This is a genomic window from Coleofasciculus sp. E1-EBD-02 (assembly GCF_040218245.1).
Taxonomy (GTDB): Bacteria; Cyanobacteriota; Cyanobacteriia; order Cyanobacteriales; family Coleofasciculaceae; genus Coleofasciculus.
This window is the reverse complement of the sequence record NZ_JAVJQN010000103.1, coordinates 1-55982: the sequence shown is the minus strand read 5'-3', so window position 1 is coordinate 55982 and position 55982 is coordinate 1. Positions and strand designations below refer to the sequence as shown.

Here is a 55982-nt window from a genome sequence, read left to right as displayed (position 1 = left end):
CATGAAGTATAGTGAGAGATTGCCGCGCTCTGTGTCCGCCTATCTCGGAGTGAATCCGAGAAAGCACGTATGGAGTGCTCTATATCAATTTAATAATTTTATGGGTCGATGCCCTGTAGTCAATCGTAGACACGATTACTACAATGTCTCTAACTGGGAGCCGTTGGTTAAGGCTGATATCGAGCAACAATGCCGGGTATCAGCCAAGTGTAAGCGTTAACGGTTATCGATCAAAAGTTACACCGTGGACTTATACCAAGACAGAATTACTTATGGGTAGGTTTGTCTAGGTTTTTAGAAGCGGTGGTGTAGAGTTTTGAGATAAACGTTACTGATTACTTTGCCAACCTTCTTGACTCATTTCTTGCCAAACATCATCGAGAAGGGAGTCTGTCTCATTATTCTCCTCTTCCTCTTCCTCTAAGGAGGAAAAATCACCTAAATCAAACTCATCTTCATCACTAGCAGAGGTTTCATCAAAATCGAGTTCCTTATCACTTTCTGTGGAAATCGATCCCAAATCTAGCAACTCCTCGTCGTTGCTGGTGCTTTCCTCTTCCATCTCCAACTCTTCTTCGATGCTGCTGGAGAGTTCATCAAATTCATCATCAAAGCTAGCTGATGTATCTTCCTCCTCAGCAGAGAGTTCCTCTAAATCACTCTCAAAGCTGACAGGTGACTCTTCCTCCTCCTCGACAGAGAGTTCATCGAAGTCATCACCAAAGCTGACAGGTGACTCTTCTTTCTCACCGGGAGACATTTCATCGAAATCACTCTCAAAGCTGACAAGTGGCTCTTCCTCCTCACCGGGAGACATTTCCTCAAAGTCGCTCTCAAAGCTGACAAGTGGCTCTTCCTCCTCACCGGGAGACATTTCCTCAAAGTCGCTCTCAAAGCTGACAGATGGCTCTTCCTCGTCCTCGACAGAGAGTTCATCGAAGTCGCTTTCAAAGCTAACAGGTGGCTCCTCTTCTTCTAGCCCCTCCATGGAAAAGCTTGTCCCCTCATCCATGAAGTCACCGAGGCTGTCTTGCTGTTGATCCTCAGCCGATAATTCATACTCATGATCCGCCTCATCCAGACTCATCGACGGCTGTTCTACATCAAAGTCCTCATCCATGCTGATTGAGGACTCTTCCTCAGCCAACTCATCCTCAGTCTCAGTGTCTCCACTGACGGGTGCTACTGGTGTTTCATCCCCAGCCACCTGAGGACAAAATTCCAGATTGATTCTCACCTTGCCTTTTTGCCAGCCACCAGAACTAAATCGCAAGACTTCACAGGAGATACCCTCCTCACTAAACCAGGCATTTTTGTCTTGAGTCCATTCGCTCAACCCATGCTCAAGCTGCGTTTTGATCGCGTCCGCCAATTCGCTTACTCGAAAGGTACGATGCCCAATTAAGATTTGCGCTGATTCGTCAACGGATAAGACTTCACCACTAGCGAGTGGCTCAAACTGATTATCTACGCCCATTTTCCCCGATTAACGTTCTACTTGTGTGCTTAATGATTTACAAATTGGGTCATGCGCTGGATCATCCAGGAGTAAGCGATTTGGTCGTCGCGTTGATTAGTCCTGGAATACCTAGAAGAACCAGCCGTAGGAATGTAATCCTTTACCCAATAGATTCACCCCAAGATAACAAATCCAGACTACAACAAATCCTGTTGCCGCTAAAATTGCTGGTCGGCGTCCTTGCCACCCTCGGGTAATGCGAGCATGAAGGTAAGCGGCAAAGACTAGCCAGGTAATTAATGCCCAGGTTTCTTTTGGGTCCCAACTCCAATAGGAACCCCATGCCTCATTTGCCCAAACTGCACCAGCAATAATGCCAATCGTCAGCAACGGAAATCCTAGCCCGATAATCCGATAGCTAATATTATCTAACGTATCCGCTAAGTTGAGGCGTTGGGGAGAAAGGGTGGGGGTGCTAGCCAACTCGGATGCGGAGGATGGCGTAGAGGTGACAGCCTCCAGAACGGCTGTACTTGTCGAACCTGACGTGTCTTGCCAACTCATCGCCATTGTTCCATTATCGCCACTACCCTGGGGCTGGAGGTTATCCTGACTCCGTTTAAGCTGATAGGAAGCCGTCCCCGTTGATTCCGGTTTACGGCGGAAGCCACCTGTACCCACGGAACTCCCGCGCAGTTCAACATTTTGACCCCGAGTCACGACTAAAAAGGCGATCGCTAATAGTGATCCCACCATTAATGTGGCGTAACTGAGCATCATCACGCTGACGTGCATCATTAGCCAGTTGGATTTCAGCGCTGGAACTAACGGTTCCGCCTGTTGCATATCAGATGGTAATGACAGGGCGGCAAAGGCGGTAATTCCCATGGCGACAGGAGACGTAACCACGCCCACCCAACGACTCGCGCTCATTTTCTCCGCCACCAGGTGCATCGCGGTGATGCCCCAGGCTAAGAAAAATAAGGATTCATAGAGATTGCTTAAGGGAAAATACCCCGCACTCAGCCAACGGGCACCAAGTAAGGCGGCGATACAGAGGTTGGCGATAATCATACCCGTTCCGCCCAAGGTGGGCAGATAGGGGATGTTCTTGAAGGCTGCACCAACCCAATATAGGAGCATGGTGACTAGGAGAACTGCAAATGAAATATTATCTAAGCTGTTTTGGAGTGAAACTAGATCCATAAATACGCTTCTCGACTTAATCGTTTAGAAATGAATTGCCGCGTTTCTATTATCCTATCGGGATTGTTGCCCTTGACGAGAGGCGAAAAACATTATCATAACGATTTTCTGGTTTGTTGGGGATGGGAACAGGGGGAGCAGGGGAAGCTGGGGAAGCAGAGGGAGCAGGGGAAGCAGAGGGAGCAGGGGTTTGTAGAGAAGTGCCGTGGCACGTCTGGGAGATGGGAAAGATTGGAGATCTGCCCTGATTTAGGACAAGTCAAGGGGATGGTATCGGAGAAGAAGGAACCGGAACTGGATTGGACGGTAGTATCGTTTTTAGCTTGACAAATAAGTCAAAACGTGTATTTTGCTGATCTTCTACGGCTGTCGTCAAACCGATCGCGCGGATTGCTTGCATCATCTGATCAAGTTGAGAGGGAAGTTGAGGCAAATTTAAATTATCTCGATTTAAGAGGCGCTCAACCTCAATGAAAACTTGACCATTGTGGGGACTGGGTTTGGCGGGTACGATTTGCTGAAACAGTGGCGTTTGAGTCAAGGGGGCTTGGGGTTGAGGAACAATGGCATCAGCAATGGGTGCGCCGAAGGTGAGAAATGCGATATTTCCTTCTAACCAGCCGTGGGTAGCGGTAATGCCCCCTAGGGGAGATGTCCACCGCACCACTGGTTGATTATTAAGTTGGGTGTTTTCCACCGTCAACTGATAGCGAGTTTCCATCACTTGATCAAGCTGCTGGAATGCTTTTTCTGTAGCCGCGCGATCGCTCGATAGAATCATTACGGTTATACCTGCGCCTAGCATGGGTGGCGGCTGGTTTTCTGGGGGTGTGAGCAAATCCTCAGTCGCGGGGATGAGGGCGATTACCCATTCACCTGCCATCCAGGGTAATAAATCCTCTTGTACATCTACGCCCAGAGTTGTCTGTATCCCGGCACTCAGATTCGCTGGGGGAATGGGGATCAGGGGATTAGCGGAGGCGTTTTGGGCGTAACTCTGCCACAATTGGGCGAAATTACTACCACTCAGCATTAATCGGGTATTGGCAGGGAGGCGTCTAGGTAAACGACTACTGGTATTTTCTATGGGATAGGCGTTTTGGCTATTCGGTTTCAGCCAAGACATGCCGCGAAAACGTATCCCATCCGATTCCAAGGAAATACTCGTCACCAGCCCTTGCTGGGGTTGCCTTTGAGCCAACTGTTCCGGCGGGAGCGATCGCGTGGAGTTGGCAGCAGCGGTGGCGGTGAACGCGGGTAGGTTTAAGTACACTTGAGCAAATGCCTGGGTGGTGTCAATTGTGGCTAAAGCCTCAATATATCCCGGCGTAGATGCCACAGATTTCACCCCTTTATAGGTGTCAATCACCTGTTCCATGGTTTGGGAATTTGACGTAACCACGACAAACCGTTCCAAAACAGTAACCGAATAGTTTTGGCTATTGGGCTTTTGGGTTTCGCGAATTTGAACCCCGCGATAGGTTCTTTCGCCAAACTGAGTCACTTTCTGATACGTGGTTTTAGCCAAAATTTCTTTAGCTTGGGCGGGGTTATTAATGGGTAAGATAATTAAGTCGGGGAGTTTGATAAACGGTAGCGTGAAAGGGGACGTTTGCTCCGGTTCCGTTTCGGGTGCAGATGTACTATCCCCCCGATAGGCAATCATCACCGTTTCACCTAACCACGGCTGGATATCTTCCTCGTAGTCGTAGCCGTTGTCTGTTAGCAGGTTTTTCTCAAGCTGGGCGAGTTGTCTGACTAACGCCGCTAGAGTGTTGGGTGTGCCATATCGCTGCAATTGTCGCCATTTACCGCTGTCTGTAGACACTAAGGCTGTGATCAGGGTATCTTGAGGAACGAGTTTTGCCCCCACTGGTGCTTTTGCTAGCCAGAGATTGTGTTGTACGAACAGAGAATAAGCGATGACACTCCCGCTCATTAGAACAACAATTAGGGCTAATGTTACCCGTAGAAAGAGTTTATTTTTTTTCAGCATGAATATTGGTTATTTGTCATTTGTCATTTGTCATTGGTAAAGAGATAAATATAAAGGCTTGGATTTTATGCAGCAAGCCCTAAATAAATTAATCCTATTAGTAGCGAGCAAGATGCTTGCATTATAATAATTTCGCTGGGATTGACAATAACCTTTAAATTACGAACAAGTTAACATGGGAAAAATACCGATAATTTGACTAAACTCATCCTGTCCTAGGAAATTCAGGCTTTTCTGACTATTTCACCCAATCCTCTGTCCTCCATGTTTCGCCAGTTTATCGGGTTCAACTGTTCCCTACAGCCCATGGGTGTCAACTTAAGTCGAATGCCACTGACTGGTATGCTGATGATGGCGGCGTGGCACAGCTAAAATTGTGGATTAGATTTGACCATTGAATCGGGCGCAAGTCTTTGCGCCCCTACGGTTTCTGGTCTCCCATTCTAATTCATCAAATAAGGTGTGCCACGCCACTACGATCTATCAAAGGTTTCGGCGATTCCCTAATGCTTCTAAGGCTTAATACTCGGGTACGGACGGATCAATTTCCCGACTCCAAGCGGTAATGCCTCCTTTGACATTGATCCCTTCAATTCCGGATTCTTTGAGAATACCCAAGGCTTTAGCCGAACGTCCTCCCATTTTACAATGAGCAATTAAGCGGTGACCATTCAGGAGTTGCTTAACTTTTTCGACACCTGAACCCTGTTCAATATCCGGTAATGGGACTAAAACAGCACCGGGAATTTTAGCAATCTCGTATTCATTGGGATTGCGGACATCAAGGAGGACAAAATCCTTGGTGTCACTATCCAACAATTGCTTGAGTTCTTGAACAGTCATCTCTTGAATTGCCATTAACCGTTGCGCCTCCTGTTCTTTGGCTTGGGTAATACCACAGAATTGTTCGTAGTCTACTAATTTTTCGATAACGGGGCGTACTGGATTCGGTCGCAGTTTCAGTTCCCGGAATTTCATATCCAGGGCGTTGTACAGTAACAACCGTCCGCTGAGGGTTGTCCCCTTACCCAGGATAATTTTAACGGCTTCCGTGGCTTGGATGAGTCCAATAATTCCGGGCAAAATACCCAAAACGCCACCTTCTGCACAGGAAGGAACCATTCCGGGTGGTGGGGGTTCGGGGAACAAGTCGCGGTAATTGGGTCCATCTTCGTAGTTAAAGACGCTGGCTTGTCCTTCAAACCGCAAGATGGAACCGTAGACATTAGGTTTACCCAGGATTACACAGGCGTCATTGACGAGGTAACGGGTGGGAAAGTTATCGGTTCCATCGACAACAACATCGTAGGGTTTCACGATATCCAGCGCATTCTCGGATGTCAGGCGGGTTTCATAGAGATCAACTTGACAATAGGGGTTAATTTCTAGAATCCGGGTTTTTGCCGATTGAATTTTCGGTTTCCCTACCCAGGATGTCCCGTGAATTACCTGACGTTGCAGGTTGGAACTATCGACGATATCAAAATCTACGATTCCGATACGTCCGATTCCGGCGGCGGCTAAGTACAGTAAGAGGGGTGAACCGAGTCCGCCGGTACCGATACAGAGAACACTCGCCGCTTTGAGGCGTTTTTGTCCCTCTAGTCCAACTTCCGGCAAGATTAGGTGTCGAGAATATCGTTCGTATTCTTCTTTGGTTAGTTGGATTTCTTCCAGATTGGGATTTAACATGGCAATTTGGTAAGATTAGCGATCAGTGATTGGGGAAGTTTTGACCCTGCACTTGGTTCGAGGGCATGGCGCGTGACCCTTAGCTTCGTTCAAGGGCATGGTGCGTGAGTTAACCTCCCCAGCTTACTCAGCTTCCCCAGTTCCCAGACGTGCCATGGCACGTCTCTACATTGCTCCCCCGTTCCCCGGTTCTTCTACCGTGATCATATCTTCAGGCTGAAACTGGTGGTGGGGATCGAGAGTCCAGCTTCTCAGGTCAGAAGCTATACCCTGTTGAACGGAAATTATAATATACGAATAACGATGCCATGCGATCGCCCGATCAAATTCTGAGGGAATGGCTGGATGGTCAGGATGAGAGTGATAGATCCCAATGATATCTAATTCGCGATCGCGTGCCTGCTTCTGAACCTTCAACATCACCTCTGGGGCAATGCTAAACTGATTCCGTTTCGTCCCTGACTGACGGGGTGAACCATTTACCCCTTGAAAGGCTTCCGCCGCCTGAGTATCCCAAGCGTTTTCTGTGGGTGAGACTTCAACCAGCGTTTTTACCTCACCCTTAATTTGACCTAATAACAAACCACAGCATTCTTCTGGGTATGTGCTTTCGGCGTGAGTTTTCATCCTCTGAACCTGGTCAGCGCTAATTTTAAGTAAATAGTGCGGGAAATGCTCTGGGTTTTCCATAGATTTCCAAGTAAATACGGCTTAATTTAATTTGAACAGGACAACAAAAGCCTCGCTCTTAAGGGATGCAATAGGGATAGAGATTAATAAGAATTGTGTATACTTTGCAGTTCGACTTACCTCGAATAAGCATAATTTACGCTAAACTAAAATTAGGCAATACTAATTTATAATACTTTTTAATTTATTTGAAATTATGGCAAAAACACTCCCACCAAACAATCCTGCTTATACGGCTTTCCTTGAAGAGTTTACCAGCTATACGACCGAGGCTTTACGGCATCAAAATCCGGCAGTGAGTGATTCATTGAACCGGAGGCAGATTCCTCCTAGCCAGGTACGCCCTCTTGAGAGATCTTACCAAATTTCCTTGAAACTCGGTGATGATTTGCCGCTCAACCCCATCAAAAAACAAATCTTACAACAGATCGATGCCGTTGTCTATTTTCTCCGAGATTTTCATATTGGGGTACTGGGTCAACGCACCAGTCTATTTCATCTTTATGAGGTTGAGATTCAAGTCGAATCCCATCTGCGCTATCAATTAACCTTTGAATCGGGCAAACTGTTGATTCAAATCCCCTACTGGCAGATGGCAGTTTTGGATCGCTACCTGCCTTATCAGAAATTAAAATATCGCTGGCATCGCGGCAACCATTTACCCAGGTTTTCGCACATTCGCAAAATTTGGTGGTTAGTTGATCCGATTGGAGAATTACGGTATAACCTCCGCTCCATGCTGGTGTTGGCGATTCAAAAGCAAATTTTGGGAATTGACAAGCTTTTTGTAAAATTTAATTTACTGGATAACGGGAACCAAAAACATCAAGCGGTTCAAGGTGATAATCAAAACCAAACAGAACTTAAGAATCACGCGATCGCGTTCCTTAAGGCAACAGTTAAGGAAGAAAAGTTAGGTGTGAATCTCGATCTCGTACTTGAGAATCAGGATGACGCTACAATCGCGCAGTTATTGGCAGTCTACAAGAAAAATTTGGCAGACATAGACCAGATGGAGGAATTAATTGAAACCGGGGCATTTACCTTACAAGAGAAGCTAAATGAAGAACAATCTCAAGTTGATATCAAGATGTTTGGCTTTGTCAATGTGGGGAACTATCATCGGATTGATGTGGCAGTCAATCTGAGTAAAGATTATCTTAAAAAATATGTAGATGTCATTCCTCGCAAAACTGATATTAAAGCCGTACAGTTTGGCTTTGTCAATGTTTACACTGTAGATGATATTACCGTAAAACCAAATTTTCACGGGGCGCTGACACTCAATTTTGAAACAGCGGCATTGGAGAGGGCTTTAAAGGAATTAGAATTAGTGCAGTAAGTGTTGGTCATTCGTCCTTTGTCATTTGTCCTTGGTCTTTTGTAAGAGGTTGAGGCTGGTTGACAAAACTAGCGTGGACGTGCTGTTTTGTTGTGTCCAACTACTTAGAGTATTTTGGTTTATTTATAGATTAACAAGAACATGGAACGTGGTTTACTTTGGTTACCCTTACTCGCTGTATTTATTTGGCTAGCTTGGTCAGGTTGGAATGAATATCAAAAAGTTGAGGCATATCGTGTATGGGCAGAACAATTTGAACGGGCAAAATATGATATTTATGCGGTACTGGGACAAAAGGGAAAGAATCTGACCTGGGGAAAACCGACTCGTTCGGGTCCGGTGGATATAGAAACCTTTTCTCTGAATGATGTCCAAAGTATTAAGCTGGTAGTTGATGGGCAAATTGTTACCTTAGAGAATCCGCCCAAAAAAGGTCGCGCGATCGCACTAGAGTTTCTCCTCCCAGAATCCACAGTTCAGGTTCCGTTTACCGAAGTTCCTCTGGCGGTGGAGTGGGGAAAATTTCTCCAGAATTATAAATAACCTTTGTCGGAGCAAATTTCACCAAGTAGCGACGAAGAGAGTCACCCTACAATGATGTCTGATACCATGTGTAACCTCACCTAATGGACTAACACAGCTAAAATGGTGGCATAGATTTGACGGTGAAATTGGGCGCACGTCGGTGCGCCCCTACAATTCTAATTCACCAAATTAGGTGTGCCACGCCACTAGAGAAAACCAAACCCGCCCTGACTATTACACAATGGCTGTATTAAGCTGTATTAATCTTTGTTACTTTTTCCGGTTCCCGGTTCTTCCTTCCCTGTCTAGTAACAAATGACCAATGACCAATGACGAATGACAAATTGGAACGCTAAGTCCTGAAATTCGTCTTTAAGAATAATAGTTCTGGTGCTTTTTTTATGAAACCTATCTTACCTATTTTTGCGATTATCGGATTACTCCAGAGTTGTACCACCCCGGTGAACATTTCCTCTCAAGCCATCAGGAATCCCGCTAATTGCCCTAGCCAAACTGAACCCCTACCGATCGCGTCTGCTAATGATGAGGGACTGTATCAGCAATTTGATTATCACATTCGCGATATTATTACAGATGCTGATACGATTACCTTCCAGACGCAGCAGTATGATCTGGTATTTTGCCGATTTGATCGCACTTGGACAGTAGAACCGGGAACATTAGCCCCTGAATTCCAGACAGCGAATAATCCTGAACAATTCTCAGAAAATATCCAGAACCCTCCCTATCAAACTATTGAACTGAACGGAAAATCTTATCAATATCGCGTCATTCTCGAACCGAATCCCTTTGGCAATGAAGCGCAAGGAATTGAACCCGAAACGGTTGTCTTTGAACTGATTACTCCCAATAGCGAACAACCCCAACGTCACCCCCTCTATACCTTAGACCAGGTAAGGCAGGCTGAAGTCGGATTTTCCTTGGGAGTTCCTCGAATTACCTCCGCCCTCAGTTATGCGGATCGCCTATTTTGGTCCGTCGCATCGGAACAAGGGGAAGGATTTAGTGGTATCGCCACGATGGTTGGTTACAATCCCGATATGAATGAGTTGGTGGTGATTCAACCTGAAGAAATCCAAGGGCAACAAATTACTGATTTTGTCATCGCCGGAGATCCTAGCAATCCAGTCTTTTGGCTGGGAACTCAAATCAGTGGCGAAGGGAATCCCTATCTATCCGGAATGGGATTAGTCGCCTATCGTCCTTCTCCCCCTAGTCTCAAATCCGGAACAATTACTTCCTACACCGTCCGCAATAGTCCGATTATTGGGGCAATTCCTGATCAACTGCACTTAGAAGGCGATCGCCTCTGGGTGGGAACCGGAAACGGGGTTTGCCAGGTTCGTTGGCAAGGGGCAGATAATCCTGGAAATTGGTCGTGTTGGCGATTTGCAGCAAAGGCGAAACTACCGAGTCAGGGATTACCGATTTACCGCCGTTTATTAGCGGAAACTCCAGCCGTTACCCTTGACCCAGATCAGGTGGGAGACACGGTAGAGGTGTTATGGTGGTCTCCGTTGGACTACCAAACCCAAAAAGGGCGGTATGAAGTTCGGTATGAGAATGGCTTTACCGTCACCTTAGACGAGGGGACGAGTTCTTGGTCTGAGAAATATGGGTCATCATGGCAACCTCGTCCCTGGCAACCACCTTTATACTGGGCGGGACACGAATGGCATTGGCAAGGCGATCGCTTTGTGCGCGGTTTTGATCAAGTCGCCCTAAATTTCTTTGGTGGTGGACCTCTGGGAATTGTATCCGATCAGGATCAATGGACAGGGGAAAAGCCTGCCAATATGAACGTCTTGCGGGGTGATCTAGACGTAGTGGAATTAACAGAAACGACCACTAAGCTGAATTACCATTCAGGTTGGGTGGAGGAAGAGTTACTGAATCCTTATTTCACGGTAGTACCCCAAAATCGTCCCTTCAATCCTCGTCCCAATCCTTTGGATGATCTTTAATCATGAACTAAATAGAAGTATAAGTAGGTCAGTGGAAATAAACTATTGCCAACGAACGACTGTTTTCCCTATTCATCTTTTACTCTACAATTTTGATTAACCAAGCCGTATTGGGTTAACCACAGGATTTGATGTATGAGCCAAGCCTTACAAGAGATGCAGTGTAGTGCAGGAGCAACCTTTGATCCAGCCCAGGTGCAAGTACCAGCCAGTTTCGGCAATGATGCAGCCGCCCTACAAGCAGCGCGTCAAGGGGTGGCTTTAGTTGACTTATCCCATTGGGGACTGCTGAAAATCTTCGATGAGGATAGACTGCGCTTTTTGCATAATCAAAGTACCAATGATTTCCAAAACCTGAAACCAGGACAGGGTTGTGATACCGTTTTTGTGACCTCAACTGCCCGTACTATTGATCTGGTAACCGCTTACGTTACTGAAGATGCGGTATTACTATTGGTATCCCCTAATCGGCGTCAACAGTTACTCGAATGGCTTGATCGCTATATCTTTCCCATGGATCGGGTGGAATTGGGAGATATCTCGAATGAGACTGCTATTTTTAGCCTAGTTGGACCCGAAAGTGATACCCTTTTGACCAAGCTAGGTGTCCAGTTGCCAATTGGTGATGTCTATGCCAGTCATCAACACCTCACGCTAAATGATATTGAAGTGCGAATTGCTAGAGGAAGTGGTTTGGCACTCCCTGGATATACCCTAATTGTCCCCGCCAGCGATGCGGCACAGCTTTGGCAAACCTTAACTACCACCGATGCTACACCAATGGGCGATCGCGTATGGCAGCAGTTGCGAATTGAACAAGGGCGTCCGCTTCCTGATTATGAACTGACAGAAGATTATAATCCCCTAGAAGCGGGCTTGTGGACTACGATTTCCTTTGATAAAGGATGTTATATCGGTCAGGAAACGATCGCGCGATTAAATACTTACAAAGGCGTCAAGCAGCAGTTGTGGGGAGTGCGTTTACCAGCACCTGTGGAACCGGGAACCGTAATCACCATGGATGGGGAAAAAGTCGGCAAGTTAACCAGTTGTACGCCAACGGAACACGGTTGCATCGGTTTAGCCTATATCCGCACTAAAGCTGGGGGTGTTGGGCTTAAGGTTAAGGTGGGAGAGATTGAGGGTGAAGTTGTGGATGTTCCCTTTTTAACCCACGAGTACCAGGGGAGTCAGTAGGGGCGGGTTTAGCCTTTAATTGTTGTATCTACCGATAACCTTTCAACAAAACCCGCCCTTGTTTTCTTATATAGCAGTAGACACATCGATTAGGACAAACCAAAAGGCTAACCTGCACCTGTTGGGTTTCTTTCCTCAATGTTGGGTTTCGTTCCTCAACCCAACCTACAAAGGTGAATTGGTCTCCTGTCTTTCTGGAGTTAATGATATTTCTGATAAAGCATTGCCTTCACAGGTTGCCCGTCTTTGATATGCCGTTGCACCACTGTCGGAACTTCATCGGGGTGAACCCGACAATACCAGGTTTCTTCGGGTAAAACCACGACCATCGGACCATTGCCACATTCTCCCAGACAACGGCTACCGCTAACTATCACCCCATTAACAGGTAAAGCCTGAAACGCTGCCAAGACTTTGGCTGCACCTTGTTTGCGGCAAGTACGGTGCTGACATACCAGTATTTGTCTTGTCGGTTGTTGTGACAAGGGTGGTGCTGACATATCAGTATGGGATGGGACTCAACAGTTTGTCTTAATTGTAACGATGCAGATACCTTTCCTGGGACATAAAACCAAGAACAACGGACAAAACATTAAGCTTTGTTAAGACAATTGTTAAGCTGTATTTCAAAATGAGCCGCGATCGCACATTGCGGATGAAATCGCCAAAAGTCCGTGATACCATGCAATCCGTACCTCGAAAACGATTGGGAGAAAACATGCCTGCACTAAGGGTTGCGGTTGTTGGTTCAGGACCTGCTGGCTCGTCTGCCGCAGAGACTCTAGCAAAAGCTGGAATCGAAACCTACTTGTTTGAGCGAAAGCTAGACAATGCTAAACCCTGTGGCGGAGCCATTCCGCTCTGTATGGTTAGTGAATTTGACCTGCCACCTGAAATTATTGATCGGCGAGTCAGAAAGATGAAGATGATCTCGCCATCGAATATAGAGGTGGACATTAACCTGGACAATGAAGACGAATATATTGGTATGTGCCGCCGGGAAATCCTGGATGGCTTCATGCGGAACCGCGCTGCTAAGCTGGGCGCAACTTTAATTAATGGCACTGTTCATAAACTCGATATTCCCACAAGTAATACACAACCCTATACCCTTCACTACGCTGACCATTCCGATGGGAGTCTCAGTGGCGTACAAAAAACCCTGAAAGTAGACCTAGTGATTGGGGCTGATGGCGCGAATTCCCGCGTGGCTAAAGCAATTGACGCCGGGGACTACAATTATGCGATCGCGTTCCAAGAGCGGATTCGCCTGCCAGGGGACATGATGAACTACTACGAAGACCTGGCAGAAATGTATGTGGGCAACGACGTTTCTCCTGACTTCTACGCTTGGGTCTTCCCCAAATACGACCACGTTGCCGTTGGCACCGGTACGATGAAGGTGAACCAAGCCAAAATTAAAAAGCTACAGGCAGGGATTCGCGCTCGTGCAGCGAAGAAACTCGTCGGTGGTGAAATCATCAAAGTTGAGGCACACCCCATTCCAGAGCATCCCAGACCTCGCCGAGTTGTTGGTCGGGTGGCTTTAGTTGGAGACGCGGCGGGAACGGTGACCAAATCATCGGGTGAAGGGATTTACTTTGCCGCCAAATCCGCGCGGATGTGCGCCGAAACCATTGTCGAAACCTCCAATGGCGGAACTCGCATTCCCACGGAAGATGACCTCAAGCTTTATCTCAAGCGTTGGGATAAGAAGTATGGCATCACCTATAAGGTGCTGGATATTCTGCAAACCGTCTTCTATCGCTCCGATGCGACTCGTGAAGCGTTTGTGGAAATGTGTTCAGATCTGGATGTGCAGCGACTCACGTTTGACAGTTACTTGTACAAAACGGTTGTGCCTGCTAATCCTTTAGTGCAGCTTAAAATTACTGCCAAGACGATTGGTAGTCTGTTGCGCGGAAACGCTTTAGCACCGTAATCCTTTCTCTGGTCATCATCACAAGGGCGGCGGGGATGTGCATTCGCGTTGAGAATGTTCACCTAGCCGCCCTCATTGTCTATTAGGACTTCCGCAAAGCCTCTATGTGTAGTGTCGTGGCACACCTAAAATGGTAGATTCGAATTGTAGGGGCGCAAGGCTTGCGCCCAGTTTAAACGTCAAATCTATTCCACAATTTTAGCTGTGTCAGTCCGCCATCGTGTGAAAGCGCTTGCGTAACGCACCTTGGCTACGATATGTGGTGTAGCTCCGTAAGTCCTGTCTATATCAGATGAGCTTAAATATTAAGTTCTGATAAAGCAAATCGTGATATCTATAAAGTTTTTATAAAGATGACCATTTTTTATTGGCAATCAGCTAATTAGGGGCTTACTATAAAAGTGCTGGTAAATTCAACTCACTTATTCAACCAGCGAATCCTATACAGAAGCTCTAACTGAACTATCTATCTAATCCTAAATCTATTCCTTGGGAGTCCCCTCTTTTCTAGTAAAAGGGGGGATTCTTAGTAGAGACGTTGCATGCAACGTCTCTACAGGGTTTTGGCGATTGACTAACGGTGTTTCTTGATAACCTCTTGCTATTTCACGCTCATCATAGTACATTTGTACCAAATTACAGCGTGATCCTCATGAAAACACTGCAAGCCGGACTTCAATTCCTGCGTTCCCAGTTCATGCAGCGTCAACCACCTCGCGTCTTAAAAAAGCCACCTCGCAGGCGTTACCGTTCCCCTTACCCAGTTCCCCGAAAGGCAATCAAGGCATCCCCTCAACCCGTGAAGTCTCAACCGCCTTTATCCTTTGAGCTTCAATCGTCTGTGCGGATGCTACAGCAACGAACTAGAGACGGATGGAAACAGTTAGAGTATCAAGCATCCCATATTAATCAGCTATCAACAGAGTTAGAAGCCGCCTTGTTAGAACTCAAAGCGATCGCCACGCAAGTGAATGCGGATTTGACAACACTCCAGCAGGTGCAGCACTCGTCAACACAGGCGATTATCCCTAATGTTTGTGAATATCAGATCACGAAGTTACCTTTGGTGGAGTACAAACCATCGGGTGCATTTCTACTGACGTCGCGATCGCTAGATTTATTCAAAGCCGAACGGGAAGCCACTGTGTTAGCACAAGTCTTGCGGCGTCGTACTCGACGTAAACGATTGAAACGTTAAGCTATTCAGCATTTAAACCTTAATGTCAATAATGACGAAATCCTTGGTGTGCGTTAAGCGAAGCCATGCCGCAGGCTTTGCATCTGGCTCGCTACTAATACCCCATTAAAATGCATGACAGCTTATCCCAGTTATCAAGGAGGTTAACTAAGGGGATTTGGTATAACTTATTAAGACGGCGAATGTTCGTCTAACCAACGTTCCAAATCCTCCAAATGATTTAAATCTAAAATCTCCTCAGTTAAATTTTCTAACTCTTGTAAAGGCAAGCTTTCAATTTTGGTACTTATCGCCTCTGGCAGTTCTCCAAAACGCTTTTTAAGTAGACGCATAACTAGAGCGATCGCTTCTTGCAAACGTCCTTTCTCTCTTCCTTTTGCTTCCCCTTGTTCTGCTGCATACGTTATCCGCCCTTTCTCATCCTGCAACATGATCCCTCGCCGTTCCACGATGTCTAACTCTTCTGAGGTCATTTTGGCTTGGTTGGCAATGTTTAAAGCCACTTCTATCTCAGCTACTTCCCCTAAACTATCAGGGATGTTATCTAGATGAGCTGCTTCTTTAAGGAAGTAAATCCATTTATCGCTCAAACTTGTTAATTCTGATAGGCTTTTGTGGAATTTCGGGAGTTCTACGAAAATTAACTGTAATTCTAGATCAGGATATTCAAACTTATGATTTTTTTCCTGAAAAACAAACTGATTGATCACATCTTGGCTAGCATTGAACAAAACAAAATCGGTTATCGTTACAGCGATAACTGGGTTTAGAGTTAAATAATTTTCTCCGATTCCTAATTGATTACTATACGCTTTAGCCAGATTGTAGACGACCCGTTTGCTAAAAGCTGTTACCCGCGCTATTTGCATTTCAATAATAACGACTGAACCATTAGCTAGAACAGCTTTTATGTCTAAATAAGTATCTTTTATGCTCATTGCCTGACCCGGATTATAGGGATTGACAATGGTTAACGATTGAATAGTTTTATTCCCTCCATAAATAATCGCGTTGAGAAAGCTAATTAAAATATCTTTGCTCTGTTCAGAACCAAATATTTTTTTAAAGGCATAATCGACTTTAGGGCTGATAAATTTCATAGGTTTATCCCGGTTAAGCCTGAAGTTAAAGGATCGCTAGTAATCTTATTTTAGTAGTAAACCAGCGTCGCGGCTTTTCTGTTGATTTGTGGTTATCCTGATGCTATCAAAAAAACAATAGGGAACCTGGCGCGTGCGTAGGGGCGGGTTTCACTATTTATCTTTTTAGTTGCACCAAAATGTGACTAAACCCGCCCCGCCTTTCTCCGGTGAACGATCTCAACACCATTAGTTTTTCGAGCATAGGTATATTTATATCGCAACCATAGGCTTTAACCTATGCAAGTGGTGGGCGATCGCGGTGAGTGTAATCACTGCCACAAAAATTAATCTTTATTTACAACAATCTTGCCGGAGTTCACCAAACCTGCGATCGCACGTTCTCTAACTGACGTAAATCCAGGGTTTTTGGGGATCAGGGCGTCTCAGGCTTAGGGGATGCGATCGCGTCAAACCCCACCTATATCCCCGATTTCCCGTCAGCGTTGAGCTGGAGTCAGGTTGCTAGCGTGAGCCAGCTTAGTCAGGCTTGAAGTCTATTCCTGTATTTTTGCTTTTGTTCATATTTATATAAAATAAATACACAAAAGTGGAATAATTTGATTAAATTGGCTTCATAGGCAATCTGAAGCTATAAAAGCCTTTAAGCATTGATAGGCGTTATCGGATTCAGATTTAAAGCCCCTCCCATTCCCACACCCCCTTTCATTTCTCAGGGAGTTATGTCAATAATGCGATTAGCAGGCAGCAAGCAACGGCTGACGACTCAGCCCAAGCCTAGATGCCAGCTCATTTAATAGCTACGACAACATTCCAGTTTTGATCCAAACGATAGGAGACAACGAAGCGTGAAACTCTCAGTTTATGGAAAAGGCGGTATTGGTAAGTCCACAACAAGCTGTAATATCTCCGTAGCTTTAGCCAGACGCGGCAAAAAGGTGTTGCAAATTGGCTGCGATCCGAAACATGACAGCACCTTTACCCTGACAGGCTTCCTCATTCCTACGATTATCGATACGCTTCAGGAAAAGGATTATCACTACGAAGACGTTTGGCCCGAAGACGTTATCTATAAAGGTTATGGCGGCGTTGATTGCGTCGAAGCAGGTGGACCCCCTGCTGGTGCAGGTTGCGGTGGCTACGTTGTCGGTGAGACAGTGAAGCTACTCAAGGAACTTAATGCGTTTGACGAGTACGATGTAATTCTATTTGATGTTCTCGGTGACGTCGTTTGTGGTGGATTCGCTGCGCCTCTGAACTATTCCGACTACTGCATGATCGTTACCGATAACGGCTTTGATGCGTTATTCGCAGCGAACCGAATTGCGGCGTCTGTACGTGAAAAAGCCCGTACCCACCCCTTACGCCTAGCTGGGCTGATCGGAAATCGTACCTCGAAGCGGGATCTGATCGACAAGTATATTGAAGCTGTACCCATTCCCGTGTTGGAGATTCTGCCCTTAATTGAAGATATTCGCATTTCGCGGGTTAAGGGAAAAACCATTTTTGAAATGGCAGAAACTGATCCATCTCTAACTCCTGTATGTGATTACTATCTGAATATTGCCGATCAAGTATTGGCACGTCCCGAAGGTGTGGTTCCCAACGACGCCCCCGATCGCGAGTTGTTCTCTTTACTGTCTGACTTCTACCTGAATCCCCAACAACCCAAGGTAACGTCAGAGGAAGAAGAACTTGACCTGATGATGGTTTAGTCATTGGTCATTGGTCATTGGTCATTGGTTATTGTCATACCCATTGGGTTTCAACAACGACACAGAAAACAGAAAAAATACATGGATTTGTAGGGGCGGGTTTTACCCTTATCGGATGCAACAAACCTTCCCAGTCAGTAAACCCGCCCGAATCCTATGTGTGATTAAGAAAACCAACGGGTATGAGTCCATTAACCCTCAGTGACTGTTGACGTCTTATATCAATACTTGTAGAGACTTCCGCAAAAAACGAGGAGAGGAGAATTAATTATGACTGCGCTTCAAAACCCCCAATCGCTAGAGTTTGAATGCGAGACTGGAAATTACCATACATTTTGCCCGATTAGCTGTGTAGCTTGGCTTTATCAGAAGATTGAAGATAGCTTTTTCTTAGTCATTGGCACGAAAACCTGTGGTTATTTCCTGCAAAATGCCATGGGGGTGATGATTTTTGCTGAACCCCGTTATGCGATGGCGGAATTGGAAGAAGGAGATATTTCCGCCCAATTAAATGACTACGAAGAATTGAAGCGGTTATGTTTACAGATTAAGCGCGATCGCAACCCCAGTGTAATTGTCTGGATTGGCACCTGCACCACGGAAATCATCAAGATGGATTTGGAAGGGTTAGCGCCGAAGTTGGAAAGCGAGATTGGGATTCCCATTGTGACAGCGCGGGCGAATGGGTTGGACTATGCGTTCACTCAAGGAGAAGATACCGTTCTGGCAGCGATGGCGCACAAATGTCCGAAAGAAGCACCCAAAGTAGAAGCGGAAAAAGAAGAACGGAATGCAATTTCCAAACTCCTCAACTTCGGACGCCAGAAAGAAGACGTTGCGGCGGAAGAATCGGAGTATGTGGATCATCCTCCCCTAGTATTATTTGGATCGTTACCTGACCCCGTGGTGACGAACCTTACTCTGGAACTGAAGAAGCAAGGAATTAAAGTTTCCGGTTGGTTACCCGCGAAGCGCTACACCGAACTCCCCGTAATTGAAGAAGGGTATTATGTCTCTGGTGTCAACCCCTTCTTAAGCCGCACCGCCACAACATTAATGCGTCGCCGCAAGTGTAAATTAATTGGCGCACCGTTCCCCATTGGTCCTGATGGAACTCGCGCCTGGATTGAGAAGATTTGTTCCGTGTTTGGAATTGAACCGAAAGGGTTAGATGAACGGGAAGCGCATATTTGGGAAAACCTGGAAGAATATGTCAAGTTAGTACGCGGTAAGTCGGTTTTCTTCATGGGGGATAACTTACTGGAAATATCCCTGGCTCGTTTCCTGATTCGCTGTGGGATGACTTGTCCAGAAATTGGCATTCCCTACATGGATAAGCGGTATCAGAAAGCGGAATTGGATCTGCTGGAGAAAACCTGCCATGAGATGGGAGTACCGACGCCAAAGATTATTGAGAAACCAGATAACTACAATCAAATTCAGCGGATTTATGAGTTGAATCCGGACTTGGTAATTACCGGAATGGCACATGCGAATCCCTTAGAAGCGCGAGGAATTAATACCAAGTGGTCTGTTGAGTTTACATTTGCTCAGATCCACGGCTTTACCAATGCGCGGGACATTCTGGAGTTAGCCACTCGTCCCCTGCGCCGCAATAACAGCCTCAAGGATTTGGGTTGGGATAAGTTGGTAAAAGAAGAAGCGAAGGTTTGATCTCTCCTCCTTTGAGATCTCTCCAACCCTCCGGATTCCGGGGGGTTTATTTGTTAGTTTTGTTTGTAGTAGCCACTTTAGTGGCTAAAAAAGGTTTATCCGCTCCTAAATCTGCTGTAATTGTAGAGGACAGGTTTTACTCTTGCCTAAAAATACCCGACTGCTCTAAAGTGGAACACTAACCATTATTGAGCTGGTAAAATTAGTGATTAATAGCGGGGCAGATCACCAACCCCAAGAGACTACAACAACCGCTAATGCAGTTAAGCGAGTTGCCCTACCTATAACACTATACGCCTTTGGTAACAGGCAACGTCCTCGTCCACCGCGTCAAAATAAAGATATTGCTGTTGAAAATGATTGTGTAAAACCAACAAACCCACTGACAGGAGCATCTACCTTTGGCGATGTTCAATACGCACCACTCACAGGACACTACCACAAGCTTAATCAGGATACACAATTACCTGAAGGTCTTAATGTAATCGCTGATGGTAGAGAGGTGGGCGGTACTCACTCACCAACCCATCACACAATCTACCCTAGTCGAGAAATGCCATTTACAGAATTTGTGGAAAAATTTCTCAGTAGTGGATGGGTTTACGCTGGTAAGAAGGAAATAAGATAGGGATAAAAGTTAAAAGCCATGTTTCAAGAGCAACCCACAAACAACGATATCGAACTTTGGCAGAAAGTGTTTAACCAAGAAACTGCCTATATTCAAGCTCGCCAAGACTTCCTCAATAATTCTCCTGACCGAATCGGATTCATCAAGAAAGCTTTACACAATCCCACTGAAAGAGGTACAGCACTGAGACTCATAGAGTATCTAGAACTCGAAGAGCGTCAAAGCTTATTTGATGATTTGCTTGATTTAGCGAGTGTCTCTCAGTCAGATATTGAACTTTGCCGGAAAGTTATTCTTTCGCTCCCTAAAAATTGGCTTTTAGCCAATATCGAAAAGAGCGCTGAACCCTTGATCCAAGATGGAACAGACGAGGAGTATAGGCGATTACTAGAATTATATCTCGATATTGATAGAGAACTGGCTAAAAGGCTTGCTCAGAGAGCAGTGGAACATGATGATCTAGATATTCGTGAAGTCGGTGAAGATTTCCAGAACTACCTGAAAAATCGGCATACTACTCTATCAGCAATTTAATGCTGTTAAAAACTGTATACTCAGATTTTATATATAGCTGATGAAAGTACAAGGCATTGAATAGATTAAATGAGATTAGATTAGGAGTAACCATTGTGACAGAGCCAAATAACCTGAACTTAGAATTCACTAACGAAGACAGTAATAGTGATGAAGCTACATGGATTGACTTAGAGGAAGATGATATTGAGCCAGAAGACGAGGTAATTACAACTCCATTTGACCCCAGTCAAATCAGGGTGGATACGCGACCCATGACTATTGATTTAGTGCTTAAGAGAATTAAATTTGATGAGATTAATTTAGCTCCTGATTTTCAGCGTAACGCTAACATTTGGAATGATAAGGCAAAAAGTAGACTCATTGAGTCTATTCTTATTCGTATACCCTTACCAGCCTTCTACATGGATGCTACTAATGAAGACAAATGGTTAGTTATCGATGGTTTGCAGCGGTTAAGTACTCTAAAACAATTTGTTATTGATAAAACTCTTAGATTAAATAATTTAGAATTTCTCACGAATTTGAACAGTAAAAATTATGATGATTTGCCGCGCAATTATCAGCGAAGAATCGATGAAACAGTTCTAACTGTATATTTAATTGAAAAAGGAACTCCATCTAAAGTAAAGTACAATATTTTTCGACGAATTAACACAGGAGGTTTGCCTCTATCTCCCCAAGAATTACGTCATGCAATAAATCCAGGATCTGCAACAAAGTTTTTAGATAAGCTAGCAAAATCTAAAGAGTTTAAACAGGCTACTAGAATTAGTAAAATAAGGCAAGAACGTATGGATGATCATGAATTTGTTTTGGGATTTGTTGCTTTCTTGCTGACCCCATATAAAGATTATAATGTTAAAGAGGGTAGAGATTATTTTTTAAATGAAGCCATGGCAAAAACAAATAAAATGAAAACGGAAGAGCTTAAGGATATTGAATATAAATTCCTTCGTTCTCTAAAAGCAGCTTATTCTATATTTGAAGAAAATGCTTTTCGCAAAATTATCAAAAATCAAGAAAAAAAACAACCTCTTAATAAAGCCTTGTTTGAGGTTTGGTCAGTCACATTAAGTAAACTAAACGATCAAGAACTTGAAATCCTAAAACAGCGCAAGCATAAGTTAATTAAAAAATTTGTGAGTTATAGTGAAAATGATACTAATTTTTTCCATTCCATATCTCAGGCTTCTGAAAAAGTTAGCTATAGATTTGAGGTAGTAGAAAAAATTGTTCAAACTGTTCTATCATGATTAGTTCACTACAGTTAAAAAACTTTAAGGCTTTTGAAGACCAGATGCTTAAATTTAAAACTTTAACATTACTTTCTGGTCTTAACAGCACAGGTAAGTCTTCAGTTATACAAGCACTTCTTTTATTGCGTCAATCTTATCAGCAAGATTTATTGCCAGAAGAGGGTTTGGCTCTCAACGGGGATTTGGTTTGTATTGGTACAGCTCAAGATGCACTTTTTGAGGCAGCAAAAGATGATGTAATCGGTTTTGATCTGATATTGGAAGATGACACGCAGGAAAGATGGCGTTTCGACTACAACCGCGAGGCAGATGTAATAGCTCTCTCCTCACCCAAAACTGCTTCTGATGTCTATAAATCAAGTCTTTTCAGCGATAAGTTCCACTATCTTCAAGCAGAACGTATAGGTCCCCGGACATACTTCGAGATATCGGATTTTCAAGTACGACAACATGAGCAAATTGGCACCAGGGGGGAATACACAGCACATTTTCTCTCAACTTATAGAGATAAAGATATTCCTAACAGTAAATTGAGCCATCCAGAGGCAAAGTCACTTGATCTGAAAGATCAGGTTGAGGCATGGATGGGAGAAGTTAGCCCAGGTACACGAATTGAAATCAAGTCAAACCAAGATATGGATTTGGTGAATTTTCAATATTCTTACGGACTCAGTAACCCTTACCGTGCTACTAATGTTGGTTTTGGCATTACTTATACTTTACCCATTATTGTCGCCGTACTTTCATCTCCTCCAGGTACACTAATTTTACTAGAAAATCCAGAAGCGCATCTTCATCCTAAAGGGCAATCAAAAATGGGTGAATTATTGGCACTTGCTGCTAGTTCTGGTGTTCAAGTTGTCATAGAAACTCATAGTGACCATGTTTTAAATGGGATTCGTCTAGCTGTTCATAGTGGAAAAATTGAACCCAATGATGTTCAGTTGCACTATTTTGATCGCCAAGTGAAAGACGGACAAGCTGTAATTGAAGTCATATCGCCACGGATTGATCGAAATGGACGAATTGATTACTGGCCCGATGGCTTCTTTGATGAATGGGATAAAAGTTTGGAAGCTTTGTTAGAACCAGCAGGAGAGTAACACATGGATTTAGAAATGGTACTCAATGAACTCTCCTTGCAAACTCCCGTTTCTGATCAGCAAACAGCACGCCAATTAATGTCAAATCTGATTGGTACTATCCGTAAAGCCACTGCAAGTGGCGTGAAGCGAGTACTTCGTACTTCAGAAGATATTAATACTATCGAACTTGCACCGGGCTATCCTGTAGCTCGTTGGCGTAACGATAAAGAAGTTAATCGAGAAGAGCGTAGTTTTTTCAGAACTCTTACATCAAAAGCACCCTTCTGGACTGATGTTGCTGAAGAAATTAAAAATGACTTTGATTTATCTCAGGTTTGGCATCAAGGAAAGGAAGCAAGAGGACTGGGCTTTGCTGTCATCATTGATGCACTTGTAGTGAGCTTGATTTCGGAAACCTGCTGGGATTGCAGCCGCTTAGACTTGGAAATGAGACGGCTTGATGAAAATGAAGATTTAATTGATGAACGACTAGAAATTGTCCACGCCAGTCGTAGTAATCACGTTCAGGAACACGCTGAGTGGATTAAGAACCGTATTCGTACAGCAGTGCTTGATGGTTCCGAGTTGTGGAATCGGCGGAAAGAGTTATTCCCCAACTTGGAATTCTGTGAAAATGTGGGTAAGCAAATACAAAGTCTCAGTATTGGTAATCCAATGCTAAGACAGGTTGTGAAACGGTTATTTGAGCTTGAGGACTACTCTAAGAGTTGGACATCTGGTTCGTTTAATCCAAACAATCTTAAGAGCAAGGCTACTCCAGAAAGTGAATCAAGGCTCCAGAAGTTGAGAAATAAGTTCACCTTTGTCTGTCCTGATGGTAATGAGCGTATCTTCAGTTTACATGTTCGCATGACGCCAGGAGCTTGGCGACTTCATTTTTCGGTGGATTTAGGTCCAGGTAAGATAATTATTGGATACATTGGTTCCAAAATACTATAAGTAGTCGGACATTGATTGGCTCCCGTGATCGCATTCCCTAATTCAGACCAGTAAAACTCTCTACCTGACAGCTTTTCAGGTTTTAATTCAAAAAGAGTAAGGGATTTTTATTAACTTGCCTCAGAAGCGAGAACGAACGGTAATAATTTCATTATTTTTCAAGGGTTGAACGGCGGACATCGGCACAGCAATTACATTAATGGATTCACCTACAGCATTAAAAACTTCCAAAATATAGCCATCTTCGCCACTGCTAGAGTGAGGCACATAATCAATTAGGGTGAGAACGTCACCTTTTTGCAGATGATGTTCTGGAAGGTTGCGAGATAGAACGACACGCTGATAAAGTTCAAGCATTTCCACTGTCACTCCTTATTGGGAATTAGAGTAATAAACTGGAAGAGGAAGAGGCTATCGCTCCTGCCACATCTTCACGAGTTGCTCCCATTGCCAATAACGTCCGCACGATCAAATCAAGAGACACTGATGGATCACTTGTTTCCATCTTTGCGACCCGCGACTGACTCGAATTAATTTTGTTCGCCAAACTCTCCTGAGAGAGCTTCTGACTCAGACGAAGCTCCCTCAATCGTTTACTCAGAGACAGCTTCATGTCAATAAAAGCGACCTCCTCCGGTGAAAGTCCGAGAAAATCCTCTGCATTGCCAACTCGCCAACCCGCTGCTTCTAAACGTTGACGCTTAACTGCATCCATCATTAGCTCTCCATTATGTCATACCTGAGATTTCATCATACAATTTTAGCCGTCTCTTACAATTCTCAATCACACGCTTAGGCGTTTTTTGGGTAGTCTTTTGAAAGACTTCTGCTATGACAATGGCATCCGAATCAATCCGGTAAACAATTCGCCACTTTTTATCAGTCTCACTATCATCGATTCGTAACTCATGGCAATGAGTACCAATGCTGGGCATAGGTCGAGAGATAGGCATCGAGAGCATGTCTCTCTCTTGCAACTTCCGTAACAACAATCCTGCCTCAATCCTAGCTGATGCTGAAAAGGGCGGAGTCTTTACCTCGCCACTGAGCCAAACAACAACCTTGCTCTTGCTGGGAGAATTCATGCTTTAAATACCACATACCTGTTTTCCGTTACTAATACTTTCATTTATTATGTCAAATCTGACATAATAATACTATAGCACAGGTAGGGTGCTGACTTGATTAAGCTGTTCGGCATTTAAACCTTAATGTCAACAACTGCACAATTGTTGTAATGCGAGCATCTTGCTCGCTACCCATTCCCAATTTTAAATGCGTGACAACTTAACCAGGAGCGATCGCGTCTGGCGTAATTGCGTTTGTCTGTCAATAGAAGCCAATGGCAAATGACGATGATTATGTCGTTAAAAAACAGTCTACGCTCTGTTTAGAGATAACTAATTCCTAAACTTCTGCTAAGATATTACGGATTTATTAATCAAAAGTAGTATATAAACAAAGAAGTTGATAAAGTTATACATTAATTTAACTATCAATGGAGTTATTCTCGTTGATGGTATCTTGAGGTCTGAGGAGTTAGTATGTCAAAAATCCCGATTCAGATAGGCGTAGCCTTAGCGACATTAATGACTGGTGGTATCGCCAGTGCGACGGTGCAACCCCCGATTGAACCGATGGAGTTTGATCGCACTCCCACCACAATGCCGATCGCACAAGGGCAATTGCTGGATCAATTGTGGCAACAGGTGAGCCAGTTACGGGGTGTGGGTAAATATCGTGAGGCGATCGCTATCTTAGAGCGGATTGTGCAGATTCAGCCAGATGCGTTCTTGGCATGGTACTGGCGCGGCGAGATATTCAGTAGTTGGGGACAGTACGAAAGCGCGATCGCATCCTACGATGAAGCGATTCGACTTCAACCCAGTTATCTTTTAGCTCAGTATCAGAAAGGACAAGCCTTATACCAACTCCAACGCTATCAGGCAGCGGTGACGACTTGGCAACAAGCTTTACGCTTAAACGCCGAATCGGAGTATGAACAAACCTTAATTTCCACCGTCATTCCCAAAAAAATTGCCCAAGTGCTGTCTTATGAGTTGCGAGAGTATAATCAGGCGCTTTCCATCTATGACCAACTTTTGCAAACGAATGAGCAGATGGCGTCAGTTTGGGTAGATCGCGCCGCCGCACTGTATAAACTCGAACGCTATCAAGACGCGGTAGCCAGTTGTGATCAAGCCTTAGAACTTGAACCGCGAAACGCCCTCGCCTGGAAACGACGGGGATTAGCACTGTATCAATTAGAGCGTTACGAACAAGCGATCGCGTCTTTAGAACGAGCGGTGAGTTATGATGCAACTGACTTAGAAGTCACCACCTTACTCTCTATTCTCACCACCTCTGGCGAATCTACCATCGAGGTTCGTAGCGCCCAACAACGACTCGTGGCGCTGCAAACAGAGATTCGCACCGCCGAAGCCCGATTAGAGACGTTGCGGAATGAACGCCAAACCCTAACCGCCCAATTTGAATCCTCTCAATCTCAAGTCAATCAATCGCAACAGCGATTAGTCGCCCTGCGCGAAGAAATTCAAACCGCCCAAACTCAACTCGAATCCTTCCAAGTCGAAATCCGGGAATCTCGACAACAGTTAATCGCCATTCGAGAAGAGATTGAAACCACCCAAGCCCAACTCGAATCCTCTCAAGCATCTGTGCGCCAATCTCAACAACGGTTAGTCGAAGTGCGAGAGGAAGTTAGTAGCGCTCAAGCCCAACTGACATCACTTCAAAGTGAACGCCAAAGCGTAGAAGCCAGACTGGTTGAGGTACGGGAGGAAATCGAAACGGCTCAAGAACGCCTGGAAGCCTCTCAATCTTCGGTGCGACAATCTCAACAACAGTTAGTTGAAGTACGGGAAGAAACTAACACCGCCCAAGTCGAATTGACATCACTCCAAAGTGAACGCCAAAGTCGAGAGGCGAGACTGGTGGCGATACAGGAGGAAATTGAAACGGCTCAAGAACGTCTGGAATCCTCTCAATCTTCGGTACGACAATCTCAACAACGGTTAGTTGAAGTGCGACAAGAGGTTAGCAGCGCCGAAGCCAGAGTTGAGTCGCTTCAGAGTGAACGGCGAAGCTTAGAAGCCCAACTGGTAGCGGTACGTGGTGAAATTGAAACCGCTCAAGAACGCCTAGAAGTCTCTCGCCGTGAATTTAGCAGCGTACAACAGCGTTTAAGTACATTACAAGGCGAAATCCAAACCACCGAACAACAAATCGCGACGACTCGAACTGAACTGCGTCAATTAGAAGAGCGCAAAACAGTGGAAGCTGAGGAGTTACAGACTCTGCAAGTTCAGTATTGCAGTGTGCAGGAAGATTTAAGTGAACTAGAAGTCGGGATACGTCGCCTGCGGGGGGCGCAACTTGCATCTGATGCAGTTCAACGCTGTCAATTGTCCGATGACACGTTACAAATAGAGCGCATAGAGCGTGATCAACCCGTGCAGGTCGATAATAGACAAACGGATGACAGAAATGCTAGTCGAGCGACTACAGTAGCCGATACTAGCCAAAACCAGTCTGTCACCCTGAGTAACGGCTATCAAATTACTTTTGAGAGTGTTCGTTACAGTAGCAGTAATACCTCAGTGTGGATATACCGGATGGAAGAGTTACCTCAAGCCCAAGATTTGAGTAACTGGGTGTTAGAAATTCCCAGTTGTGCAGCGATAGTGAATAGTTCGCCAGGAGGAGAAATCGTGAATCCTGATCCGAATGCACGATTGAGCGGGATTAAGTGGCAAACTGGAGCTGGGTTTCAAGATGGAGTTTTTTCAGTGACCCTGAATGGTCAATGGGAGATTGGCAACGTTAATGTGGCGGCTAAAGGTCCCGATGTCGTGGTGGGAACAATTGCAGGACCGAGTTGTACTCCTCGTTAGCTGTATGTAGTAGGCACTTTAGTGCCATAAGCGCTCGCATCGCTGACTACTAAGTAGGTGGACACAATTAAAGTTAGCGGTGGAGATTAGGGAACAGGGAACAGGGAACAGGGAACAGTAAGGGTTTGATGCTTGTTTACATAACTTAATCTAGTTAAGTTTATTTCCACCAACCTACTTATAGCAGTAGACATATTGATTAGGACTTTCGGCACCATTGTAGAGTAGAGACGTTGCATGCAACGTCTCTACAAAAATGTAGGGGTACGACATGTCGTACCCCTACAGATGGTGATTCAATTGTCAAACCTGTTAAGCAATTTCTCGCGAATCGTGATAACACCAAGCCAATACAGTCGCACCGACAATTAATTTAATCGCTTCTAGGAACCAATAGCCTTCATGCATCTCAACCATTCCGCTTGCCATACCCGTTGCTGGCTCAAACAGATTCAGTTGCATCGCTAGAGCGCTCATCTGGGGCGTCATGATGTAGGTATTAATGATAGCAATTGCTAACAGAAGCCCAGATAATAGGATCGACCAGCGTCGGACATGATGATAGAGATTAGATGTGCCACGTATTGCCAAAAGGCTGGTTAAAACTAAAGCGGCACAGAGTAACTCGATCCGATTAAACATCCAGAAAATCGAATAACCCGCACTGGCAAAACTGGCGTCGTTCAACATTCCAGCCGTTCCCAGAGTGGGCATGATCACGAAGTCTAGAATAAAGCTACTACTTAACCACAGACCCAAGACAAACAGAGCAATCGTTTGCCAGGTGGGTCGCTTGGCGCTAGTCCCAAAAACAGCATTCATAATTTTTCCTTGAATTCCTCTGTTATTTTTAGCTTAACCAAGATTAGAGCAAAAAAATGTAAAATATTCTTGCGAAGCACTCGCTATAATGTTGCGTTTTTTAAAGTTGTCATTGGTCATTGGTCATTGGTCATTGGTCATTGGTCATTGGTCATTTGTTATTCGTTATTCGTTAGGAGACAAGGAAGGCGGGGCGGGTTTAGTCACATCTGGGTGAGGGAAGCAACGATAGTAGTGAAACCCGCCTCTACACACTTTCCTAATGCCTCAGGCTAGATTGGAGTGGCAATGGCGATGATAGGGTGCAGCAGATGGAATTGATAGAACCAGGAACAGGGTTGATCATATCCGCTGAGGCGGACAGGTTATCGGGATACTCCGAGGGACTAGGGTTCAATCCAATCGAGGGAGTCAATGGCTTCCAAAACCGCGATCGCAACCTTGTCGGTGAGGCGTATATCCCAGAGTTACAGCCACTTCCAGATATTGACGTTGAAGCGGCAATTCCGTTACTAAAACGCCGCTTATCTAGCGTAGACTCTCCAGAGACATTAAACACTGAATCCGAGAATGTGACAGGGCGAGATATCCTCACTGGGTTGGATCTGGGGAACGCCAATGGTGGTACTTTGGTATTCGTAGACGCTGGGATTGCAGACGCCGAAACCTTAGTGGCTGGGGTTGTCCCTGGGGCTGAGGTGGTTAGGCTGACACCCAATCAAGACGGAGTTAGCCAAATGACTCAGGTATTGGCACAACGTCAAGGACTATCCAGCATTCAGATTATCTCCCATGGTATGTCGGCAGGGTTGCAATTAGGCACAGGAGAGTTGAACCTGGATACACTGAATATCTATGCCAGTCAGTTGCAAACCTGGGCAGGGGCGTTAACAGCAGATGCTGATATCCTGTTCTATGGCTGTAATCTGGCAGCAACCGCGTCAGGACAGCAGTTCATCGAACAGGTGAGTCAGTTGACGGGGGCGGATGTCGCCGCTTCTAGCGATCGCACGGGGAGTGCAGCCCTGGGTGGTGACTGGGAGTTGGAAGTATCTCAGGGGACGATTGAATCCGATGTGGCGTTGCATAAGTGGGCGCAGTCGGCGTATCAGGCGGTACTGGATGCGGTGGATAATAATCTCACGGTTAATAGTGCCAGTTTTTTAGGGGGAAATGGGGATGATAGTGGCAATGCGGTGGAAATTGCCCCAGACAGAACCATTGTGATTGGCGGGAATTTTGATCTAACACCGACTCAGAGTTTAGCAGAGGTACAAGGGGCAGTTATCCGTTTGGATTCGACGGGACAAAGGAGACTCTCAGTCACTCAGGTGGGTGCTGATGTCGAGGATTTAGATCTCAATCGCAACGATGGCAACATCACCGTTGTCGGTGACTTTGGTGTCAAAACTCTTAACAGTGACGCCAGTCAGGTTCTCTGGAGTGCCAATCCCGGTAGCGCCCAACGAGTCGCGGTGGATCAACAAGGTCGGGTGGCTGTCCTCGCCGACGATCAGGTGACGGTTTATAATTCCGAGGGGACTCCCATCGGGAACTTTACGGTAGCCGGAACTCAGATTGCAGATGTGGCAATTGACAGTAATACTTCATCGGTATTTGTAACGGGATATCGACAGGTGAGTACCAATTTACAGCTTCCCTTACTCCGCAGCTATCGTTACACGGGTGAGATCAACTGGGAAAATTACAATTTTTCGGCTAATGAAGCCGCCGGAGAGGATTTAGGCGCAGATACTCGCGGGTTACGGGTGGCGATTGGACGAGATAATCAGCTTTACTTTGCCGGGAGTTTGGATGGAGGAAATAGTGTTTTTCAACGCAATCCCCAAAACATTACCCAATTTGCCGATAATATTAACATCGACAACTACACAAACACCTCGAACAGTGGTGGCGGGAAATTTGCCTATTTTGCCCGCTTGAATCCGGCGACAGGAACTTTGGATCAGAGTCAGATTTTCCTCACCCGCCTTTCCAGTGGTAAAGGGAATTCCTTTGCGATTAATGCAATTACGGCGGATGCCAATGGCAGAGTTTATATTGGGGGTCAAGCGGGTGCTTCTTTACCGAATCGCGACGAGTTGCGAATTAATGGGACTCCTGTGGGACCCTACAGTGGCTTTGAGGGGGCAGTAATTGCCGTAAGTGAAGATTTCCAGCAACGGGAACTGGTGGGACTTTGGTCGGGAGGTAATCCATCGGGTTCTGAGGTGAATGGGGTGGCGGTGTTTGGAGATATCCGGGCGATGGTGTCCACAAATGCTGGTACGAATATGATTACGATTAATCCGCTTCAGGGGACTTCGGGGGGAAGTGAGGATGCCTTTTTCTCGGTTTGGCAAAGTCCAGTAACTCCTGTTGGTAATCCACCCACAGCGATTCGTTTAGATAATCAAACGATAACTAAAGATACGTTACAGGAGAAGGTTGTGGGTCAGCTTTCAACAATTGACCCAGATACGGATGATCGCCATACTTACAGGTTAATTGATGATGCCGGAGGACGGTTCGCGATCGCTCAAAATCAATTGCTCGTTGCCGATGGTGTTACATTAGACTTCGAGACCAATCAGATTTATCAGATTACTGTCCGCAGTACCGATGCCGATGGTTTCTCTTTTGAAGAGGGCTTTGAGATTGCGATCATCGCGGATGTTGATGAAGGTGATGATAACCCAACACCAACACCTACACCAACACCTACACCAACACCTACTCTACCCGTTGGTTTAGTGGATCTGGCACAAATCGGTTCAACTCAGGGCGTTTTTCAAGTGGGTGGAACTCCCGGAGAGGCGGTGCGCTTACAGTTCGACTGGACGTTCCGAGAAGCCCAGTTTAAAAATGAAGTCGGTGTCTTGCGAGTCGATGATGCCATGGGAACGGTGAATGGCGTGCGCCCTGGTGATCCGGGATATGCCCAGCAAGCCTTAACCCGTGCCGAACGTCAGGTATTATTTGCCCGAGGTGAGACTGTGGGTAAGGGTGTGGATTTGAGCCTCCAGGCGGGAGACTATTGGGTGTTTTATTTAATTCAGGATAGTACCCGGGCAGACTGGCTAGCCGAGAACCCGGATAATCGTCTAGATGGCGAAACCATTGCCTTTTTCTCCGTCACGGCGGCAAATCCTGATCAGTTTAACCATGTTCAACGCACCGAGTTGGGGGATGGGATGGTGCAACTGGCTTGGGAAGATCTCACGGGTGGCGGCGATCAAGATTTTAATGATGTTATCTTCAATGTGAGTAACGCCGATTGGACGGTGCCAGGGGAGTTGGGTGAGATGAGATCCCTGATTTTAAACTGGATGGCACAAGATAACCCGATTAATCATGAACTGGGTTTATTTTTGTTTGATCACCCGAATGGGCGAATCGGTAATTTATTCCCTGGTGATCCAGGATATGCCGCAGCTGCCCTGTCTCAGCCGAATCGCCAGGTTATCGTTGCACCGGGAGAGACGGGGAATGGGCAACGGACACTGAATGTGGAGAGCGATCGCGTTTTAGGATGGTATCTGATCCAAAACGGCACAACGGAACAGTTTTTACGGGAAAACCCCGACAATTTACTGGGGAATTCTCCCTTAGCCTTTTTCTCATTCATTGCCGCGAACCCCAATGGGATCGATAACTTCTGGCGACTGTCCCCGAATGAATTTGCCTGGGAAGACCTGACAAACGATAGTGATATCGACTTTAATGATGTAATGATAGGCATTCAGTTTGGCTAATTTTCTCTCTAATCGTTTCTACCCAAAAAGCACCATGAAAGCGACCTCTCTCACACCCCTGCAACGATTAAAAATCCCCCCCTATTGGCTGCTTGCCATCGCGGCTGGCTTAGTTGCCATTTACATGACACTCAGTTGGAAAGCCGGAGATGAAGCCCAGCTTGGCATGAGTGTTTTGTTTTGGCTAGCGGTTGGTTCCCTGCTGTGGGGCAAACGCCATGAGTTAAACCTGGAAAGTGGAGTTGTCCCTAGCATTGTTGGGGCGCTAGTTATTGCCTTTGTCCTCTCGTATAGCGCCCACATCAGTGGGTTGAGGCTAACTAATGAAAATGTGCAGAGGTTAGCACCGCTACTGCGCCTGCTGCCGTTTATTTCTGCCATTGGTGTGGCGTTACTTGCCTCTGGGTTTAAAGCCTTCAAACAATACTGGCAAGAAATAACCATCCTCTTTTTTCTCGGTGGACCGGCGACAATTGCCTCATTTATACCGGATATCTCGCCAATCACGGCTATATTTTCGGCGTTCATGCTGCACTATATGGGCTTTCAGGTCTATCTGTACGATAAGGTCTTTATTAACCTACCTGATGGTGGCGTTAAGGTGTATCATGGCTGTTCCGGTATGGAAGCCATGACCTATGTGTTGGGACTATCGGTGATTTGCCTAATCATGTTTCCCATCAGTCGCCGCAAGCAGTATTTCGTGCCAATCATGGCGTTGGTTGTCGGATTTGTCGTCAATAGCTTCCGGGTGGCATTGATGGCGGTGCTGGCAAATGCCCAAAATATGGAAGCGTTTAAATACTGGCATGAAGGCGAAGGTTCTCTAGTCTTCGGGATGATTTCCGTAATGGTTTTCGGCGTGTTTTACTGGTTCCTGCTGCGGCTGGAGGACGCGAGTTCTCCGGAGGCTGAGGAGGCATAATGTCCTGGAAACAGGTGCGGATTTTTGTGTTAGCGCTGATTTTTGGAGCCGTTCTCGTGGTGTTGCTGAAAGTCATTCTGGCGACTCTGGCTGAGAAGGGCAAAGGAAAGTCAGCGACTAGGCTTCCCAGGGTTGAGTCGTTAGCGTTGCAGCCGTCGGTAGAGATGGGCTACGGCGCCTCTTTACATTCGGAAGCTGGCATGAATTGAAATTGTGTAAGTAGGTTGATGGAAATAAACTCAACCATGTTAAGTTATGTTAACAAGCCTCAAACCCTTACAAATGACGAATGACGAATGACGAATGACGATCCCCACCGTTAACTTTAATTGTCCCCACCTACTTATAGGTAGTGAGCAAGATGCAAAGCCTGCGGCATAGCTTCGCTAAACACACTACAAGGATTTCCAAATTCTTGGCATTATGGTTTAAATGCCGAACAACTTACCCCTCATAATTTAGTTGTGATCGTTATGTCGGACATAAGACGTAGCCTGCTTCTCAAGGGAGCGAGTATGACAAATGACATAAGACTAATGACGAATGACAAATAACCGATAATTAAAACCATGACGCAATCAGAAGAAAAAGATAAATTTGTTCCCGCGATTGACCAACTGTGGAAGTTTAGCGCTGGTTTATCCAAGTCCATTGGAGTGGTGCGGTGGGTAGGCTATGGGTTATTAGTGTTGGCATTTTTCGATGTCGTAGAGATATTTGTGCCTCCAGTTTTGATGAATCCCGCTTGGGAGTTTCAGACTATCGGACAATTGGTGGAACGAGTTCCTGTACCGTTGCTGGGATTGGCGCTGGTGTTTTTAGGGGAACGCGATCAACGCACCCGATGGGAACCTTTAATACTGAATATTTTGTCCTGGCTGGCTTTGCTGGTAGGGGTTTTGTTCTTTTTACTGGTTCCCTTGGGTGTGGTGAACACAATCCGACTAGACACGCGGAACACGGATGACATTACTCGGCAAGTTGAACAGCGACAGGAGCAGATTCAACAGGTAAGAGAGGCGCTAGGACAAGCGACGACTGTAGAACAGATGCAGTTTCTGATTAGTCAATTGGATAGTCAAGGGCGCACGCCACAGATTCAAGGCACTGAGCAGTTAGCTGAGGTGAAGGAGCAGCTTTCGACATTTTTGGAACAGGGTGAGACTCGGATGCAGGAGGAAGCTCAATCCCAGAAGAAGTCTCGGCGCTTACGGTTACTGGAGAATTCGGTGAAGTGGAATTTGGGCGCTTTGGTTTCTGGGGCGTTGTTTGTCAGTATCTGGCGCTTAACCGGTTGGGCAAGACGTAGCGAGTGATTCCAGGTATTTGTTGGGACATCTCGCACGGAAGCGAGTGTGTCATTGGAGAATGAAGCGATCGCGCACAGAATCTCAACAGATGTTCTGGCGGTTCGGGATCAAAAAATAAATGTAGGACTTAAGCATACACGCCATTTATGTATGGTAGGGGCACGATATTATCGTGTCCCTACTTCCTTCTCTTATTCAGCAGGTTGGTTCCCCTGGTTCCATTAGAGGACTGGGAAGCTTCTATGTATTTCTACGGTGCGGTCTATCAAGACGGCAAATCACGATATCTCTAATGTAACCAGACTCGAAAATCATCAAAGCCTTACTATATCGGGTTTTCAGCCGGAATAATGTCGCCATTTTTACCAGATTTCCACGGAAATCCCAGACATCTTCATCAAAACTTTAAATTAAGGGTTAATTTTCCGGATATCTTCATCGAAGCTTTATAGACATGTATCGAAGGTTACTTTATATTGAACGATAGAGCGAATTCAATGAAGCTTAAGCCAGATATGGCAAGCGATTCAGGGTTTTGCTCACATCTAGCAACTATCTAATATTAAATTGAGTTAACTAGTCCTAAACAGCACTGACATGAAACGTTCTGCTTTTGTTCCCTCGGTTTTAGCTGCTACGCCAGTAGCAGCCGCCAGGTCTGAAAGTAATCAATTATAAGTCTTATTTTAGGGACTCCCTTTAGAAAATCAAGCTAGCTTGTCACTAATAACTGAGCAACGAAACCCATCCTTATTCATACGTCATAAGTTATATAAAAAAGCATTTACACCTTGTATTCTGCCTTTTGTTTGGCTTTATTGAGCAATTCAGGAGGTATGTTGGGTTTATTTATGAGTCTCACCAATACTCTGTTGGGTTTCACTTCGTTCAACCCAACCTACAACAACTAAAACAAGTAATTTAGCCAATATCACAAAAAGATTGACCCCCAATAGTCTTCCTGCGTCAAAAAACCAGGCTGGGGGTCTTCTTTGTGGTTATTTTTACTCAAGAGGGCATGAATACCGATACTTTGATCAAATCCTCAAATCCTTACCCAATAAGGCATCTCACCTTATAGCGATTAATCTTCATCGAAAGTTTACACAAATTAACTCATTCTTTATTGCTACTTTACCCAACACCTAAGTGAAGTCCCTTATAGTGTGAATATAGAAAAGCAAACAAGCCGAAGCAAATCAGTCCAAACGCTTCAGCAATCGAGTTATCTAGTCCTAAGGAGTCCTTAAATGAAATTCTCTTCTCTCGTTCCCTCTGTTTTAGCCGCTGCTGGTGTTGCCATCGCATCTTCAGCTTTCTCTCCTGCTCAAGCTGCCTTAACATCTTTAGGGACATGTAGCATCTCAGACTTACAAGGCGCTGAACTTTGTGAAGGTGCTTTTGAGGCTAATGATTCCTCAAGCACTGTAAATGATAATGCTCTTTTTGGTATCGATGAATGGTCACAACTATTTAAAGTAAATAGTTCTAGTGGCACTGATGGGGACTTGACAGTTTCAAAAAATAATGGTCAAGCTAAAAACGGAACCTGGAGTCTTACAGGCATCGATTTCAACACATCTAATATAATGGTTGTCCTCAAGGGCGGTCCATCCTTCAGTGCTTATTTACTTGATGGTGTTACTACTAGTGGTGACTGGAATACTGATGGGGTTGTAAAAGGTAACGGTGATCCAGGTCCTGGTTTATCTCACTTCACCGTGTATGAAGCACCCAAACCTGTTACAGATCCTGAAGCTGTTCCCGAACCCCTCACCATCTTGGGTTCAGCCACGGCTCTAGGAATCGGCGGTTTGCTCAAGCGCCAACAGTCCAAAAAGAACAACAAGGCTTAATTGAGTCTCAAATAATTCCTTCCGAGTTTACGTAGAAGCCCAGTAAACTCCTTCTGTCGAGTCAAGCAGAAGGGGTTATTTTTTTGTCATTTGTCATTTGTCCTTTGTCATTTGTCATTTGTCATTTGTCCTTTGTCATTTGTCCTTTGTCATTTGTCATTTGTCATTTGTCATTTGTCCTTTGTCATCAGTCTTGTAGGGTGGGTTAGGCGGGAATTTAATTAAGACAATAATCCTTCAGTGAAATATCCGCCGCAACCCACCAATGTCTTGAGAAATCATGTGTTATGAATGGTGCGTTACGCTGCGCTAACGCACCCTACAAATAATCGGTTTTTAAGGGTATATTGCTACACCAATTAAGATAACTGCTTGATAAATTCCTCTAAGGATTCCACCTCTAAAACAACTTCTACTAAACCTTCCAATTGATGAATATCTTTTTTCACACCTGTGTCCATCGCAGCGGTAGACGGTGACATGAGTTCGATAATCGCATCAGGATAGCGACCATTTTCTTCCCAAACAACCCAGCCTTGGCGTTTGCGTTCACCATCTACATTCAGAACCACAAAGAAATCAGATCCTCTAAAATCGCGATCGCGAATCTGCTGACTGTGGTGATATCAAACCTAATAGGTACTGTTTGTTCAGTAGTCAACTTAAAAAGAAGTAACCACAAAAAATAACGCCGTCCGGGAAGATCTGTAGAGAGGGGAGCAAGAATGTAGGGGCGGGTTTAGTTGCATTTTGGTGCAAAAGAAACGATAATAGTCAAACCCGCCCCTACAGACGGATCAAGATGCGCCGCCGATGTGGATATTTCGCACCCGCACCGGAACACAAGCATGGGTCATTTGGGCGATTTGCATAGGTTCGCCTTTACCGCATAAATTTGTCCCGCATTGTTGCCATTCAGATTTAGGTCCGATCGCGTCTACACTGTTCCAGAAGTCGGTGGTCATAGAATGATAGGTGACATCCTTTAACATTCCTACTACTTTCCCCTTTTCTACCTTCCAAAAAGCATCACCACCAAACTGAAAATTGCGCCGTTGCTGATCAATGGAAAAACTGCCAATGCCATCAATTAAAATACCATCTTCAGTATCGGCAATCATTTCGGCTAATGTCGCCGTATGACTTCCCCCCTCGACTCCCGGTTCTAAGCCTAAATTGGGAATGCGTACCATTGGCACACTTGACCAACTATCGGCAAAGGCGCTACCATTACTACTGCCTCGCCCCAATCGATAGGCGGTTTCGCGATCCGTTAAATAATCAACTAAAATTCCATCCTTGACAACGTACCACTCTTGTGATGGTACGCCCTCGTCATCATATCCCATGGTACTGCGTCCACCCGGTTGGGTGCGATCGGCTTTGAAATTGACCCAAGGTGCAGCATACTGGAGTTTCCCTAATTTATCAGTGGTGGCGAAACTGGTGCCAGCAAAGTTGGCTTCATAGCCATATACTCGATCTAATTCTGTGGGATGTCCGACGGATTCATGAATCGTTAGCCACAGGTTTGTCGGTTTCAGAATGAGCGTGGTGCGAATACCAGAGGGACTTTTCGGCGCATGGACTTTTTCAATCGCTTCTTCCGCCACCCGTTCCACTTGAGAAAGTAAATCCGCTCGGATAACATGCTCATAGCCCTTATTCATCGGCGGGCGTTCATAGCTGCGATTTTGAGCATCTCCATTCGCGATCGCAGTACAGCCAAATCCAGGATAGGTTCGATACAGCGTTTGGTGAATCAGCGAACCTTCCGTCGAAGCAAAGGTCTTATCTTCTTTGGTAAATTGTAAATACGAATATGCCTTTTTAATCCCCCGTTCGCCATAACTCAGCAGTTGGTCATTAATGTGCAACAGTAAATCGGCTTTCTCAGTAATCGGGATACTAAAGGGATCAATGTCCATCGGAGTGATATAGGTATCCTGATAAGCAGCGACAGGAACCAGTTGCACCCGTGTTTGCTGAGACAGGCGACTCCCCTTGGCAATTTCCACCGCTAACGTAACCAGGCGTTCCACCTCTGCTGGCGTTTTATAGGGACTCGCCGCAAAACCCCACGCCCCATCCAGTAACACCCGCACACCAAAGCCACCACTAACATTATCACAGAGTTGACTCAGAGAGCGATCGCGGGCATAAAGATTTTGATGGCGGTAGGTGCAAAATCGGACATCGCCGTATTCACAGCCAGCTTGACGAATTAAATCAATCGCCAGTTGAGCCAAATCCGTTGCGGTGGTGGTTGGGGTGAGTGCTTGTACCATCGTCTATTGTTAAAATCCATTGACTTAGGTTAAATGTATTGTATCGGACTGAAAACCGCTATATTCATCTCTGGCAATCGACAAATTAATCTTCATATCCGACTCAATTTTCTTACCCCCTTCACCCACCGATTTCGTTGTCGCGATCGCACCGGAAATTGGGGCAGCATACCGGGGTATAGCACAAGCCACGAGGGGAATATGGCGATCCGTGACAATAACACCTTGATTCGGATCATAGCCTTGCCAGCCTGCACCGGGTAAGTAAATCTCTACCCAAGCATGAAGATATCGTTGCGATCGTTCTAGATTACCCTCCTGATATCCACTGACAAACCGTGCGCCTAATCCCATCACCCGACAAACGTCCATGAATAGTACCGCTAAATCGCGACAAGAGCCTTTCTTTAAGTCCCAGGTTTTACGGGGAGACCGAGGCGCACCTTTTTCCCGATACTGGGGTTTACAATGGCTGTAGAGATATTGGTTGAGTGTTTTGACAAAGTGAACGGTATCGCCATTAACTTGATGGTAAATATCCTGGGCTAATTGCTGAATCGAATTCCCGGAGGTAGGGTCATAAAATTGCTGATAAGGCTGTAACTGAGAGAACCAGTAGTCGGGGTATGTAATCGGTAATTGAGTCGCCCAGGATTCCAGTGGAATGGTATCGGGATTAGTTCGACAGGTTTCCACAACGGATGTAGCGCTGATCGTTAATTGTTCGGTACTGGTATTAAACGAAAGTTTCGCGATCGCATTCCCATCAAGTTCGATTATCTCAGCGATTTTCTCAGGTTTGGGTTCAATCTCCAATGTAAACGAATGCAGTTGCTGAGTCCCGTCACACCGGGGACGTAGCCTGATAATATGGGGTTTTAAAATAACGGGTTGATTATAGGTATAGGTTGTGGTGTGGCAAATTTTATAACGCACGATAATTTAATCTCCCCTGCTCCTCTAGACGTGCCATGACACGTCTCTACATGGCTCCCTCGCTATACCGGTTCTACCGCACAAAATGTTTTCGAGATTTGATTGCCGACTTGATTAATTTCGATTTGCATTTGGTTTAAAAATTCATGCAAGCCATTCTCAAAAACATCTTCTATTGTCAGATATCCGAGTTGAGAACACAAGCGCCCTAACCCCCGTTCGGCTGGGTTGCACCAGGTTCCACGGGGAGTGCTAGTAATTTGATGCAATGATTGTTCCGCTTGCGCTAGACAGAAGTGAATTGAGCGGGGAAACTGGCGGTTGAGGATCAGAAACTCAGCGACACCGTTAGGAGTAATCCGATGCTGAGACTTGCGATACATCTCATAAGCACTGGCAGATTTCAGCAGTGCCATCCATTGAATTTGATCCAATGGCGTTCCTACCCACTGTACCGAAGGAAGTAACACAAAATACTTCACATCGAGAATTCGGGTTGTTTTATCTGCCCGTTCTAATAATCTACCCAGTTGCCCAAAATGCCATCCCTCATTATGCGTCATCGTGGCATCCATAACCCCAGCAAAGCGATGGCTAGCCAGTTTAACTTGGGTGCAAAAATCAGGCAATGTTCCCAATGTTCCTGCTTGAGACGCCTCTTTAACCATCAGGAAAAATTGATTGACCTCTTCCCACATTTCGGAGGAGATTACTTCCCGAACCGAACGGGCATTCTCGCGAGCGAGTTGGAGTACAGATAGAATCGAATTGGGATAGTTCGAGTCAAAGGTGAGGAAGTGGATAACATTGTCCGAGGTAGCCTCGCCGTAGCGTTCTTGGAATACATCTCGATCGCCCGTTGTAATCACCAAGGGTTCCCACTGCTGAGTCACTCCTGGGGGCATATCCAGCATGGAATTTAAGTTAACATCCACAAATCGGGCAATATTTTCTGCCCGTTCGATATAGCGATTGAGCCAATAGATAGAATCAGCAACCCGACTTAGCATAAATTAGTCCTTTGTCCTTTGTCCTTTGTCCTTTGTCATTTGTCCTTTGTCATTTGTCCTTTGTCATTTGTCCTTTGTCATTTGTTGTGTTGAGGAAGTTATTAACAAAGGACTAGCTTTGGAACAGTGTAATTCATGAGTGATTCAGCACCCACGTATCTTTACTTCCGCCCCCTTGGGATGAATTCACCACCAGAGAACCCTTTCTCAACGCCACACGGGTTAATCCGCCGGGATGAACATAAATGTCGTCTCCCCGATGCAAAATATAAGGGCGCAAATCGACATGTCGTCCTTCTACCTGATGATCAATCAAGGTTGGCACTCGCGACAAACAAAGGATCGGTTGGGCGATATAATTGCGAGGATTGGCTTTAATTCGTTCCGCAAACTCCGCCCGTTCTACCTCAGTGGAACTCGAACCCACTAACATACCATACCCCCCCGACTCATTGGCAGACTTAACCACGACGTTTTCTAAATTATTCAAGACATAATTTCGGTCTTGTTCTTGCCAACATAAATAGGTGGGAACATTGGATAAGATTGGTTCTTCTCCCAGGTAATAACGAATCATTTCGGGGACATAAGCATAGACAACCTTATCATCGGCTACGCCTGTTCCGGGTGCATTAGCTAAGGCGACTCGCCCTTGACGATAAACGTCCATCAATCCGGGTACACCTAAGAGGGAATCCGGACGAAAGACTTGGGGATCTAAAAAGTCATCATCGACACGACGATACACCACATCCACGCGCCGCAATCCTTTCGTCGTTCGCATTTGCAAATAGCCATCCACGACGACTAAATCTCGACCTTCGACCAATTCCACCCCCATTTGCTGGGCTAAAAAGGAATGTTCAAAGTAGGCGGAGTTGTAAATACCGGGAGTCAGGACAACAACAGTAGGATCAGGAAGTTGAGGTGGTGCTAAATTGAGCAGCGTTTCTAGCAAATGGCTGGGATAATCGTCCACGGGTTGAATTGCCAGGGTTTGGAAGATTGCCGGGAATGTACTTTTCATCACCCGCCGATTTTCCAAGACGTAGGAGATGCCCGAAGGTACACGCAGGTTATCTTCCAGAACATACCACTGACCCTCGCGATCGCGCACCAAATCTGTTCCGGTAATGTGACACCAGACATCGCTAGGCGGCTTTAAGCCGACGCAAGGCTTGAGAAATCCCGTTGCCGAAAAAACAACTTCGTGGGGGATTTTACCATCGTTGAGAATACGCTGTTCCCCATACATATCGTTGAGGAAGAGGTTCAGCGCTGTAATTCGTTGTTTGAGTCCTTGCTCTAGGGTTTTCCATTCCTGAGCCGAGATAATCCGGGGAATGATATCAAAAGGGAACACCCGTTCAATACCCTGATTATCACTGTAGACGCTAAAGGTTACGCCTAACTTGAGCAGAGCAACTTCAGCCGTTTCCCGGTGTCGCTGGAGTTCATCAGGGCGTAGTCCCTGCATCCATTGAATCAGGGCAGCGGCTGATGGTCGTGGCTGCCCTTTGGCTGAGAACAGCTCATCATAGAAGTCTTCTGGATTGTAGAGATCCCATTGTACTGCCACGTTTACTACACCCCTCCTCCTTGATGTACACCCTACGTATTCCAAGATTGGTCGAAATTGGATCTAGAACTGTAGTGAATATTACCGTTTACCAAGAGTGCAGGTAAAGATGTTCTCGGAAATATAGCGCTACGCGCTAGGCAATAGGGAACAGGGAACAGGGAACAGGGAACAGGGAATAGGGAACAGGGAATAGGGAACAGGGAACAGGGAACAGGGAATAGGCAATGGGCAACACCTCGGACTTCGGCGTGAGCGCGGACCCCTGAGCCTGTCGAAGTTCAGTCGAACGCTTACCTCGACTTACTTCGGCTTGCCTCGACTTACTTCGGCAACACGCTCAGTAACACGCTCGGTAACACGCTCGGTGTGTCATGGGCAATAGGTAAGGTAGAGTTTTGAGTTAACCTCCCCTATCTCCCCTATCTCCCTCTGCTTCCCCAGCTCCCCCAGCTTCCCCTGCTCCCAGACGTAGCATGCTACGTCTCTACATTGCTTCCCCTTCCTCTCCCTTGTGCCTTCTGCCTTAACTGTTAATGGTTGGCAATGGAGGTGGCGACTCTAACCGCATTGGCGCAAAATATCGGCTCTTAACCACACTGGTTGGTTTCCAGGGTGGATGCCAATAGACCTCTTGAATCACCGCTTTAGCATCATCCGGTGACCATTGGAAACTGACAACGCTAATGTTATTACAGCCAACAATTTCGTCACCCTCTTGTAGCCAGCGATTTCGCCATAACCACGATAGAGAACCGACTAAAAGCTTTCGCCATAGAGGTGACTTCTGATGTGATTCTGGCTGAGGATGTCGCTTCAGCCAAGGAACAGATTCCGCTTTTTGGCGTTTACTCCACTCTGTTCGATACCGCCAGTCGGGTTGCGATCGCTCCTCCTTGAGGGCGACTTGCCACGCGATGTCCCAATTACCTTGAGCAACCTGGATTTGCTGCCAAAAGGGTCCTTGACTGGGGACTGGCACATCTTGGATTCTCACTTTACCGGGAGTGGCGATAATTTCCACCAGTGGCGGCGGTGTCTGCCATCCGACCCAATATTCCGGTTGTTCTAATGCTAGTGATTTAACTTTGGTATGAACTAAATAGGTCTTCAACTCAGCATTTTTGATTGAACTGGAGGTTAACTGTACCAACACCGATGCCAAGTTATGATTGTCTCTCTCTTCAGCTTCCCAGACGTAGCCTGCTGCGTGTCTCTGGAGTTTCCCACGGGGATTCGACCAATAGTTGAGGCGAACCACGTAGCCATAGTGAATATCCCCCGACAGCAACACGATGCGATCGCGTCGCTGAAATAGGGCGGTTAATAGCTTACTAAAGGCGACATCGTGAAAGTTCCACGAATCCCCCACATCTGTACCAAATACTTTACCCTGATGCCAATGCCACCGTTGGGCGATATCCACTAACGACGCATGGATCAGGTTGGTTGGTAAAACCATTAACGTGGCTTCAATCTGCGACTTACCCGCTGCTTTTAGCTGATCGGTTACTTCTAGGGGATCTTCAATCTGCTGGTCAAAGGCTGTCGGGGATAATAGCATCGGCGGCGCGATTTCTTGATCCTCTCCCATGGGAAAACCGCGCCACGTCCGTGTATCTAAGACGATAACTTCGTGCTTAAAACTTCTAACGCTATAGTGCCAGGTTAAAGTGGGAGTACCATCTGAATTATTCCGATTCAGAATTAAAACCGCTCCATCCTGTTTCAATTTCGGCAATCCTGTTTCGGCTTCAATGTCAGGCACTCCCAAACATTTCCCCATCACTTCCCAGGCGGATGCATCTGTCCCGGCTGATTCTGACCATTGTTGCAATGCTTGCAAGAATTTTTCTCCCGGTTGTCCCGAGGTAAACTGTTCTGGTGTATTTCCCCACGCCTGACACAAGGCATAAGCTAATAGTCCATTTTGGATGATCCGTCTGCCCAGAGGTTTACCTAAAACTCGGTTACACCACTCCCGATTCAAATACCAGTCATCGCTAATATCGTGGTCATCAAAAACCATATAAGTTGGCACATTCGCTAGCGATCGCCTAACTTGCCACAAATACCTGGAAAAGTCCTGAATCGCATCAACTTCCTCATCCCATGATTTCGACTTTTTCCCCCTTGTCTTGCCTTTGGTAAAGGGATTCACCCACAGGATTGGCGACAAAGACAACAGATACATCGCCAAATATTCACCCAAACTAAATAGATGGCTTTTAGAGCGTTCAGGTTGATTCTCCAACATCGCCGTTAAGCCAGCATAATTTCGGGCAATTTCTGTGCGCTGTCCCGGTTTCCATTCACTCACTTTTTTCCAGGAATACCCCTTGACAAAATCACCTTTATAGGGCAATTCTTCCTGCCAACCGAGTAACGTATTCCCGATATCGCTGAGGGCGGCTAACAGGGGATCAGCCACATCATCGGCGTAAATTTGGTCTCCGGTTAAAAAGAGTTGATGCGGTCTATGATTAGGTTGATCGGCTGACTGTTCGATTAAACCATCTAGCAGGGGTAGGGCATCTAGTCCATTCCCGTGGGCTTTGCGACAGGAACCGTGAACTATCCGCAGATGATTTAAGTCATCCGGCGGCATGGCAAATGTGGGCAGATTGTGTTCTAAATAGCTAATGGTGATGAAGGGAAAAACGTCTCTGGCGTTGAGGGCATCATTGAGGGTTTGATTGCGATCGCCAAATTCTAAATCGTAGGCATAAATCTGTCCCGGTTCGAGTAAATATCCATCAACAGGTTTAGCCGTTACCGCGACAATATGCAGGTATTTGCCCACAGCGACAGTGGCGCGTGATCCAGTCAACTGTTCCCGATCAAGGGTTTTACCCTGACCTGCGATCGTGGTATACACTCTAAGTGTGACTAAACTCGGCGCTTTCAATGCCAGCCAAACCGTGACGCTATCAGGATCGGTACGCCGCAAGATGGGACCTGCCAAAATGAGCGGCAGGTGTGTCAGTTGTTGCTCAAAGTCGCTGTAGGCGTCGAGTAAAGGCATTGCATTGATGAGTAGATGTGTTGATTAGCCCGTTCTGTTCAAATCGTTCATTATCATCCATTATGTCAGACATTAAAAATAGTATCGCAGCGGCTTGTTTAGGATTGGGCTTATTCTGGGCAAATACTTTACCATCCTTGGCTGATTCTCCTGAGCTATTACCGACTAAAGTCGAATGTATCAACGTCTTCGGATCAATTTTGGCAGGATTGTTATCTACAAGAGAAATGGAAACTCCTCCCTTATCTTTATCGAGATGTTCTGAAGTGCTTGAAACCCGTTATATGGCAAGTGGTTCAATGGAGCCAACTTTGCCAATTGATGTTCACATCTTAGTGGATAAAACAGCTTATATATCTCAGCCTCCTCAACGGAGTGATATTATTTTATTTCAGCCCACTCCAACGCTTAGGGAACTGGATTTTACCGACCCTTTTCTCCATCGCGTGATTGGCTTGCCCGGAGAAACCGTAGAAGTAAAAGATGGTTTAGTTTATATCAATGGTCAATCCTTGTTAGAAGATTATATCAAAGAAGCCCCTGAGTATCACTATGGACCTGTTGTCGTTCCTGATAATCATTATCTCGTCCTCGGAGATAATCGCAATAACTCTTATGACAGTCATTATTGGGGATTTGTCAACCAGGAATTAATAATCGGTCAAGCCATAGCGATTATCTATCCAGCCGAGCATCAACAACTCTTAGATAATTCCAATTCTTTAGATGAAGAAACAAAGGTATCAGTGTTTAGGCTCATGGAAAACTTATCATCTTTGTATGAGATATATTCATCTGAAGGAATAGAGACCCCTGAATCGCAGGAAGCGGAAGGCAAGATATATGTTCACTCGATGAATCGAGCGCAAAAGGCATTTTACCTTGAGAATGGATACTTTAGTTCTGATTTGAGTGGACTGGATCTGGGCATTGACTCAGAAACGGAAAACTATAGTTACACTATTATCGTTACTGACGACAAACAAATTATTCAAAATACTGGAATCGCTAAAACTCCGGAGATAAAAAGCTACGTGGGTATCGTATGGATTGGCAAAAATGATGATACAAATGAACAGACTACACGGGCGATACTCTGTGAAAGCGATCGCCCAACCACCACCCCACCGCCCAAAGCCATGTTGCCCGTCGATGAAACGCAAGAGCCAACTTGTCCTATTGGTTATTCAAGTATTGAATAATGAGTTATTAGGTAGATATCATAGTATAAATAAATGGTGATAGCTTCGCGAGAAATTACCTAGGAATACTCCACTAAAATGCCGTTTTCAAATAGCAACAATTCTGTCATTAATCAACTGCTGACAGCTCTACCCAATCAGGAATACCAGCGCATTGTTCCTTATCTAGAAGAAGAATCTCTGCCATTAGGACAAATTCTTTATCAACCTGGAGAACCGATTCTCCATGTCTATTTTCCCAATCGGGCAATGGTTTCGTTAGTCACCCTCTTGACAAATGGTTCAACAACGGAAGTAGGCATGGTAGGAAAGGAGGGGATGGTTGGTATTCCTGTATTTCTGGCGGATGGGATAGCAATCAACCAAGGCGTTGTGCAACTCGAAGGCACCGGGATGAAAATGGATGCCTCGATTCTGAAACGCGAGTTTGAGCGAGGGGGGAGATTGCAGCGATTGCTCCTCTGCTACACCCAAACTCTCTTAAATCAGGTGAGTCAAACGGCGGCTTGCAATCGCCAGCATCGGCTAGAACAACGGCTGGCTCGGTGGTTACTCTCTGCTCAGGATAGTATTTCTGGCTCTGAGTTGCGACTCACTCAAGAATTTCTGGGCAATATGCTGGGAACCCGTCGGGCTACGGTGACAGTCGCGGCGGGCAAGCTTCAGGAAACAGGTGCAATTCGCTCTCACCGAGGAAAAATTACCATTCTCAATCGGGAACTCCTGGAAACTCTAGCGTGTGAATGTTACAGGGTTGTCAAGCACGAGTGCGATCGCTTACTTTATCCCCCAAATGGCGATCGGTGATGTCATTTGTCATTTGTCATTTGTCATTTGTCATTCGTCATTTGTCATTTGTCATTTGTGATAATTGAACGGTTAGGGCGGGGCGGGTTTAGTTATATCAGGGTGAAAACGAAACGTTAGTGGTAAAACCCGCCCCTACAAAAGATGTTTCATCGGAACGTCTCAGCTTCCCCTGCTTCCCCTGCTTCCCCTGCTTCCCCTGCTTCCCCTGCTTCCCCTGCTCCCCTTGCTTCCCCTTGCTTCCCCAGCTTCCCCTGCTTCCCCAGCTTCCCCTGCTTCCCCTGCTTCCCCTGCTTCCCCTGCTTCCCCTGCTTCCCCTGCTTCCCCTGCTCCCCCTGCTTCCCCTGCTTCCCCTGCTTCCCCTGCTCCCCCTGCTCCCAGACGTAGCATGCTACGTCTCTACATTGCTCCCCCAGCTCTGCCCCTGTACGCTACCGTACCGACGAATACTCTTCATTGTGTAATGCTTGAACAGCAAAAGGTCTAATTCAATCTTTGCCAGCGTAGGCGATCGCGGTTGAATCAACAAAAGCTAGGCAACACCAATGAACCACAATTTCAAAAATAGGCGGATTTTAGTTGTAGATCACAATGCCGATTCCAGAGAATTACTCAGCATCATTTTTGAGCAAGAAGAAGCCAATGTTCTGACTGTTACTAGCGCTAAGGAAGCTTTAGAGGTATTTGAGGATTTTCAACCGGATATTCTACTATGTGAGCTACTTCTGCCAGGAGAAGACGGCTATTGGCTGATCCGTCAAATCAGAGGCTTAGAGACAAAAGTAGGGTATCATGTCACCGCGATCGCGGTGACGGTGGCGGCTACTGAGCCAAATCGCCAACTCGCCCTAGCCACAGGGTTTGACAGCCATATTGCGAAACCGCTCAAGGTTGATGATTTATTAGCGATCGCGGCTATCCTTGAGCAGGGTAAATTTTGTCCCCAATTGGCACAATAACCGAAGACGCATTGAAATTGTAATTGTATAGGATGCAATCAGGTAGAATGTAACTCGTCTTAACCAGGAGATCAGAGAGAAACGCTTTGGTGATGAACGATTTATTAAAAGGCATCAATGTCTACCTGATTGGCATGATGGGTGTCGGTAAAACTACCGTAGGGCAACGATTGGCAAAAGAACTCGGCTATCGTTTTGTAGACACAGATTTCCTGATTGAACAAGTAGCAGGACAAACCATTAACCAGATTTTTGCTGACAGGGGAGAGGACGAATTTCGCCAGGTAGAAGCTCAAGTCTTGTCAGAAGTATCCGCTTACACTAACTTAACTGTTGCTACAGGTGGTGGCATTGTACTCAAACAGATGAATTGGAGTTATCTACACCAAGGTTTAATTGTCTGGTTAGATGCACCTGTAGACCTATTAATACAGCGTCTGCAAGATGATACTACCCGCCCCTTATTACAAACAACTGATCCAACAGTAGCCCTGCAAAATTTACTTGATAAACGGCGTCATTTGTATGCAGAAGCCGATCTTCACATTCCAATTAGTGTCAGTGATACACCGGAATTCATTACATCACAGATAATGGCAGCAATTCCTTCAGTTCTTAAATAAAATTAAAGGAGTAGGTTGGGTCGAGGGACGAGACCCAACAAACAAAAACTTGATGTAAATCTGTTGGGTTTCACTTTGTTCAACCCACCTACAAAAGATTATAACGAATCAACTATTCCCATTTGTTTAGGATATCTTTGATTAAAACTTCTTTTAAGCAAACCTGAGCCACGACAACAATGGGAAGCGCCAAGAACAAGCCAAAGATCCCGAAAAATATAGCAAAAGCCATCTGAGATAATAACGTAACCGCTGGCAGTAAAGACACCTGTTTTTGCATAACCAGCGGGGTTAAAATATTACTTTCAATTTGCTGAATTACTATATACAAAATCACAACCGCTAGAGCTTTCCAAGGCGTATCAAGTAAAGCCAATGCCACGGGAGGAATTACGCTTAAAGTCGGACCCAAATTGGGGATAAAGGTAAATATACCCGCTAACAAACCATTTGCTAGGGGCAATTGTATCTGCAAAATCCATAACCCCAGCCCACTCAATATAGCAATTACCGTCATGTTAAAGAGGATACCAACTGCCCAACCTCCCAGAGTATCTTCACATTCATCGAGAATCTCCTGCATTCGGCGGCGATAAAAGGCAGGAAATAGGAGGATAAAACCTTTGCGGTAGGGTTCGGGATTGGCGAGTAACATAATGGTTACAACCACAACTAACAACATGTTCAAGACTACGCCAATTGAACTATAGAATATATCAAAAAAGTTGCCAAATAGTTTGGTTGCCCATGAGCGCAGATTTTGGGTAAAGACTTTCAATCCGCCAATATCCTCTAAAAGTCCATCGGGAACTAAATTTCTCACCCAGTTTGCCCATTCAGGAATTTGTTGTAATCCAATTGGAACTAAATCAATTAATTGCTGAACTTGATCAACAAATGGTGGTACAACCAGGACAAAAAAACCAATCATTAATCCGAGGCAAAAACCTACGGATATAATAATAGCGAAACTGCGTTTGAGCCGAAAGCGTAGCAGAAATCGCACCATTCGGTTAAGTGTAGTGGCAAAAACTACGGCAGCAAAGCCAAGCAAAATGACTGTTTTAATTTTCCACAGAATGTAAACCGAGATGATCAATAAGAACAATCCCAGTAATGGACCTATATGCACAAAGTTGCCTCCAGTCAAAGGTTAGATTAACCAAATTTATTTAGCGCAAGTCGGTTGAAACTAAATAGAATCCTTTTTCAGTCGTCTTTAGAGGACTTGAGCTTTTAGCCAGAGACTTGAATCTCTGGCGGGAACTCTTGGTATTTAACCAAGGATTCTAATAAATTACCCTAAATAGGGCAGAAGCGCTATATTGCTTCTTTTACCCAGAAGGAGAGATGCTTACCTCTGAAAGTTGTGGTAGCATCCCGATATTGGTGGTAGAAATACCAGTATTGCTCAAACTCTAACTTTCCATAGACGATAAACTTGCCTCAGTATGCTTTGCTAAGGTATAACCGTTTATCAATAATAATGCTTTATGACATCCACTTCACTAACCGAACCAGCAATTGCTACTTTGGTACTGACAAACGCTGTCGAAAAAACAGGTCAACCAATCGCAGGACAGTTGCTTGAACAACGTCACAACTTATGGCATCTACTTCAAGATAGATTTCCCACAACGGCAACTGAGATTGAACTAACTGAGCAACAGCCCTTAAATGGCAATCAAGCGGCTCGCATCGCCAAACATATCGAAGAAGTCGCTCAAACAGACTCAGAGGTGGCTCAAAGCGTTCAAGCTATAGCAGATACCGTACAGTCTCAACCAAAGAGCCTGGATAAATTTACGAAGGTAGCTCAAGACATTAAGATGGGAGTACAGGAACAGATTGCTAATAAAACCAACTTAGATTTATCTTAGTTTCGCAAGACGTTTCCTCATCAGTTGTCAGTTGTCAGTTATCAGTTGTCACCGACTTAGCACGAATGGCACGCTCAATAAACATTAGGGAATCACCGACACCTTTGATATACCGTAGTGGCGTGGCACACCTTATTTGATGAATTAGAATTGGTTCGTAGTGAGGGCTTCAGCCCTCTCCAGCTAAGCGTTATAGCACTCTTCGTGCTTACTACAAACAAAACCCTATTTTAGCTGTGCCACGCCGCCATCACCAACCTTAAGTCAGTACCATTCGACTTAGCACTGCTTATTGATCACTGTTCACTGATCACTGTTTACTGACTTTACATAGGAGGGTAACTCGAATCACGTTATACAGTCACCTGAGTTTTCCGATTCTCTGTATAGACTTTTAACTTCTCCTCCCGTGCCAAAAACTCCGCCAACTGTCCCTCAATTTGATCCCGGACAATATGACGATATTCCATAAAATGCTCGTTGTGAGCGCAAACAATTAAATAATGCTCCCAAACCGCTGGATTTCGCCGAATCATACTAAATAAATGATGCCAAAACTTCCAGCGTGTTTTCCGTTTCAGCCCCTGTCGCCAACACACAATTGCCACTGCCTTTAAATCTACCCAACTCGGCAATTTAAACGGGGGTTTACACTTAGGTTCTCCGAGTTTCAGGAAATACCGATACACCCGATCTAAATATTGCTCCGGCTCATATAATTGCCAAAACGCCTCCACATATTCCCGGGCAATTTCTTCTAAAGGGCGAGTGGGGATAAAATTCATTAACGTGGTTTGGTTAATATTGCCATCTTTGCCCCGAAGTCGCCCCTCCTTATCTAACCGATGCCACAATGCTGTATTCGGTAAAGCTTGCAACATAGCAAAGGTTGTAGTCGGAATTCCTGTCTGTTCAGCAAACCGGACAATCCGCGAACCCGCACCAGATTTTTCGCCATCAAAACCGACAATAAAACCAGCAATCACCCGCAATCCTGTCTCAGTAATAATATCCACGGATTCAGCCAACGAACTGCGGGTATTTTGGAATTTTTTGGTCAACTGTAAACTATCCTCATCGGGTGTTTCAATTCCCAGAAACACGGCATCAAAATAGCACTCGACCATTAATTGCATCAGTTCGGGGTCTTGTGCCAAGTCAACTGAGGCTTCGGTATTAAATCGGAAAGGATACTGGTGTGCTTCTTGCCAAACTTTTAATTCTTTGAGCAATAACTTGACATTCCGCTTATTGCCAATGAAATTATCATCGACCATAAACACACCCCGCCGCCATCCCAGTTCATAGAGATAGTCTAATTCTGCCAATAACTGGGCGGGTGTTTTCGTCCGGGGCTTGCGTCCATAGAGGACAATAATATCGCAAAATTCACATTGAAACGGACAACCGCGCGAGAATTGCACCGACATTGAATCATAAGCATCCAATTCCAATAAATCAAACCGAGGAATTGGCGTGGTTGTCACATCCGGTTTTTGCCCATTGGAACGGAATATGCCTGTCTCATCTCCCCGTTGAATCGCCTCGACAAACAGGGGTAACGTAATTTCGCCTTCGTCTAAAATCAGATAATCAGCCCCCGCTTCCTGCACCCCATCGGGAACAGAGGTGGGGAAAGGACCCCCACAAGCCACCCGTTTCCCTCGCCGTTTGGCTTCCCGGATTTGTGCCAGTAAATCCCCTTTTTGGACAATCATCGCTGAAAGAATCACAATATCCGCCCATTCCCATTCCGCTTCGGTGACGGCTCGGATATTGCGATCCACCAGTTTAAATTCCCACGTCTGTGGTAAAATAGCCGCAACAGTGACCAACCCTAAAGGAGGCAGCAAAACTTTGCGATCGACTAATTCTAATATTTTTTCATAAGACCAGAATGTCTTGGGAAAGAGGGGATAGACGAGCAATGCTTTCATATTAGAACTAAATCACCTAAAATTTGGCATCGGATAATAGTACACGTTTTAGCACAAATATCCGGTTAAAGTAACAAAATGAATTTCGAGTGAGTGCTTTTACCCCCTAAAGCAAACTTGCCAGGTGACAACTTATCGTTTCTCAAATTCTACAAAATTTTCACTCAAATCCTCTCAAAGCCTCTGCGCCCCTCTGCGTAACCCTCTGCGTTCCTCTGCGTTGAAAAAATAAAATCTTCACTCCATCATGCCAACATCCGACCTAAAAATAGTCTCCCTACTCCCTAGCGCTACCGAGATTGTCGCCGCTTTAGGCTTAACCGATGCAATTGTCGGGCGATCGCACGAATGCGACTATCCTCCCGACATCCAGAACCGCCCCATTTGTACCGAAGCGCGACTGAATGCCGAAAAACCCAGCGCCCAAATAGACCGGGATGTGCGTCGCTTAGTCAAGGACGCCCTGAGCATCTACCAAATTAAAACCGATATCCTGGAACAATTACAACCCACCCACATTGTTACTCAAGATCAATGTGATGTCTGTGCGGTCAATTTTCCAGAGGTGGAGAAAGCGGTGGCTGAACTCACCCACAGTCAGCCGAAAGTGATTTCCTTGCAGCCGAATCAATTAAGCGAGGTATGGGCAGATATTGAACGAGTAGCGGCTACATTAGGCGTAGACGCGCAACCCTTGCTGAATCGACTCCAATCTCGTGTGGACACCATTCAGCAAATGACACAGAACTTCTCCCTCGCCAATCAACCCACAGTCGCCGCGATCGAATGGACTGATCCGTTAATGGCTAGCGGTAACTGGATTCCCGAATTAGTCGATATGGCTGGGGGTCATCATTTATTTGCCGCTTTGGGGAAGCATTCGCCGTACTTAGAATGGGATGCACTACTGAAAACTGACCCCCAAGTTATGATTATTATGCCCTGTGGTTTCGATTTAGAGCGAACCCGTCAGGAAACCCAGCAGTTAACTCAGCGTTCAGAGTGGTCAGAGTTACAGGCGGTACGAAATAAGAGAGTCTATATTACCGATGGCAATGCTTATTTTAATCGTCCCGGACCCCGATTAGTGGATTCGTTAGAAATTTTGGCAGAAATCCTGCATCCAGAATCATTTAATTTTGGGTATCGCGGAAAGGCTTGGGAAATTTTTTAGGGTTGAGTGTTGAGTCTTCACTTCCTTCACCTTCAAGGGAACCTGATTTGTAGGGGCGGGTTTAGGGACTTCGCGCCAGCTATTGATGATAACGTTGGTTCAAAACCCGCCCTCATCTTCCCTATCTTCCCTATCTCCCCTATCTCCCCCAGCTTCCCCAGCTCCCCCAGCTCCCCCAGCTTCCCCAGCTCCCCCAGCTCCCCCAGCTCTCCCTCTGCCATCTGCCCTCAAGAAATGATATCACCAGGTTGTCCCCGGCTACCCCCATCACTGCACCTGCGTTCCTATCAGCAACAAGCGATAACCAACTGGTTTAGCAATCAGGGACGCGGTACGCTGAAGATGGCAACAGGGAGTGGCAAGACAATTACCGCCCTCGCGATCGCAAACCAACTCTATCACCAAATCGGCTTACAAGTCTTACTGGTTGTTTGTCCCTATCGTCATCTAGTTACCCAATGGGCGCGAGAATGTCAGACGTTTAATTTAGAACCGATTCTGGCATTTGAAAATGTACGCCATTGGCAAAATCAACTTTCTACTGCCCTTTATAACTTACAATCGGGCAATCAATCTTTTCTGACAATTATCACCACCAACGCCACATTGATCACAGAGGGGTTACAATCTCAACTCAAATACCTTCCCCCCAAAACCTTAATTGTTGGTGATGAAGCCCATAACCTAGGGTCTCGACGCTTAGAAGAGAGTTTACCGCGCAACATTGGCTTACGTCTTGCCCTATCCGCCACACCAGAACGCTATTTTGATGAAGAAGGAACCCACGGCTTATTCAACTATTTTGGCTCAGTTTTGCAACCTGAACTAACTTTAGCGGATGCGATTCACCAAGGCGCATTAGTTCACTATCTCTACTATCCAATATTAGTGGAATTAACCGAAACTGAATCAATCGCCTATGCCAAATTTACTAAACGCATTGGCTGGGCGCTAATGGATAATGAAGGTGTCGATATCCAGAATAATGATACTGTAACTGCCTTATTAATGCAACGCGCTCGTTTAATTGGGGCAGCGGCTAACAAGTTAACCGCATTGCAACAGTTAATGGCAGAACGATTAGAGACCTATCACACGTTGTTTTATTGTGGAGATGGTTCAGTTGAAGGCAGTGTAAGTCAGGAAACCACTCGTCAATTAGCAGCCGTAACCCGGTTATTGGGAAGTGAACTTGGATATCGGATTAACACCTATACAGCAGACACGCCTTTAGCCGAACGAGAGGAATTACGTCGTCAATTTGAAACCGGGAAATTACAAGGATTAGTGGCGATTCGCTGTCTTGATGAAGGGGTAGATATTCCAGCGATTCAAACCGCTGTCATTCTGGCTAGTAGTGGAAATCCCCGCCAGTTTATTCAACGGCGGGGGCGGATTTTGCGCCCGCATCCTGATAAGGAACGGGCAACTTTATTTGATATGATTGTTCTCCCTCCAGATTTAGGACGAGAAACCTTCGAGGTGGAACGGAATTTGCTCAAAAAAGAGTTGAAACGGTTTTTAGAGTTTGCTGATTTAGCCGATAATGCAGGAGAAGCCCGACTAAAATTGCTGCAACTTCAGAAACGGTATGGATTGCTGGACATTTGATCCTATAAGTAGGTGGACATAATTAACGTGAACGGTGAAGATTGTCATTCGTCATTTGTTATTTGTCATTTGTCATTTGTCATTTGTCATTTGTCATTTGTCATTTGTCATTTGTCATTTGTCATTTGTCATTTGTCATTTGTCATTTGTCATTTGTCATTCGTCATTTGTCATTTGTCATT

48 protein-coding genes and 1 pseudogene are annotated in these 55982 nt (G+C 45.5%); 28 read left to right on the top strand and 21 right to left on the bottom strand.

The features are described from left to right. Nucleotides 1-328 precede the first annotated feature (328 nt). Both RIC07_RS16785 and ccsB read right to left on the bottom strand, forming a co-directional pair. Nucleotides 329-1477 carry a KGK domain-containing protein gene (locus RIC07_RS16785; RefSeq protein ID WP_446395535.1) on the bottom strand — a complete coding sequence of 383 codons (1149 nt, stop codon included), beginning with the start codon at nucleotides 1475-1477 and terminating at the stop codon, nucleotides 329-331. A gap of 111 nt (nucleotides 1478-1588) precedes the next feature. Next, nucleotides 1589-2665: a c-type cytochrome biogenesis protein CcsB gene (gene ccsB / locus RIC07_RS16780; RefSeq protein ID WP_446395534.1), complete on the bottom strand. Its 1077-nt coding sequence runs from the start codon at nucleotides 2663-2665 to the stop codon at nucleotides 1589-1591. Between the two features lie 116 nt (nucleotides 2666-2781). On the opposite strand from ccsB, the gene RIC07_RS16775 reads away from it, so the two are divergent. Beyond that, complete coding sequence (locus RIC07_RS16775; RefSeq protein WP_446395533.1) at nucleotides 2782-2913, top strand: hypothetical protein; 132 nt, start codon at nucleotides 2782-2784, stop codon at nucleotides 2911-2913. 11 nt (nucleotides 2914-2924) lie between these two features. Here RIC07_RS16775 and RIC07_RS16770 read toward each other — a convergent pair whose 3' ends face one another. The 3 genes from RIC07_RS16770 to RIC07_RS16760 all read right to left on the bottom strand — a co-directional run bounded on the left by RIC07_RS16770 (nucleotide 2925) and on the right by RIC07_RS16760 (nucleotide 7043). Then, nucleotides 2925-4661: a DUF3352 domain-containing protein gene (locus tag RIC07_RS16770; RefSeq protein WP_446395532.1), complete on the bottom strand. Its 1737-nt coding sequence runs from the start codon at nucleotides 4659-4661 to the stop codon at nucleotides 2925-2927. A 519-nt stretch (nucleotides 4662-5180) separates the two neighbouring features. After that, the gene (gene moeB, locus RIC07_RS16765; RefSeq protein ID WP_446378680.1) at nucleotides 5181-6353 is read right to left on the bottom strand and encodes a molybdopterin-synthase adenylyltransferase MoeB; all 1173 of its coding nucleotides are present in this window, start codon (nucleotides 6351-6353) and stop codon (nucleotides 5181-5183) included. 165 nt (nucleotides 6354-6518) lie between these two features. Next, nucleotides 6519-7043 carry a Mov34/MPN/PAD-1 family protein gene (locus RIC07_RS16760; RefSeq protein WP_446395531.1) on the bottom strand — a complete coding sequence of 175 codons (525 nt, stop codon included), beginning with the start codon at nucleotides 7041-7043 and terminating at the stop codon, nucleotides 6519-6521. A 196-nt stretch (nucleotides 7044-7239) separates the two neighbouring features. Here RIC07_RS16760 and RIC07_RS16755 point away from each other — a divergent pair, with 196 nt between their 5' ends. From RIC07_RS16755 to ygfZ, 4 genes are all read left to right on the top strand, one after another. Beyond that, on the top strand, nucleotides 7240-8385 hold the full coding sequence (locus RIC07_RS16755) for a hypothetical protein (protein WP_446395530.1): 1146 nt from the start codon (nucleotides 7240-7242) through the stop codon (nucleotides 8383-8385). 141 nt (nucleotides 8386-8526) lie between these two features. Further along, nucleotides 8527-8928, top strand: a complete 402-nt coding sequence (locus tag RIC07_RS16750) for a hypothetical protein (RefSeq protein ID WP_446395529.1) — start codon at nucleotides 8527-8529, stop codon at nucleotides 8926-8928. Nucleotides 8929-9311: 383 nt separating this feature from the next. Continuing rightward, a complete protein-coding gene (locus RIC07_RS16745) occupies nucleotides 9312-10895 on the top strand; it encodes a hypothetical protein (RefSeq protein WP_446395528.1) in 1584 nt (527 codons plus the stop codon). A 135-nt stretch (nucleotides 10896-11030) separates the two neighbouring features. Further along, a complete protein-coding gene (gene ygfZ, locus RIC07_RS16740; RefSeq protein WP_446395527.1) occupies nucleotides 11031-12092 on the top strand; it encodes a CAF17-like 4Fe-4S cluster assembly/insertion protein YgfZ in 1062 nt (353 codons plus the stop codon). Between the two features lie 200 nt (nucleotides 12093-12292). Here ygfZ and RIC07_RS16735 read toward each other — a convergent pair whose 3' ends face one another. Continuing rightward, the gene (locus RIC07_RS16735; RefSeq protein WP_446395526.1) at nucleotides 12293-12592 is read right to left on the bottom strand and encodes a (2Fe-2S) ferredoxin domain-containing protein; all 300 of its coding nucleotides are present in this window, start codon (nucleotides 12590-12592) and stop codon (nucleotides 12293-12295) included. Nucleotides 12593-12774: 182 nt separating this feature from the next. Between RIC07_RS16735 and chlP the strand changes: the two genes are divergently transcribed. Together chlP and RIC07_RS16725 are read left to right on the top strand one after the other, a co-directional pair. After that, nucleotides 12775-14034 carry a geranylgeranyl reductase gene (gene chlP, locus RIC07_RS16730; RefSeq protein WP_446395525.1) on the top strand — a complete coding sequence of 420 codons (1260 nt, stop codon included), beginning with the start codon at nucleotides 12775-12777 and terminating at the stop codon, nucleotides 14032-14034. Nucleotides 14035-14686: 652 nt separating this feature from the next. Next, nucleotides 14687-15232 (top strand): hypothetical protein, encoded by a 546-nt coding sequence (locus RIC07_RS16725; RefSeq protein ID WP_446395524.1) that lies wholly within the window; start codon nucleotides 14687-14689, stop codon nucleotides 15230-15232. Nucleotides 15233-15402: 170 nt separating this feature from the next. Here the strand turns inward: RIC07_RS16725 and RIC07_RS16720 are convergent, their stop codons facing one another. Next, nucleotides 15403-16332, bottom strand: coding sequence for an Rpn family recombination-promoting nuclease/putative transposase (locus tag RIC07_RS16720; protein ID WP_446395523.1), 930 nt, complete (start codon nucleotides 16330-16332; stop codon nucleotides 15403-15405). 848 nt (nucleotides 16333-17180) lie between these two features. Here RIC07_RS16720 and bchL point away from each other — a divergent pair. The 7 genes from bchL to RIC07_RS16685 all read left to right on the top strand — a co-directional run bounded on the left by bchL (nucleotide 17181) and on the right by RIC07_RS16685 (nucleotide 24187). Further along, on the top strand, nucleotides 17181-18047 hold the full coding sequence (gene bchL, locus RIC07_RS16715; protein ID WP_446387778.1) for a ferredoxin:protochlorophyllide reductase (ATP-dependent) iron-sulfur ATP-binding protein: 867 nt from the start codon (nucleotides 17181-17183) through the stop codon (nucleotides 18045-18047). A 270-nt stretch (nucleotides 18048-18317) separates the two neighbouring features. Further along, nucleotides 18318-19721 (top strand): ferredoxin:protochlorophyllide reductase (ATP-dependent) subunit N, encoded by a 1404-nt coding sequence (locus RIC07_RS16710; RefSeq protein WP_446378702.1) that lies wholly within the window; start codon nucleotides 18318-18320, stop codon nucleotides 19719-19721. A gap of 205 nt (nucleotides 19722-19926) precedes the next feature. Further along, nucleotides 19927-20349, top strand: coding sequence for a Tse2 family ADP-ribosyltransferase toxin (locus tag RIC07_RS16705; RefSeq protein ID WP_446395522.1), 423 nt, complete (start codon nucleotides 19927-19929; stop codon nucleotides 20347-20349). An 18-nt stretch (nucleotides 20350-20367) separates the two neighbouring features. Next, a complete protein-coding gene (locus RIC07_RS16700) occupies nucleotides 20368-20883 on the top strand; it encodes a hypothetical protein (protein ID WP_446395521.1) in 516 nt (171 codons plus the stop codon). 95 nt (nucleotides 20884-20978) lie between these two features. After that, nucleotides 20979-22139, top strand: a complete 1161-nt coding sequence (locus RIC07_RS16695) for a DUF262 domain-containing protein (protein ID WP_446395520.1) — start codon at nucleotides 20979-20981, stop codon at nucleotides 22137-22139. Next, a complete protein-coding gene (locus RIC07_RS16690) occupies nucleotides 22136-23245 on the top strand; it encodes an AAA family ATPase (RefSeq protein WP_446395519.1) in 1110 nt (369 codons plus the stop codon). Before RIC07_RS16695 ends, RIC07_RS16690 begins: the two co-directional genes overlap by 4 nt. Before the next feature lie 3 nt (nucleotides 23246-23248). Next, nucleotides 23249-24187 carry a hypothetical protein gene (locus RIC07_RS16685; protein WP_446395518.1) on the top strand — a complete coding sequence of 313 codons (939 nt, stop codon included), beginning with the start codon at nucleotides 23249-23251 and terminating at the stop codon, nucleotides 24185-24187. A gap of 120 nt (nucleotides 24188-24307) precedes the next feature. Here RIC07_RS16685 and RIC07_RS16680 read toward each other — a convergent pair whose 3' ends face one another. From RIC07_RS16680 to RIC07_RS16670, 3 genes are read right to left on the bottom strand one after another with little or no spacing between them, the layout of a single operon-like run. Then, complete coding sequence (locus RIC07_RS16680; protein WP_446395517.1) at nucleotides 24308-24544, bottom strand: DUF4926 domain-containing protein; 237 nt, start codon at nucleotides 24542-24544, stop codon at nucleotides 24308-24310. Between the two features lie 25 nt (nucleotides 24545-24569). Next, nucleotides 24570-24902, bottom strand: a complete 333-nt coding sequence (locus tag RIC07_RS16675) for a helix-turn-helix transcriptional regulator (RefSeq protein WP_446395536.1) — start codon at nucleotides 24900-24902, stop codon at nucleotides 24570-24572. A 13-nt stretch (nucleotides 24903-24915) separates the two neighbouring features. Beyond that, nucleotides 24916-25272 (bottom strand): type II toxin-antitoxin system RelE/ParE family toxin, encoded by a 357-nt coding sequence (locus tag RIC07_RS16670; RefSeq protein ID WP_446395516.1) that lies wholly within the window; start codon nucleotides 25270-25272, stop codon nucleotides 24916-24918. Between the two features lie 459 nt (nucleotides 25273-25731). On the opposite strand from RIC07_RS16670, the gene RIC07_RS16665 reads away from it, so the two are divergent. Beyond that, on the top strand, nucleotides 25732-28101 hold the full coding sequence (locus RIC07_RS16665; protein ID WP_446395515.1) for a tetratricopeptide repeat protein: 2370 nt from the start codon (nucleotides 25732-25734) through the stop codon (nucleotides 28099-28101). A 312-nt stretch (nucleotides 28102-28413) separates the two neighbouring features. On the opposite strand, the gene RIC07_RS16660 is transcribed toward RIC07_RS16665, so the two are convergent. Next, entirely contained in the window at nucleotides 28414-28923 is a 510-nt protein-coding gene (locus tag RIC07_RS16660) for a DUF4149 domain-containing protein (RefSeq protein ID WP_446395514.1), read from the bottom strand. Between the two features lie 88 nt (nucleotides 28924-29011). On the opposite strand from RIC07_RS16660, the gene RIC07_RS16655 reads away from it, so the two are divergent. From RIC07_RS16655 to RIC07_RS16630, 6 genes are all read left to right on the top strand, one after another. After that, entirely contained in the window at nucleotides 29012-29140 is a 129-nt protein-coding gene (locus tag RIC07_RS16655) for a hypothetical protein (protein ID WP_446395513.1), read from the top strand. 94 nt (nucleotides 29141-29234) lie between these two features. Continuing rightward, nucleotides 29235-32678: a DUF4347 domain-containing protein gene (locus tag RIC07_RS16650; protein ID WP_446395512.1), complete on the top strand. Its 3444-nt coding sequence runs from the start codon at nucleotides 29235-29237 to the stop codon at nucleotides 32676-32678. 34 nt (nucleotides 32679-32712) lie between these two features. Continuing rightward, entirely contained in the window at nucleotides 32713-33603 is an 891-nt protein-coding gene (crtA, locus tag RIC07_RS16645; protein ID WP_446395511.1) for a cyanoexosortase A, read from the top strand. Beyond that, entirely contained in the window at nucleotides 33603-33812 is a 210-nt protein-coding gene (locus RIC07_RS16640; RefSeq protein WP_446395510.1) for a hypothetical protein, read from the top strand. The genes crtA and RIC07_RS16640 overlap by 1 nt, the downstream gene beginning before the upstream one ends. Nucleotides 33813-34172: 360 nt before the next feature. Then, nucleotides 34173-34919 carry an HpsJ-like protein, cyanoexosortase A-associated gene (gene hpsJ-A, locus RIC07_RS16635; protein ID WP_446395509.1) on the top strand — a complete coding sequence of 249 codons (747 nt, stop codon included), beginning with the start codon at nucleotides 34173-34175 and terminating at the stop codon, nucleotides 34917-34919. A 1244-nt stretch (nucleotides 34920-36163) separates the two neighbouring features. Beyond that, a complete protein-coding gene (locus tag RIC07_RS16630; protein WP_446395508.1) occupies nucleotides 36164-36769 on the top strand; it encodes a PEP-CTERM sorting domain-containing protein in 606 nt (201 codons plus the stop codon). A 359-nt stretch (nucleotides 36770-37128) separates the two neighbouring features. Here RIC07_RS16630 and RIC07_RS16625 read toward each other — a convergent pair. The 6 genes and pseudogenes from RIC07_RS16625 to RIC07_RS16600 all read right to left on the bottom strand — a co-directional run. Next, nucleotides 37129-37395 (bottom strand): annotated as a pseudogene (locus RIC07_RS16625) (Uma2 family endonuclease); the annotation flags it as partial. Nucleotides 37396-37566: 171 nt separating this feature from the next. Further along, the gene (locus RIC07_RS16620; RefSeq protein WP_446395507.1) at nucleotides 37567-39057 is read right to left on the bottom strand and encodes a TldD/PmbA family protein; all 1491 of its coding nucleotides are present in this window, start codon (nucleotides 39055-39057) and stop codon (nucleotides 37567-37569) included. A 24-nt stretch (nucleotides 39058-39081) separates the two neighbouring features. Then, a complete protein-coding gene (locus RIC07_RS16615; RefSeq protein ID WP_446395506.1) occupies nucleotides 39082-39993 on the bottom strand; it encodes a transglutaminase family protein in 912 nt (303 codons plus the stop codon). 62 nt (nucleotides 39994-40055) lie between these two features. Then, nucleotides 40056-41003: an alpha-E domain-containing protein gene (locus RIC07_RS16610; protein ID WP_446395505.1), complete on the bottom strand. Its 948-nt coding sequence runs from the start codon at nucleotides 41001-41003 to the stop codon at nucleotides 40056-40058. Nucleotides 41004-41136: 133 nt separating this feature from the next. Next, nucleotides 41137-42582 carry a circularly permuted type 2 ATP-grasp protein gene (locus tag RIC07_RS16605; protein ID WP_446395504.1) on the bottom strand — a complete coding sequence of 482 codons (1446 nt, stop codon included), beginning with the start codon at nucleotides 42580-42582 and terminating at the stop codon, nucleotides 41137-41139. Between the two features lie 526 nt (nucleotides 42583-43108). Beyond that, nucleotides 43109-45607, bottom strand: coding sequence for a PhoD-like phosphatase (locus RIC07_RS16600; RefSeq protein WP_446395503.1), 2499 nt, complete (start codon nucleotides 45605-45607; stop codon nucleotides 43109-43111). Nucleotides 45608-45669: 62 nt separating this feature from the next. Here RIC07_RS16600 and lepB point away from each other — a divergent pair, with 62 nt between their 5' ends. Together lepB and RIC07_RS16590 are read left to right on the top strand one after the other, a co-directional pair. After that, a complete protein-coding gene (gene lepB, locus RIC07_RS16595; RefSeq protein ID WP_446395502.1) occupies nucleotides 45670-46809 on the top strand; it encodes a signal peptidase I in 1140 nt (379 codons plus the stop codon). Between the two features lie 78 nt (nucleotides 46810-46887). Next, the gene (locus RIC07_RS16590) at nucleotides 46888-47616 is read left to right on the top strand and encodes a Crp/Fnr family transcriptional regulator (protein WP_446395501.1); all 729 of its coding nucleotides are present in this window, start codon (nucleotides 46888-46890) and stop codon (nucleotides 47614-47616) included. 162 nt (nucleotides 47617-47778) lie between these two features. On the opposite strand, the gene RIC07_RS16585 is transcribed toward RIC07_RS16590, so the two are convergent. Then, a complete protein-coding gene (locus RIC07_RS16585) occupies nucleotides 47779-48006 on the bottom strand; it encodes a hypothetical protein (protein WP_446395500.1) in 228 nt (75 codons plus the stop codon). Between the two features lie 155 nt (nucleotides 48007-48161). Here RIC07_RS16585 and RIC07_RS16580 point away from each other — a divergent pair, with 155 nt between their 5' ends. Further along, on the top strand, nucleotides 48162-48575 hold the full coding sequence (locus tag RIC07_RS16580) for a response regulator (RefSeq protein WP_446395499.1): 414 nt from the start codon (nucleotides 48162-48164) through the stop codon (nucleotides 48573-48575). 92 nt (nucleotides 48576-48667) lie between these two features. After that, nucleotides 48668-49198, top strand: coding sequence for a shikimate kinase (locus RIC07_RS16575; protein WP_446395498.1), 531 nt, complete (start codon nucleotides 48668-48670; stop codon nucleotides 49196-49198). A gap of 112 nt (nucleotides 49199-49310) precedes the next feature. Here the strand turns inward: RIC07_RS16575 and RIC07_RS16570 are convergent, their stop codons facing one another. Then, nucleotides 49311-50330: an AI-2E family transporter gene (locus tag RIC07_RS16570; protein WP_446395497.1), complete on the bottom strand. Its 1020-nt coding sequence runs from the start codon at nucleotides 50328-50330 to the stop codon at nucleotides 49311-49313. Between the two features lie 361 nt (nucleotides 50331-50691). Between RIC07_RS16570 and RIC07_RS16565 the strand changes: the two genes are divergently transcribed. Further along, nucleotides 50692-51078 carry a hypothetical protein gene (locus RIC07_RS16565; protein ID WP_446395496.1) on the top strand — a complete coding sequence of 129 codons (387 nt, stop codon included), beginning with the start codon at nucleotides 50692-50694 and terminating at the stop codon, nucleotides 51076-51078. 353 nt (nucleotides 51079-51431) lie between these two features. Here the strand turns inward: RIC07_RS16565 and RIC07_RS16560 are convergent, their stop codons facing one another. Next, entirely contained in the window at nucleotides 51432-53015 is a 1584-nt protein-coding gene (locus tag RIC07_RS16560; protein WP_446395495.1) for a B12-binding domain-containing radical SAM protein, read from the bottom strand. Between the two features lie 247 nt (nucleotides 53016-53262). Here RIC07_RS16560 and RIC07_RS16555 point away from each other — a divergent pair, with 247 nt between their 5' ends. Continuing rightward, nucleotides 53263-54189, top strand: coding sequence for a cobalamin-binding protein (locus RIC07_RS16555; RefSeq protein WP_446395494.1), 927 nt, complete (start codon nucleotides 53263-53265; stop codon nucleotides 54187-54189). Nucleotides 54190-54288: 99 nt separating this feature from the next. On the opposite strand, the gene RIC07_RS16550 is transcribed toward RIC07_RS16555, so the two are convergent. Further along, nucleotides 54289-54420, bottom strand: a complete 132-nt coding sequence (locus tag RIC07_RS16550) for a hypothetical protein (RefSeq protein WP_446395493.1) — start codon at nucleotides 54418-54420, stop codon at nucleotides 54289-54291. Between the two features lie 3 nt (nucleotides 54421-54423). Between RIC07_RS16550 and RIC07_RS16545 the strand changes: the two genes are divergently transcribed. Next, on the top strand, nucleotides 54424-55800 hold the full coding sequence (locus tag RIC07_RS16545) for a DNA phosphorothioation system restriction enzyme (RefSeq protein WP_446395492.1): 1377 nt from the start codon (nucleotides 54424-54426) through the stop codon (nucleotides 55798-55800). The last annotated feature ends 182 nt before the right edge of the window (nucleotides 55801-55982 follow it).

Bases quoted from the DNA above. Each gene is read 5' to 3' on its own strand.
- RIC07_RS16685 (WP_446395518.1), top strand. From the start codon at position 23,249: ATGGATTTAGAAATGGTACTCAATGAACTCTCCTTGCAAACTCCCGTT.
- lepB (WP_446395502.1), top strand. From the start codon at position 45,670: ATGTCAGACATTAAAAATAGTATCGCAGCGGCTTGTTTAGGATTGGGC.
- chlP (WP_446395525.1), top strand. From the start codon at position 12,775: ATGCAATCCGTACCTCGAAAACGATTGGGAGAAAACATGCCTGCACTA.
- RIC07_RS16720 (WP_446395523.1), bottom strand. From the start codon at position 16,332: ATGAAATTTATCAGCCCTAAAGTCGATTATGCCTTTAAAAAAATATTT.
- RIC07_RS16545 (WP_446395492.1), top strand. From the start codon at position 54,424: ATGATATCACCAGGTTGTCCCCGGCTACCCCCATCACTGCACCTGCGT.
- moeB (WP_446378680.1), bottom strand. From the start codon at position 6,353: ATGTTAAATCCCAATCTGGAAGAAATCCAACTAACCAAAGAAGAATAC.
- hpsJ-A (WP_446395509.1), top strand. From the start codon at position 34,173: ATGACGCAATCAGAAGAAAAAGATAAATTTGTTCCCGCGATTGACCAA.
- RIC07_RS16770 (WP_446395532.1), bottom strand. From the start codon at position 4,661: ATGCTGAAAAAAAATAAACTCTTTCTACGGGTAACATTAGCCCTAATT.
- RIC07_RS16585 (WP_446395500.1), bottom strand. From the start codon at position 48,006: ATGCTACGTCTGGGAGCAGGGGGAGCAGGGGAAGCAGGGGAAGCAGGG.
- RIC07_RS16610 (WP_446395505.1), bottom strand. From the start codon at position 41,003: ATGCTAAGTCGGGTTGCTGATTCTATCTATTGGCTCAATCGCTATATC.
- RIC07_RS16735 (WP_446395526.1), bottom strand. From the start codon at position 12,592: ATGTCAGCACCACCCTTGTCACAACAACCGACAAGACAAATACTGGTA.
- RIC07_RS16630 (WP_446395508.1), top strand. From the start codon at position 36,164: ATGAAATTCTCTTCTCTCGTTCCCTCTGTTTTAGCCGCTGCTGGTGTT.
- RIC07_RS16655 (WP_446395513.1), top strand. From the start codon at position 29,012: ATGTTGCGTTTTTTAAAGTTGTCATTGGTCATTGGTCATTGGTCATTG.
- RIC07_RS16680 (WP_446395517.1), bottom strand. From the start codon at position 24,544: ATGCTTGAACTTTATCAGCGTGTCGTTCTATCTCGCAACCTTCCAGAA.
- RIC07_RS16690 (WP_446395519.1), top strand. From the start codon at position 22,136: ATGATTAGTTCACTACAGTTAAAAAACTTTAAGGCTTTTGAAGACCAG.
- RIC07_RS16660 (WP_446395514.1), bottom strand. From the start codon at position 28,923: ATGAATGCTGTTTTTGGGACTAGCGCCAAGCGACCCACCTGGCAAACG.
- RIC07_RS16755 (WP_446395530.1), top strand. From the start codon at position 7,240: ATGGCAAAAACACTCCCACCAAACAATCCTGCTTATACGGCTTTCCTT.
- RIC07_RS16560 (WP_446395495.1), bottom strand. From the start codon at position 53,015: ATGAAAGCATTGCTCGTCTATCCCCTCTTTCCCAAGACATTCTGGTCT.
- RIC07_RS16590 (WP_446395501.1), top strand. From the start codon at position 46,888: ATGCCGTTTTCAAATAGCAACAATTCTGTCATTAATCAACTGCTGACA.
- RIC07_RS16760 (WP_446395531.1), bottom strand. From the start codon at position 7,043: ATGGAAAACCCAGAGCATTTCCCGCACTATTTACTTAAAATTAGCGCT.
- RIC07_RS16675 (WP_446395536.1), bottom strand. From the start codon at position 24,902: ATGGATGCAGTTAAGCGTCAACGTTTAGAAGCAGCGGGTTGGCGAGTT.
- RIC07_RS16725 (WP_446395524.1), top strand. From the start codon at position 14,687: ATGAAAACACTGCAAGCCGGACTTCAATTCCTGCGTTCCCAGTTCATG.
- RIC07_RS16565 (WP_446395496.1), top strand. From the start codon at position 50,692: ATGACATCCACTTCACTAACCGAACCAGCAATTGCTACTTTGGTACTG.
- RIC07_RS16670 (WP_446395516.1), bottom strand. From the start codon at position 25,272: ATGAATTCTCCCAGCAAGAGCAAGGTTGTTGTTTGGCTCAGTGGCGAG.
- RIC07_RS16700 (WP_446395521.1), top strand. From the start codon at position 20,368: ATGTTTCAAGAGCAACCCACAAACAACGATATCGAACTTTGGCAGAAA.
- RIC07_RS16575 (WP_446395498.1), top strand. From the start codon at position 48,668: ATGAACGATTTATTAAAAGGCATCAATGTCTACCTGATTGGCATGATG.
- RIC07_RS16650 (WP_446395512.1), top strand. From the start codon at position 29,235: ATGGAATTGATAGAACCAGGAACAGGGTTGATCATATCCGCTGAGGCG.
- RIC07_RS16600 (WP_446395503.1), bottom strand. From the start codon at position 45,607: ATGCCTTTACTCGACGCCTACAGCGACTTTGAGCAACAACTGACACAC.
- RIC07_RS16555 (WP_446395494.1), top strand. From the start codon at position 53,263: ATGCCAACATCCGACCTAAAAATAGTCTCCCTACTCCCTAGCGCTACC.
- RIC07_RS16785 (WP_446395535.1), bottom strand. From the start codon at position 1,477: ATGGGCGTAGATAATCAGTTTGAGCCACTCGCTAGTGGTGAAGTCTTA.
- RIC07_RS16665 (WP_446395515.1), top strand. From the start codon at position 25,732: ATGTCAAAAATCCCGATTCAGATAGGCGTAGCCTTAGCGACATTAATG.
- RIC07_RS16745 (WP_446395528.1), top strand. From the start codon at position 9,312: ATGAAACCTATCTTACCTATTTTTGCGATTATCGGATTACTCCAGAGT.
- ccsB (WP_446395534.1), bottom strand. From the start codon at position 2,665: ATGGATCTAGTTTCACTCCAAAACAGCTTAGATAATATTTCATTTGCA.
- RIC07_RS16620 (WP_446395507.1), bottom strand. From the start codon at position 39,057: ATGGTACAAGCACTCACCCCAACCACCACCGCAACGGATTTGGCTCAA.
- RIC07_RS16640 (WP_446395510.1), top strand. From the start codon at position 33,603: ATGTCCTGGAAACAGGTGCGGATTTTTGTGTTAGCGCTGATTTTTGGA.
- RIC07_RS16580 (WP_446395499.1), top strand. From the start codon at position 48,162: ATGAACCACAATTTCAAAAATAGGCGGATTTTAGTTGTAGATCACAAT.
- RIC07_RS16710 (WP_446378702.1), top strand. From the start codon at position 18,318: ATGACTGCGCTTCAAAACCCCCAATCGCTAGAGTTTGAATGCGAGACT.
- crtA (WP_446395511.1), top strand. From the start codon at position 32,713: ATGAAAGCGACCTCTCTCACACCCCTGCAACGATTAAAAATCCCCCCC.
- RIC07_RS16750 (WP_446395529.1), top strand. From the start codon at position 8,527: ATGGAACGTGGTTTACTTTGGTTACCCTTACTCGCTGTATTTATTTGG.
- ygfZ (WP_446395527.1), top strand. From the start codon at position 11,031: ATGAGCCAAGCCTTACAAGAGATGCAGTGTAGTGCAGGAGCAACCTTT.